The sequence below is a fragment of the Pseudomonas sp. efr-133-TYG-5 genome, from assembly GCF_030209175.1.
Lineage (GTDB): Bacteria > Pseudomonadota > Gammaproteobacteria > Pseudomonadales > Pseudomonadaceae > Aquipseudomonas.
This window is the reverse complement of the sequence record NZ_JARVSM010000001.1, coordinates 227353-285023: the sequence shown is the minus strand read 5'-3', so window position 1 is coordinate 285023 and position 57671 is coordinate 227353. Positions and strand designations below refer to the sequence as shown.

Sequence of the window (57671 nt, the reverse complement as noted above, 5' to 3'; positions counted from 1 at the left end):
CGTCGCTGGCGCCGATCTTCAACTGGCGAATGGTGACTTTCCTGTCGCCGTCCAACGCGTAAACGAAAGTGCCGTTGGTGCCGAACTGGATGGCGGCGGACGGCGCCAGCACGACGCCTTTGAGGGTGTCGGCCAGCAGGTGGACGTTGACGAACTGATTGGGGAACAGCGCTTGATCGCGGTTTTCGTAGCGTGCCTTGAACTTCAGGGTGCCGGTGGCCACGTCGATCTGGTTGTCGAGGCTTTGCAGGACGCCGGTGGCCTGCAGTTTGGTATCGCCCCGATCCCACGCTTCAGCCGGCAGCCTGGCGCCGCTGCGATAACGGGCGAGCACGGTTTCCAGGCTGTTTTCCGGCAAGGTAAAGGCAACACTGATCGGCTGGGTCTGGGTGATGACCGCGAGGAACGTCGTGTCGTTGGCGGCCACCAGGTTGCCGACGTCGAGCTGACGCAGGCCGATGCGGCCGGCAATCGGCGCGCGGATCTTGGTGAATTCGAGGTTGAGCCTGGCGTCGTTGACCGCCGCCTGATTGGTTTTCACCGTGCCGAGGTACTGGCCGACCAGCGCTTCGGCGGTGTCCAGGGTCTGCTTGGCAATGCTGTCTTCCTTGAACAGGCCGCGATAGCGCTGGACGTCGACCTGGGCATTCTTCAACTGGGCCTGGTTCTGCAGCAGCGTACCTTCGGCCTGGAGCAAGGCGTTCTGGTACGGACGCGGGTCGATTTCCGCCAGCAGGTCGCCGGCCTTGACCATTTGCCCTTCTTCGAAATAGATCTTCACCAGTTCGCCGCCGACCCGGCTGCGCACGTTGATGGTGTTGAGCGCAGTCACCGTACCGAGCGCCTTGTAGTACAGCGGGAAGTCCCCGGTAACCGCCGGCGCCACGCGTACCGGAATGGGACCTGCCGCACCGCCGAAGCCCGGACGCATCATCCCCGAACGACCGGCATGACCGGCCGCAGCCTTCTCGCCGCCCTCCTTGTGGGTCGAACCGGCGGGCCAGAATTTCCAGCACAGGACGGCGATGACCAGCAGCACAAGCAGGCTGAGCAGCCAGCGACGAGAGTTACGGGAGGACGATTGCATGGAGTGATTAACCATTGGGCGCGTGGGCTTCTTTTACAGGAGGCTGAACGATAAGCACTGGTGGGGATTAAGCAAAGCGCATTTACCGGCAATTTACCTTCAACTTACGTTTCAAGGTGTGAGGCAAAACACTGATACACAAATGAAAACGGCCTGGACAGGGCCAGGCCGTTAACAATTGTAAAACGCTTGTTTCAGAACACTTATTTCAGCACGGCCAGGGCGGCGTCGTAGTTCGGCTCCTGGGCGATTTCCGGCACCAGCTCGCTGTACAGAACGTTATCGTTCTCGTCCAGCACCACCACGGCACGGGCGGTCAGGCCCTTGAGCGGACCGTCGGCGATGGCCACACCATAGTTCTCGATGAACTCGGCGCCGCGCAGGGTCGACAGGTTCTGGACGTTTTCCAGGCCTTCGGCGCCGCAGAAACGCGCCTGGGCGAACGGCAGGTCAGCCGAGATGCACAGCACCACGGTGTTGGCGATGTCGTTGGCCTGGGCGTTGAACTTGCGCACGGACGTCGCGCAGGTCGGCGTGTCGACACTTGGGAAGATGTTCAGCACTTTGCGCTTGCCGGCGAAGTCCTGCAGGGTGACGTCGGACAGATTGCCGGCAACCAGGGAAAAGGCTGGCGCCTTGGAACCGGCTTGTGGCAACTGGCCGTTGACTTGAACCGGGTTGCCTTTGAGAGTGACTTGAGCCATGAACGGAGTCCTTCTTTTAACGTTGTTGGAAAGCATGCAAGAGGCCGAAGTTAACCACGAAATTGTCCTACGACCTATGCCTGAACGGAAATTGTCATACTCCGGCACACAAAACTGGATACAACCCCACTGACAGCCCCGCCCTCGCCTATTGCGCGCCGATGTTCATGAATACACGCACGCAACGAATCTGCGCCTCTCATCGCCGACACATGCCGTATCCAAGCGACATTTGTCAAAACCCGGGTCCGCATCTTTTATTCAGAGACCTGTCGATTCACGCCCGGCTCGTTCGACTATGCAGTGAATCACTCACCCGCCAGCGGAGATCCACACCATGCGATTCATGATCATCGTAAAAGCCAGCGCAGAGTCCGAAGCCGGCGTCATGCCCAGTGAAGAACTGCTGACCGCCATGGGCAACTACAACGAAGAACTGGCCAAGGCCGGCATTCTGGTCTCAGCCGACGGTCTGCATCCCAGCAGTAAAGGCGCGCGCGTGCGGTTCTCCGGGGAACAGCGCAGCGTGATCGACGGCCCCTTCGCCGAAACCAAGGAGCTGATTGCCGGCTACTGGATCTGGGAGGTGAAGTCGAAGGCCGAAGCCATCGAATGGGTCAAGCGCTGCCCCAACCCGATGCCGGGCACCGACGCCGAGATCGAAATTCGCCAGGTGTTCTCGGCGCAGGACTTCGGCGCCGAGCTCACCCCGCAACTGCGTGAACAGGAAGAGCGGATTCGCGAGCAATCGAAAAACCGCTAGAACAGCCCGGCACTTCTGGAGCTGCGCCAGGCAGCTCCACCCCCTCCACAGGCATTCTGCGAGGTTGTACACAAAACCAAAGAATTAATTCTTTCGACTGGATAACCCCCGATTTGCTGCTAGCTTCAAACGGACGTGTCCTACAGGCTTGATAAGAAAGGGATTACGCAGTAACGGCCAGCAAGTGCCAAGTCGTCCAGTGAGCCACCAGGGAACCGGGGAATCATGTCGAATAAAATGGGGATCCACGCCCTCTTGTTGGCGAGCTCGCTGACACCCCTGCTGTGTGCTCAGGCGGATAACGCCGACACGGCCAATAAAAGTAACAACCCGCTCAACCTGGCGCCCGGCGCCAACCTGCAGGATTACTACACGCCCAGACTGTTCGACAGCAACCTGCACACCAACGATGCCCTGCTGCGCGGCACCTTGCCCGTCGCACCGGGGGAATTTATCGGGGTGCCACAACTGTTGCGCGCCACCCTGCCCGTCAGCACCCGCCCCGATCCGCACGGTGGCTACAGCACCGGCATCGGCGATCTCAACCTGTTCGACATCTTCCTGCTCAAGACCGACGGCGTGCAGCTGGGCATCGGCCCGCAGATCACCGCGCCGACCGCCGCCGAGGACGAGCTGGGCACCGGCAAATGGCAGGCCGGCCTGGCCGCCGTGGCCATCGATGCGTCGCCACGCGGTCTGCTCGGGGCGTTGGTGCAATACCAGAGCTCGTTCGCCGGCGATCACGACCACGCTCACGTCGAAACGGCGACCCTGCAGCCGTTCATCATTCATAACCTGCCCAAGGGCTGGTACCTGCGTTCCACCGGCACCTGGACGTTCGACCTGAAAAACGACACGCACTACATCCCTGTCGGCCTCGGTGTCGGCAAGGCCTGGAAGGGCGGCAGCAACATCCTCAACGCCTTCATCGAGCCGCAATGGACCGTCGAGCGCAAAGGCGACGGCGTGCCGCAGTTCACGCTGTTCGCCGGGCTCAACGTCACGTTCGGAAAATAAGGACATCGCCATGCATTGTGCTCTTCGCGCCGCCGGTTTCAGCCTGATGACCATGTTCGTCAGTTGTGGCGTCGGCGCCCAGGACCTCGACACGCGGATCGGCAAGATCGCCATGGAGGGCGAATTGCCCGCCCATGAATCGATTGCCAAACTCTATGCCGAACTGGATTTCCAGCAGGCCACGCAGAGTTATCTGTGGGCCTTGCCGCTGGTGTCCTACGCCCAGTGGCAGGACGAGTTCCGCGCCAAGCTCGGCGCCCGCAGCGGCGACCTGATGGTGCTCAACAGCTACGAAGACAAACTTGGCGTCATCACCGCCAATGCCACCACCCCGTACATCCTCGGTTTCGTCGACCTCAGCGAAACCGGGCCACTGGTGATCGAACTGCCCCCGGGGCCGACCGCTGGCGGCATCGGTGACTTCTGGCAACGAGCAATCATCGACATGGGCCAGACCGGTCCGGACAAGGGCCAGGGCGGCAAGTACCTGGTCCTGCCGCCGGGCGCCGAGCCACCTGCGGATGCCGGTAAATACTACCTGGCCAAGTCCGAGACGATGAACGTGCTGGTCGGTTTTCGCGTGCTCGACCCGGATCCCGCCAAGGGCAAGGCGCTGGTCGAGAAATTCAAGATGTACCCCTATGCCCAGCGTGCCGAGCCGAGCCAGACCCGCCTGCTGTCACCGGGCGGCAAGGCCTGGTCGGGCACGCAGCCACGCGGCATCGCCTACTGGGAGCGTCTGCACCAGATCATCCAGAAAGAGCCGGTCAACGAACGCGACCGCTTCTATATGGCCATGCTCGCCAGCCTCGGCATCGAGAAGGACAAGCCCTTCAACCCCAACACCCAGCAGCGCCAGGCCCTGGAGCAAGGTGCGCAGGTCGGCGAGCTGATCGCCAAGGCCAATACCTTCGCCAAGCGTTTTCCCGACGCCCAGTACTGGCCGGACCGGCATTGGGACACGGTGCTGAACATCGCCGAACCGTCGCAGCGGGTCGCCTACTACGACCAATTGTGGGAGCGCAGCGCGTGGTTCTATGAAGCAGTCACCAACACCAAGGGCATGGTGTCGAAGACGCCGGGGCTGGGCCAGACCTACCTCGGCGCCTACACCGACGCCAAGGGCGACTGGCTCGACGGCGGCAAGAACTATCGCCTGCACGTCGGTGCCAATCCGCCGGCCAAACAGTTCTGGTCGATGACGGTGTACGACATCGACAGCCGTTGCCTGATCGATAACCCGCAACGCAAGGCCGACCTGTCCTCGCGCCAGGATCTGAAGAAAAACCCCGACGGCTCGGTGGACCTGTATTTCGGCCCTGCCGCGCCCAAGGGCTTCGAGAACAACTGGGTGCAAACCCTGCCCGGCAAGCACTGGTTCAGCTATTTCCGCCTGTACGCGCCAACCGAAGCCTATTTCGACAAGAGCTGGAAACTCGACGACATCACCGTCGAGCCCTGACAAGGACGCACCATGAACACACGCCATCTGCTGCTAAGCACCGTGACCCTGGCCTTGAGCGGCAGCGCCTGGGCCGATTTCAGCGCCAGCCCCGAGGAAGCCCGCGGCATTGCCAAAGAAGCCTACCTGTACGGTTTTCCGGTGGTGGAGATGTACAAGACCCTCTACACCCAGGCCATCGACAGCAAAAGCCCCAATTACAAGGCTCCGTTGAACCAGATCGGCAACACGGCGAAGGCTTTCACGGCCAAGGACACCGCGTTCGTCACGCCGAACGCCGACACGCCCTACTCGTTCGTCTGGATGGACCTGCGCACCGAGCCGCTGGTACTGACCCTGCCGCCCATCGAGGAGCATCGCTATTACTCGGTGCAACTGATCGATGCCTACACGCAGAACTTCGCCTACCTGGGCACCCGCAGCACCGGCAACAATGGCGGTCACTTCATGATTGCCGGGCCGCAATGGCAGGGTCAGCAACCGCTGAATATCGATCGCCTGGTGCGCAGCGAAAGCAACATCACGTACGCGCTGTATCGCACCCAGCTGTTCGATGACAAGGACCTGGGCAAGGTCAGGCAGATCCAGAAAGGCTACAAGGTCGAGCCGCTGAGTCACTACGTGAAACAGCAAGCCCCGGCGCCAGCACCGAAGGTCAGTTGGCCGAAACCGACGCCGACCATGAGCGAAACCCCGGACCTGTTCCGCTACCTGAACTTCATGCTCGCCTTCACCCCGCCGCAGGATGTCGAGAAAGACCTGCTCGCCCGCTTCGCCAAGATCGGCATCGGCAGTGGCCAGCCGTTCGATCTGCAAAAGCTCAGCCCGGAACAGCGCAAGGCCCTGGAGGATGGCATCAGCGACGCCAAGGCCGAGTTCGCCGCGTTCAAGAAGGACAAGGTCGATACGCATGAGGTCAGCAGCGGCGACCTCTTCGGCACTCGCGATCATCTCAAGGGCAACTACCTGTATCGCTACGCCGGCGCCAACATGGGCATCTTCGGCAACTCCGCCGAAGAAGCGAACTACATCGGCTATTTCGTCGACAAGGACGGCCAGCCGGTCGATGCGGCGAAACACGACTACACCCTGCACTTCGCCAAAGACGCTTTGCCCCCTGCGGAAGCGTTCTGGTCGCTGACGATGTACGACGGCAAGAGCAAATTGCTCGTGGCCAATGTGCTCAATCGCTACCTGATCAACTCGCGAATGCTCGCGGATCTGCAACGCGATGCCGACGGCGGCCTGACCCTGTACGTGCAACACAAAAACCCCGGCAAGGACAAACAGGCGAACTGGCTGCCAGCCCCGAACGGCCCGTTCTACGGCGTGCTGCGCCTGTACCTGCCGAAACCGGAGGTGGCCAGCGGCGAATGGAAAATGCCGCTGCTCACCCCGGTCAACTCAAAGCAATAAACGGAGCCAGTGATGGTCAAGCCTTACGTTGTGCGTCCGCTGCTGGCGCTGTGCATGATCGGCAGTACTCAACTCTATGCAGCCGAGGGTGGCGTGGGCCGGCCGATCACCGGGCAGCAGGTGTATTCCAACGCCGGGATCATCCCGCCCGAACCGGGCTGGGTAGTCTCGGTGACCAGCATCTGGTACGACGGATCGCTCAAGGGCAGTCGCGGCGCGCCGATTTCCGGTGAGGTCAGTGCCGGGATCGACATGAAAGTCTCCTACACCATGACCAACCTGACGCACATCTGGGACACCGGCAAAGGCCCCTGGAACTTCGCCTCGGCCATCGGCGTTCCGCTGCAGTACACCGACATTGACGCAGCGATCACCGGTCCGCGCGGACGCACCCTCGGCACCAGCGATTCCGGAACCCAGTTCGCCGACGCGCTGGTCACTCCGATTGCCGCCGGCTACCACTTCGATGAGTTGAACCACATCGCGTTCTCCCTGCCGATCTACGTGCCGACCGGCGCCTACAACGACAATCGCCTGGCCAACCCGGGGCAGAACAACTACACGTTCATGCCCACCGTGGCCTTCACCCATCTGGACGGCAAGGGAGGTGAATTCACCCTGTCCAGTGGCCTGGAGTTCTACACCGAAAACACCGCCACCGATTACCGCAACGGCAACATCTTCACCCTCGATGCCTTGTGGACCCACGGCTTCGGCAGCGGCTGGAGCGCCGGCCTGGCAGCCGGCTATATCCAGCAGGTCAGCGACGACAAGGGGCAGACCGCCGACAGCCTGAATGGCTTCCGTGGCCGCTCGGTCGGCGCCGGGCCGGTGGTCGCCTGGGCCGGAAAATTCGCCGACGCCCAGGCCAATATCAGTGCGCGCTGGGTGCCGGAGTTCGACACCAAGAACCGCCCCGAGGGCAATGGCGTTGCCATCAACATGACCCTGGCGTTTTTCTAGACCGGCCACAAAGGACTGTCTCATGACCGCACTCACCGACCTCAACGCCCTGCAAGCCAGCATCGCCGAAGCGGTACTCGGCCAGGATCAGGTCATCCGGCAGATCCTCCTTGGCCTGCTGGCCAACGGGCACCTGCTGCTGGAAAGCCTGCCGGGGCTGGCCAAAACCCGCACGGTCAAAGCCCTGGCCAAACATCTCGATGCAAAGATGAGTCGCATCCAGTTCACCCCCGACCTGCTGCCGTCGGACGTCACCGGGGCCGAGGTGCTGCATCAGGTCGCCGGGCAGAACGAGATCCGTTTCCAGCAGGGCCCACTGTTCGGCAACCTGATTCTCGCCGACGAAATCAACCGCGCGCCGGCCAAGGTGCAGGCGGCGCTGCTCGAAGCCATGGAAGAACGGCAGATCACCGTAGCGGGCACCAGCCACGCCTTGCCGGAGTTGTTCATCGTGATCGCCACGCAGAACCCGATCGAACAGGAAGGCACCTACCCGTTGCCGGAAGCGCAGATGGACCGTTTCCTGATGAAAGTCCTGCTCGATTACCCCAGCGCCGACGACGAGAGCCAGGTGCTGCGGCTGTTGCGCGCCGAAGAGTTTGCCCAGGGCGCGAGCACCCTGCCGGCCAAGGCGTTCAGTCTGCCCCAGGAGGTGATTTTCGCTGCCCGCAAGGAAGTCAGCGCGGTGCATGTGTCCCCGGCCATCGACCGCTACCTGATCGACCTGATCAACGCCACCCGCCACCCGGTGGACTACGACGACGACCTTGCACGCTGGATCGCCATTGGCGCCAGCCCGCGTGGCGGCATCGGCCTGGATCGTTGCGCCCGCGCCGATGCCTGGTTGCAGGGCCAGGATTTTGTCTCGCCGGACAACGTCCGGGCCGTGGTGCATCCGGTGCTGCGCCATCGCCTGCAACTGAGCTATGACGCAGTGGCCGACGGGGTCAGTGCCGATCAGGTGCTTGACCGCCTGCTCGATAAAGTGGCGATTCCGGCGTGAACAGCGACGGCCTGGTCTATGTATCCCTGGCGCAATTGATGGCCCTTGAGTTCAAGGCCCGCGACCTGAGTTTCCTCGCCCGCCAGCCGCGCGGCAGCATCCTCGCCGGCAACCATGCCTCGCGCCTGCGCGGTCGCGGCTTGAACTTCGATGAGTTGCGCCGTTACCAGCCGGGAGACGACCTGCGCCACCTCGACTGGCGCGCCTCGCTGCGCACCGGCAAACCGGTGGTGCGCACGTTCACCGAAGAGCGCGACCGCCCGGCGTTGATCGTGGTCGATCAGCGCATGTCGATGTTCTTCGGCTCGCAGCGCAGCTTCAAATCCGCGCTGGCCGCCGAGCTGGCCGCACTGGCCGCATGGATGGTATTCAACGCCGGCGACCGGGTTGGCGGGCTGGTGTTCAACGACGCGCGGATCGATGCGGTTGCACCGTTGCGCAGTCGTAAACGCGTGGAAGCCCTGCTCAGCCGCATCACTGCTCAGAACCAGGCACTGAATGCCGGTAACCGCGATGCCGAAGACGAGGATCAACTGGACAAGGTCTTGCAGCGTTGCCTGGCGCTGGCCGGGCACGACCATTTGCTGTGCATCGTCAGCGATTTCGCCGGGGCCGGCGAGCGCACCTTGCAACTGATGCGGCAACTGGCTGCGCACAACGACGTGATCGCCCTGCAAGTCTACGATCCGCTGGCCTTGCAGCTGCCCAGCGATGGCCGTCTGCTGGTCACCCAAGGGCAACTGCAGGTGGAACTGGCGGTGGAAAAACGCAGCGTGCACCAACCGCTGGGGGATTACCTCGGCGGCCGGCTCAAGGATGTCGCCACATTGCTGCGCCGCAGCCAGGTGCCGCTGATGATGTTCAGCACTGCCGAAGAGGCACACGCGCAACTGCGCGCCGAACTTGGCAAAAGCGCCGGCCGGCGGCGATGAAGCCGAATATTCCCGACATCAGCCAGCTCAAGGAGCTGAGCCTGCCGGCGCCCGTCAGTTATGCGCCGCAGACCTGGGGCTGGTGGCTGTTGCTGGCGCTGTTGGTTGTGCTGGCGTTGGTGGTTGGCGCGCGGCGTTATCGGCAATGGCGACGGGATCGCTATCGACGCGAAGCGCTGGTGCGGCTGGCGCAATTGCGAGGGCGCAGTGATGACTTGAATGCACTGCGCGAGTTGCCCGAGCTGCTCAAGCGCGTGGCGCTGTCGATGCCCAGCCCCAAACCTCTCCGGCGGGACACAATAACTGTGGGAGCTGGCTTGCCAGCGATGAGGCCATCTCCTGCAACATCCGAGCTGACTGACAGGACGCCATCGCTGGCCAGCCAGCTCCCACAGGGTCCAGCAGCGTTGGGAAGATCGGATTGGCAGGCCTTTCTGCAGCAGTACAGCAAGAGGCAGCTGCCGGCCAATTTCAGCGAGCAACTCGCCCAACTCGCCTACGCCCCCGACGCCACCCTGCGCGCCCTCCCCGCCGAACAGCGCCAGGCGTTGTTCGATACCTGCCAACAGTGGATGGAGCATCACCATGTGGCAGCTTGATTACCCGTGGCTGTTGCTCCTGCTGCCACTGCCGTGGCTGGCCTACCGTTACCTGCCGACCTACCAGGAAGCCCGCAGCGCCGTGCGCGTGCCGTTTTTTGCCGCCATGAGCCGTGCAGTCGGGGAATCACCGCGCCGCGTCGGCAATCGCCAGAACCACTGGCAACTGCTGCTGAACCTGCTGGTCTGGACGTTGATCCTGCTCGCCGCCGCACGACCGGTGTTCGTCGAAAAACCCATCGAACGCCAGCAACCGGTGCGCGACCTGATGCTCGCCATCGACATCTCGCAATCCATGGAAACCGAGGATTTCAGCAATGCCGACGGCCAGAAAATCAATCGCCTCACCGCCGTCAAACAGGTCGTGCAAGGCTTCATCGACAAGCGCAAGGACGACCGCATCGGTCTGATCGTGTTCGGCAGCGGCGCCTATCCGCAGGCGCCGCTGACCCTCGATCACGCCAGCCTGTCGCTGTTGCTGGATGACACCGGGATCGGCATGGCCGGGCCCAACACAGCAATCGGCGACGCCGTCGGCCTCAGCCTGAAGCTGCTCGATCAAGCCCATGAGCCGGAAAAAGTGCTGATCCTGCTCACCGACGGCAACGACACCAGCAGCGCGATCACCCCCGATCACGCCGCAGAAATGGCCGCCAACAAGGGCGTGGTCATTCACACCATCGGCATCGGCGATCCGACTGCCTCCGGCGAAGCGCAGGTCAATCTGCGCGGGCTGCAACAGATCGCCCAAACCACTGGTGGGCAGTTTTTCCGCGCCGAAGATCGCACGGCGCTCGATCAGGTCTACAACACCCTCGACCGCCTCACCCCGCATCAGGTGAAAACCCTCAGCCATCAGCCGCAACGCGAGTTGTTCCATTGGCCCTTGGGCGCGGCGCTGGCGCTGTTGGCGCTGTATCACCTCGGTGCCCTGCTGCGTCCGCGCCTGGCACTTGCCCGCCAGCGGCAGGAGGCCTGAGATGGAGATCAATCTCGGTGACCTGCATTTCTTACGCCCGCTGTGGTTGCCGCTCGCGCTGTTCGCCATGCTGCTGCCGCTGCTCTGGCGCCGCAGCCGCGACTTGCAGCGACGGCTGCGCAGCAACATCGCCGAACATCTGCTGCCGCATCTGCTGGTCACGCCGAAGGATCCGCAGCGCCTGCGCCCGGTGCACTGGCTGTGCGCGGTGTTGACGTTCGGGGCGCTCGCTGCGGCCGGGCCGACCTGGGAGCAGGATCGCCCGGACTTTCTGGAGAATCGCGCGCCGCTGATCGTTGCCGTGGATCTGTCGCCATCGATGGACGCCAGCGACGTACCACCGACGCGCCTGGAAGCGGTCAAACACAAACTGCACGACCTGATCCGGCGTCGCGCCGGCGCTCGCACCGCGCTGATCGCCTACGCCGGCAGCGCGCACCTGGTATTGCCGCCGACCGACGATCCGGCGCTGCTCGACACCTTCATTCAGGCGCTGGGCACAGGCCTCATCGACAAAACGGGCAAGGACGTCAGCGCCGTCATCGAGCAGGCCAAACGCCTGCTCAGCGCCGAGCAGACCCCAGGCAGTCTGCTGCTGATTACCGACGGCGCTGACACCGCGCAACTCGACGGTCTCGACCGGCAATTGAAAGGCAGCCAATTGCAGGCGTTGGTACTGGCGGTCGGCAACGAGGATGGCGGGGTGATTCAGGGCGCCAACGGCCAGCCGGCAGTGGACGGCAACGGGCGCCCGCTGCTCGGCCATTTCGATCCGGCGGCACTCAAGCAATTGGCCGCCGCCCTCGACGCACCGCTGGGCAGCCTGACCCTCGACGACGATGATCTGGACTGGATCGAGTTGCACGCGCAACAACACTTGCGAAGTGCCAGCGCCGAACAGCAGCGATTGCACTGGAAGGATGCCGGTTACTGGCTGTGCTGGCCTCTTCTATTGTTGGCGCTGCTCGGTGTGCGCAAGGGCTGGAGCGTCAACTGGGTACCGGCGCTGCTGCTGGCCACAGGTCTTGGCTGGCCTGCCGCACCCGCCCAGGCCAGTGCCCTGACCGACGCATTCTTCACCCGCGATCAGCAAGGGCGCTGGGCCGTCGAGCATGAGCATTGGCCGCAAGCGGCGGTGCTGTTTGTCGATCCGTACTGGAAAGGCGTGGCGGCCTATCACGCGGCGGACTACGACCTCGCGCTAGCGACCTTTGCCAGGCTGGACACGGCGCAAGCGTGGTTTTACCTGGGCAACATTTACGTGCGGCGCTTCAAATTCGATCAGGCAATTGCCGCCTACACCCAGGCCTTGCAGCGGCAACCGCAGTTCCCCGAAGCCACGGCCAATCTGGCGCTGGCGCAGGCATTGCTCAAGGACACCGACAGCGCCGAGCAAAACGCTCCCGAGACCAGGCCGGACGAAGTGAAATTCGACAAGGCACCGGGTAAGGGCCAGAGCAAGAAAGTCGAGACCGAGCAGGCGACGTCCGATGCGTTATGGCTACAGAACCTGACCACCTCGCCGGCCAGGTTTCTCAAGCAGAAGTTCAGTTTGCAGGATCAATCGGGGGCCAGGCCATGAACCGGGTTGACTCCATCGCTGGCAAGCCAGCTCACACAGGGACCCTCTGTGTTTTCACCCATCGAGCTAACACCACAAATCCTTGGGGGAGCTGGCGTTCCAGCATTGGCGCCCGGTCAATCAGCAAAAATTTCAGCTTCTTGCTAGTCAGCTGCCTGTTCACCATCCACGCCTCTGCCGCCGAACCCCAACTGAAAATCCAGGCCCACCTGCAACCGGCTGACAATGCGATGGTCGGCGGACTGGTCGAGCTGCAAGTCGATGTGCTCACCGACACCTGGTTCACCAGCGCCGCCACCCTGCCCGAGCTGAAACTCGACGGCGCCCTGGTAACGCCGCCCGCCGGCCAGGCCCAACACCTGAATCAGACCATCGACGGGCAATCCTTCAGCGGCTTGCGCTACAGCTACCTGATCACCCCGAATGTCGCCCGCCGCTTCGACATTCCGCCGCTGACGGTCAGTGCGACACCGGGGCAGGCCAGCACAGCGATCAGCGCACAAAGCCAGCCATTGCACTTCAGCGCCGCCCAGCCACCCGGCTTCAAACCCGGAGAAACGCCGCTGGTGGCCAGCGGTCTGCGCTTGAGCCAGAGCCTGATCAACTCGGCAACCCCGTTGAAAGTCGGCGACAGCATCACCCGGCAACTGATCCTGCAGGCCGATGGCGCACTGGCGATGGCTCTGCCGGTTCCGCCACTGGGTGACGTGGCCGGCCTGAGTCGTTATCTGCGGACCCCACAAGTCACCCGCCTGGACGACGGTCGCGGCAACGTGCTCGGTGGTCAGCGGATCGACGTCGTCACCTACCGTATCGACAAGGCTGGCGCCTACAACCTGCCGGCCATCACGGTGAAATGGTGGGATGTAAAAGCGCAGCAGAGCCGAACGGCGCAGGTGCCCGCCATAGCCTTCGAGGCCACAGCCGACAGCGCCTACAAACCGGTGTTTTCGATCACCGAGGATCTAAAGCAACTCGGCCGCAACAACGAGCATTTTTCCACACGCTGGCTGCTGTGGCTGGGGCTACTCGCCGTCTGCACTGGCATCGGTTATTGGCTGCGCCCTGCCCTGTTGCGTACCCGCCACCAATGGCAGGCGCGCAAGCACGCGCGGCAACTGGCCTGGGAGCAATCGGCGGAGTTCGCCTGGCAGCAGATCAACCCGCAACTACAGGCGCAACCGGCGCAGTTGAGCGCGCTATACCTGTGGCTGCGGCGCAGTCGGTTGGGGCTGCAACTGGTGAATGCCGGGGCGCGCCTGCAAGGTCTGTTGCGCGGACTTTATGGACGTGATCCGCAGACTGCACAAACCCTCGCTCAACTGCGTGATTCGTTGACTACGCTGCACAGTCAGGCCGCTGCGCAGAAAACCGCGTCGCCTGCGGCGCTGCGTCCGCTCAACCCCGTTCACGAGAAGGATTTCCCATGACGAACCCGACCCTGCACCGGCAACGCTTCGGTCTGGCCCTGTTGTTCAGCCTCGCGCTGCCGCTGCTGGCCAACGCCGGCGAGCCGCTGCCCTCATGGCACGACGGCCCGGCGAAGAACAGCATCATCACCTTCGTCGAGGCCGTCACCGACCCGTCCGGCAAGGATTTCGTCAAACCCGCCGAGCGCATCGCCGTGTTCGACAACGACGGCACCCTGTGGAGCGAGCAGCCGGCCTATTTCGAGTTGCTGTTCGCTCTCGACGAGGTCAAGCGCAATGCGCCGCAGCACCCGGAATGGAAAACCACCCAGCCATTCAAAGCGGTGCTGGAGAATGACCACAAGGCTCTCGTTGCAACCGGCATGGACGGCATCCTGAAGATCTTCGGCGCTACCCACACCGGCATGACCACCGACGCATTCGACGACTACGCCAGGACCTGGCTGAGTCAGGCTCGCCATCCGAAAACCGGCAAGCCCTACAGCGACATGATCTTCCAGCCGATGCTGGAAATGCTCGATTACCTGCGCAGCCAGGACTTCAAGACCTACATCGTCTCCGGTGGCGACACGGCGTTCATGCGCGCCTTCGCCGAGCAGGTCTACGGCATCCCGCCGGAACAGGTGATCGGCACCACGTTCGTCACTGCGTTCCAGTTCAAGGACGGCAAGGCCTCGATCGTGCGCACGCAGAAACTCGCGCACAACGATGACGGCCCGGGCAAGCCGGAGAGCATTGACGCAGTCATCGGCCGCCGCCCGATCCTGGCCTTCGGCAATTCCGACGGTGACCTGCAAATGCTGCAGTGGACCGCCGCCGGCCCCGGCAAACGTTTCACGGGGCTGGTGCATCACACCGACGCCAAGCGTGAATGGGCCTATGACCGTACCTCCGACATCGGGCGCCTGGACAAGGCCCTCGACGAAGCGAAATCCCGTGGCTGGACCGTGGTGGACATGGCGGCGGATTGGCGCCGCATCTACCCGTTCGATCCACCGGCAACCGAGCAAGTGCAATAACCAGGCGTGACGCAGGACCGCAGAAAACGTTGAGTCGCATCACGCGACACCCCCGCGCAAAAGGAGCAAGTCAGATGACTCGCATACGCAAGTGGCTACCGAAACTCGCCCTGGTGGCAACTTCGGTGATGGCGCTGTCGGCAACTGCCACAGCGGCTGAAAAACCCAATATTCTGGTGATCTTCGGCGACGACATCGGCCAGACCAACATCAGTGCCTATTCGATGGGTGTGGTCGGCTACAAGACGCCGAACATCGACCGCATCGCCAAGGAAGGCATGATGTTCACCGACTATTACGCGGAGAACAGCTGCACCGCAGGCCGTTCCTCGTTCATCACCGGCCAGACGCCCCTGCGTACCGGCCTGTCCAAGGTCGGCGCGCCCGGCGCCACCGTCGGCCTGCAGAAGCGCGATATCACCATCGCCCAGGCACTCAAGTCGCAGGGGTATGCCACCGGCCAGTTCGGCAAGAATCACCTCGGTGACAAGGATGAATACCTGCCGACCAATCACGGTTTCGACGAGTTTTTCGGCAACCTCTACCACCTCAACGCGGAAGAGGAGCCGGAACGCCCGTACTGGCCCAAGGATGACCCGGATTTCGTCAAGGCCAACTCTCCACGGGGCGTGATCCACAGCTTCGCCGACGGCAAGATCGAGGACACCGGCGCGCTGACCACCAAGCGCATGGAAACCATCGACGACGAAACCACCGCCGCCGCCCAGGCGTTCATCGAGAAGCAGGCCAAGGCCGACAAGCCGTTCTTCGTCTGGATGAACACCACGCGCATGCACCTGTTCACCCACGTACGTGACTCGATGAAGGGCCAGAGTGGCATGCCCGGCAACGAGTACGGCGACGGCATGATCGAGCACGACAACGATGTCGGCAAACTGCTCAAGACCCTCGACGACCTGAAAATCGCCGACAACACCATCGTCGTCTACACCACCGACAATGGTCCGAACCAGTTTTCCTGGCCGGACGCGGCGACCACGCCGTTCCGTAACGAGAAGAACTCCAACTGGGAAGGTGCCTACCGGGTGCCGGCCATGGTCCGCTGGCCGGGCAAGATCAAGCCGGGAGAGGTTTCCAACGAAATGTTCTCCGGGCTCGACTGGTTCCCGACGCTGCTGGCGGCGGCGGGCGATGCCGACGTCAAGGACAAACTGTTGAAGGGCTGGGCCCCGACTTCCGCGGGCAGCAACTTCAAAGTGCACCTGGACGGCTACAATCAGCTGCCGTACCTGACCGGCCAGCAACCGGCCGGCGAGCGCAAGGAGTTCTACTACTTCAACGATGACGGCATGCTGGTGTCGATGCGTTTCGGCAACTGGAAAGCGGTGTTCGCCGAACAGCGTGCGCCGGGTGGTTTCGCAGTCTGGAGCAACCCGTTCACACCTCTGCGCGTACCGAAAATCTTCAACTTGCGGATGGACCCGTACGAGCGGGCGGACGTAGTCTCCGACCAGTATTACGACTGGTCGACGAAAAACGTTTACCTGGTCGCCGTCGCCACCACCAAGGCCGCGCGCTTCCTGCAAACCTTCATCGAGTATCCGCCGAGCCAGAAACCGGCGAGCTTCAGCATCGACCAGATCCGTGCTGCGGTGGATGCGAAGATCGAAGAAAAAATGAAAGCGGCGCAGTAATACCGTGGTCCCGCCGCCCGCCTTCATCGGCGGGCGGCCCTGATTTTCACCTGAGACCGCGCCGGCAAAATCGCTGGCAAGCCAGCTCCCACAGTGACTTCTGTCGACCACAACCTGAGTGTTCACTGAAGATCCCTGTGGGAGCTGGCTTGCCAGCGATGAGGCCCGCACCGTCACAGATATTGTGATTTGAACAAGGCGTCCCGCATGTCCTCACGTATCGCCAGCAAGCCGTCGGCCATACCCTCCGCGCAAGCCACCACCCCGGCGCTGCTCGTCCCCGCCCTGCTGCTGTGCATTTCCGGCGCGGCGGCGCTGGTGTATCAGGTGCTGTGGATCAAGCAGCTGTCGCTGGTGGTCGGGGTCGAGGTGTATGCGATCACCACCGGCATCAGTGCATTTTTCGCCGGGTTGGCGCTGGGCGGCTGGCTGTTCGGACGCTGGGCCGATCGCCTGGTGCAACCGCTGCTGCTGTACGCCGGGCTGGAAGTACTGGTGGCAATGCTCGCTGTTGGCGCCACGGTTGCGATGAGTCTGGCGGCCAGCCCGTTTGCCTGGCTGCAGGACCACGTCGGCCTGCTGGCGTGGCTGCTACCGTTCATTCTGGTCGGCGCACCGGCGGTGTTGATGGGCGGTACCCTGCCGGTGCTGGTGCGTTCGCTGGCGGCGGACCCCGGCAGGGCCGGTGGCCAGTTGTACGCGGCCAATACCCTCGGCGCGATTGTCGGCACCTTGCTGGCAGCGTTTGTGCTGATTGCCAGCCTCGGCGTGCGTGGCAGCGCGCTGGCGGCGGCCATGCTCAACCTGTTGGCCGCTGCCGGGGCGTTGTGGCTGCAACGGCAATATCCGCCAGTGGGCCATGCCACGTCTCGCCAGCACAGCGAGAAAGCCGCGGATCGCACCGCCCTGTGGCTGTATTCGATTGCCGGCGGCGTGGCGCTCGGCTACGAAGTGGTGTGGTCGCAGTCGATCGTGCAGTTCATGAGCACCCGCACCTACGCGTTTGCCGTGGTGCTGGCGACTTACCTCAGCGGCTTGTTCCTCGGCAGTGCCCTGCTCGCCCGGCGCGTCGAACGCATTCGTGATCCTTGGGGAGTGTTCGGCCTGTTGATTGCCGGCGCCGGGCTGCTCGCACTGCTGGAAATCGCCCTGCTCGGCCGTTGGCTGGTGCTCGCCCAGAGTCAGGCGGAAGTCTGGTTGCTGACCCTCGGAGCCAGCGAGCTGGCGGGCATGAGTGCGCGCTTTGCCGTGGCGGCCGTGAGCATCGTGTTCGGGCCGACGCTGCTGCTCGGTGCGGCGTTCCCGCTGGCGTTGCGCTTGAGCGTGGGCCATGAGCGTGTCGGTCGCGACGTCGGTGCTGTGGTGGCGTGCAATACGCTGGGCGGGATCATCGGGGTGATGCTGTGCGGTTTCGTGCTGATCCCGCTGCTCGGCCTGGTACGGACGTTGGGCCTGTTGGCGATCATCGCCGCCGGCATCGGCTACTGTGCCGTGCGCAAAGGCCACCACGTCAAGAAAGGCCGGCGTCAGGCCGTGGTCGCGCTGGGGCTGATTTCCCTGGCATTGGCGCTGCTGACGCCAGCCGACAAATTCGCCAGCCTGCTGCCCGGCGCGCGCAACGGCAGCCTGGCGTTCTACCAGGAAGGTCGCGGCGGCACGGTCGCGGTGGTCGCGCAGGGACGCGGCGACAACCGCTTCCACCGCTTGTATATCCAGGGAGTGTCCAATACTGGCGATGCCATGCCGTCGCTGCGCTACATGCGTATCCAGGCGCTGCTGCCGCTGCTGATCCATAACGGCGAGCCGCGTTCGACACTGGTGATCGGCTTCGGCACCGGCATCACCGCCGGCGCCCTGCTGCGCTATCCGGGACTGCAACATCGGGTGGTCGCCGAGTTGCTACCGTCGGTGGTCAAGGCGGCGCCGCTGTTCAAGGGCAACTTCAACGCCGCCAGCGATCCCGGCGTCGATGTGCGCTTGCGCGATGGCCGTCAGGAACTGCTGCGCAGCCCGCAGACCTACGACCTGATCACCCTCGAGCCGCCACCGCCCTCCGCGGCCGGCGTGGTCAACCTGTATTCGCGCGACTTCTATCAACTGGCGGCCGGTCGCCTGGAGCGACAGGGGCTGGTCGCGCAGTGGCTGCCGCTGCCGACGCAGAACATCGATGACTCGCGCTCACTGGTGCGCAGTTTCCTCGACGTCTTCCCGTACGCAACGCTGTGGACCAGCGAGTTCCACGAAATGCTGTTGGTGGGTTCGCTGCAGCCGATTGAACTGGACGCGGCGAAAATCACCCAGCGCTTGCAGCAGGACAGCGTACGCAGCACGCTGCAGGATGTCGGTATCGGCTCGGCGCCGGCGCTGCTGTCCACGTGGGTCACCGACCGCGCCGGCCTTGAGCGCTTTGCCGCCGACGCCCCGGCAGTGACTGACGATCAGCCGCGCATCGAGTACGCACCGTGGGTGCGGACCAAGGAGATCACTCGAGTGCTGCCGGCGCTGCTGGACCTGCATGTGGCGCCGCCGCTGGTGAACGCCGATGCCGCGTTCATCGAACGGATGAACGCACACCGGCAACGCCTGATGCAGTTCTACCGGGCGAGCCTGCATGCCTACGACGGCGATCGCGATGCGTGGGGACGGGACATTCGTGAGGTGATGCAGGGGGATGGCGGTAATCCTTACTTCCGCTGGTTCGTCGGGCAGTAAGACTGCCCGACTGTCGACGCTGGCACAGGTTGCGCCAGCGCCGACAGGGACGCCGATTATTTCGACTTCATCTTCAGATACGACTGGTGCATGTCGGCTGCCCAGCCATCGATCACGCTTTTGACGTCATCGGCCTTCATCACTTGCGAGTCGTTTTCCAGCGGCTTGCCGGTGCCTTTGCGCACCACCTGGGCAATCACCTTGTTGTTGCCGCCGTCGAGGAACACGGCCTCGGTCGCCAGCGTGGTTTCCTGATCGCGAATGCCGCTGGCGGTGCTGACCGCAGCGGCCACCAGCGCCACCGGGATCACCTCATAGGCCTTGAGGCCCTCGGTCTTGCTGCTCACGGCAGTGATCGCCGCACGCACCACGATCACACCCGGGCCGGGACCGGCGGCCAGCGGCAGGGATTTGCCCACTTCACGCTTGAGCGCCTGATCGTAGTAACTGGTGATGCCATTGAGGGTCTGCTGGGGGATTTTCACGGTCGGTTGCGGCTTGGGATAGAGCTGGGTCGGCTCGATATAGACGCTGGTGAACTTGTTGATGTCGAGCTTCGGATCGACCCAACGCATCACCTCGGCGCCGGAGGGTGACTTGGCCTCCTTGAGTTGGCTGTAGTCCTTGAGAAAACCGGAGTACTGATCGGGCTCGACCACTTTGCTCGAACACCCGACCACCCCGAGGGACGCGATGCAGAGGGTGCTCATCATTAGTGCAAGCTTCATGCTGTAACTCCTGTCAGAAAGCCGAATGTGTTGCGTGAGGGGGAGTTACAGGTATAGCTAAAACCCCGGCGATTGCGCTCGATAAATACAAAATTCAGCAAACCGTGCGCGCGCGCACACCGGCGCCATTTGACAGATGCCGACCATCCGGCAAAGCTGCACCGAGCTTGCACGCACGCACGCCGGCAAATGCACCTGGACTACGGAAGTCGCAATGCCCACGCCTAACAATAAAGCGCCAAAACCTGATCCTGTTTCCTCGCCATCACCGATTTCACGCTACCTGTTCCCTGTCGCCATCGGTGTCCTGTTGGCCGCCGTGGTGGGGATCGGCTGGTTTCTGTTCAGCCCGGCGCCTGCGCCACTGAAGTCCGCGCCGATCAGTACGCCCGCCGCCCCGGTGACGGCGGCCGCCAAGCCGCCGGCGCCTGTTGCGAACACACCGGCAACCATGGTCGACGAGCAGACATGCCAGGGCTGTCACACCGAGCAGGTCAAGGACTGGCAAGGCTCGCACCACCAGTTGGCGATGCAGGCAGCAAATGCGCAAACCCTGCTCGGCGACTTCAACAACGTGACCTTCAAGGCGGAAAACGAAACCACGCGATTCTCGCGCAAGGGCGACGAGTTTTGGGTCAACACCCCCGGTATCGACGGCAAGCAGGCCGATTTCAAGGTCGCCTACACCTTCGGCATCGCCCCGCTGCAGCAATACCTGATCGAGGTCGGCGACGGCCGCCTGCAGGCACTCGGCGTGGCCTGGGATACCGAGAAACAGCGCTGGTTCCACCTCTACCCCGGCCAGGGCGTCAACTTCAAGAATCCGCTGCACTGGAGCAAACCGAGCCAGAACGCCAACTTCATGTGCGTCGAGTGCCACACCACCGGTTTCAAGCGCAATTTCGATGCGGCCAGCAACACGTTCGCCAGTCACTGGAGCAGCCTGGGCGTCGGCTGCCAGGCCTGTCATGGCCCGGCCTCCAATCACCTGGAGTGGACGGCGAAAAAACCCGAGCTGAGCCACGCCGGGTTTGCCGTCGACCTCAAGGACAACAACGCCACGGTGGAAATCGAGACCTGCGCACGCTGTCACGCCCGTCGGGCACCGCTGGGCGATGGCTACACGGTCGGCAAGCGGCTGATGGACGACTACCTGCCGAGCACGCTGACCCGCGAGCTGTATGCGCTGGACGGCAAGATCAAGGATGAAGTGTTCGAGCACGGCTCGTTCCTGCAGAGCAAGATGTTCGACAAGGGCGTGCGCTGCAGCAACTGCCACAACCCGCACAGCGGCGAACTGAAGGCCCCTGGCAACGCGGTGTGCCTGCAATGCCACAACACGGCCGGCAAAACCACCGTCGCGGGCGTCGACGGCAGCGGTTTGCAGGCGAAAAACTACGACTCCAGCGAACACACCCGCCACACCATGGGCCAGCCCGGCTCGCAGTGTGTGGATTGCCACATGCCCGGCAAGTTCTACATGGGCAACGATTTCCGCCACGACCACAGCTTCAGCATCCCCAACCCGCCACGGGCGCAAAAACTCGGCACCCCGGACGCCTGCCTGACCTGTCACCAGGGCAAGGCCGGCGACCGGGTCACTGCGCAGTTCAAGCTGTGGAACGCCTCCAGCGCCCCGCAGGCAGCGCGTTACGACGAAAGCCTGTGGCAGATCCGCAATGGCCAGCCCGGCGCGGCAGACGCGCTCCATGAGCAGTTGCAGCGCGGCCATCTGCCGGCGATCCAGCGAGCGACGCTGCTCGCCGAGTTGCCGCTGTACCCGAGTGAGCAATCCCTGAGACTGGCGACCGCGGATCTGCACCACGCCGAGCCGCAAGTGCGTGAAAGCGCGGTGCGAGCGATCAGCGCGTTCCTCCCGCCGGCCGAGCGCGCGCCGTTGCTCACGCCGTTGTTGGCCGATCCGGTGAGAGCCGTGCGCATCGTCGCCGCGCGCGATCTGCTCGGCGTCGCGCGCAACAACGGCCTCGGTGCCGCCCAGGCCAGTTGGGACGCGGCAATTGCCGAGTATGAGGCGGTGCAGAACAGTCTCGCGGAACGGGCCGAGGCCAACCTGAATCTGGCGATGTTGTATCAGGCCAATGGTCGCGCATCCGAAGTCGAAGGATTGCTGCGCACGGCACTCAAGCGTGATCCGGATTTCTACCCGGCCCTGGTGACCCTGGTGCAATGGCTGGAGGCCAATGGGCGCGGTGCGCAAGCGCAGCAACTGCTCGATGACAGCCTCCGGCAGCACCCGGATGTGGCGTTGTTGCAGCACACCCGCGGCTTGTCGCTGATTCGCGCCGGCAAGACCGCCGAAGCCATGTCTGCCCTGCACAAAGCCGCGCAACTGGAACCGCAGAACGGCCAGTACGGTTATGTGCTGGCGGTGGCGTTGCATGACAGTGGCAAGGTTGCCGAGGCGTGTGCGGAGCTGGAGCGTCTGTTGAAGGTGCAACCGGCGAACCGCAACGCACGGTTGTCGCTGATCCAGTATTACCTGGAGAACGGCCAGGAGCCGAAGGCGCAGGTGCTGTTGCAGGCCTGGAAGAAGATGAACAGGGGCGATCCGGCGTTGAAGTGATCGCCAGGGGCCTGTCCCCTCTCACGCCTGGAGAGGGGACAAGACCGCTACCAGGACGACGTCGCCCCGCTCTTCAATGCCATCTCGCGCCGACTGTTGGCGCGCATGGCCTTGATCAGCGACACCGACCCCACCAGCAGGATCGCCGCACCGAACAGGAAGTCGATGGTGTACAGCTGGAAGTCCTGCACCGGCCCCACCAGCAACACGCGCACCACGGCAATCGTCACCAGCGTGGCAAGGAAGTCGATTGCCGGCTCGTCACGGTAGAACACGTGCAACAGCGGCAGGCACAGGATCAGCAACGACAGCAGCACCACGACCTTGAACGAACCCTTGCGCTCGACGCTGAACGCGCATTCGTGAGCGCCATAGGCCTTGTAGTCCTCGTCGCGGATCAGCGAATTGTTCTCGTCGATGTAATCGACGCGGTTGTACTTCTGGATCGGCGTGAAGGTGTTGGACATCTCCATCAGCGTGGTGATGTTCTTGAAGCGCAGGTCGACCCGCTCGGTGCCCTTGAGGTAATACAGCACCGGCTTATAGCCGTAGCGGTAGGTGTCGAAAGGAAAATCGGTGGCCCGGCCCTGTACGCCGATCGGTCGCGATTCCAGCTCGGCGAAGGCACTTTTGTTGGCCGAGGCGACGTTGCGGCTCAGCGGCTGTATTTTCACCTGCTCAAGGAAAATCGGCGTGACGCCGTACGACCATTGCAGCGGTTCCAGGCGCAGGCGCAACTCGTTGCGGCCCAGGTCGTAACGGTTGAAGGTGCGTTCGGACACCACCACTGAACCGCTGAGCATGAACTCGCCCCGCAGGTTGTTGGTGATGCGCACGGTCAGTTGATCCTTGCCGAGCAAGGCCGCTTCACTGGACGGCGGCGTGCCGCACCACGCGGTGCTTGCGCCGGGACCGCCGAGCTGACCGTCGCGGTTTTCCTTGAACACATAGAAATAACTGGCCCACAGCGTCAGCATCAACAGCAACGCGGTGAGACCGAGGATTTTTTTACCCGCAGTCACAGACAGACTCCCTTCTTCATTCCATCGTCCAGCTGAAAACCCGCTGGCGTCGGCGACTCTACCAAAAGGCCACCATCGACCCAAGGAAAAATCCGCGAATGGTCAGGTGTGTAAGGGTTTCCCCTGTCTGGACGAGCGCAGCCTGCGGGCACTGGCGAGAGCAACGCGGCTGCGACCGCCACTCAGCGCCGGCGAAAAAGCGGCCTTGGTTCAATCACCGAGCGCCCGTACAACACGCTCATACCTGCCAGCCCCTTGAGTGCATCCTCGGCCGACTTGTCCTCGCGCACGGCAAAGCTGTCGAAACCGCACTGGCGCATATGACTGAGCTGGTCGCGCAGCACGTCGCCGATGGCACGCAACTCGCCTGCCCAACCGAAGCGGCTGCGCAACAGATAGGCCTGGCTGTAGGCGCGGCCATCGCGAAAGCTCGGGAAATCGAGAGCGATCAGCGGCAGTGAAGCCAGCCACGGCAGCAGGCTCTCGACCTCGTCGTCCGGGCCGAGCCACACCGCGTCGGTCGATGGCGACTGCAGCCAATGCGCCAGCGGCAGAATCAACAACCCTGGCGGGCGCGGCAGTGCCGGATCGCGCACCAGCGTCCACGGATCGTCGAGTACCAGGCGCGCACTGCCCTGCTCCAGGCGCAACAGATTGTTCATAACGAGGCCTCCAGCGCTTTCGGGTAGACCCGCTCCTTGAACGGCTCCAGACCGATGCGCGCCAGGGTGTCGACGAACAGCTCTTCGCTTTCGCGATAGCGGACGAAGGTGGCGATGATCTGCTCGATCACCTGCGGCACTTCGGCAGCGCTGAACGACGGACCGATGACCTTGCCCAGCGCGCTGTGCCTGCCCTGCGCGCCGCCGAGGGTGATCTGGTACCACTCGCTGCCGTTCTTGTCGACGCCGAGAATGCCGATGTTGCCGATGTGGTGATGACCGCAGGCATTCATGCAGCCGGAAATGTTCAGGCTGATGTCACCGAGGTCGTGCAGGTAATCGAGGTTGGCGAAACGCGCCTGAATCGCCTGGGCAATCGGAATCGACTTGGCATTGGCCAGCGCACAGAAGTCGCCACCGGGGCAGGCAATGATGTCCGTCAGCAGACCGACATTGGCACTGCCCAGGCCCCGCGCGCACGCTTGTTGCCATAGCGCATACAGATCCGCCTTCGGCACATCCGGCAGGACGATGTTCTGCTCGTGGGCAATGCGGATTTCGCCGAAGCCGAAGTGCTCGGACCAGTCGGCCACCGCCCGCATCTGCAACGCCGTGACGTCCCCCGGCGGCGCCGCGAGGCCCGGTTTGGTCGACAGCACCACACTGGTGTAACCCGGCACCTTGTGCGGCTGCACGTTACGCGCCACCCAGCGGGCGAACGCCGGGCTCTCGGCCAGGCGTGTGCCGAAATCCAGGTCGGTGTTGGCCAGGGCGCGATAACGCGGGGGCACGAACGCACTGGCGACCCGCTGGTACTCGGCCTCGGTCAATTGTGCCGGGCCGTCCTTGAGGTGCTGCCATTCGGCTTCGACTTCCTGGGCGAACGCCTCGATGCCCAGCGCCTTGACCAGGATCTTGATCCGCGCCTTGTACTTGTTGTCGCGCCGGCCGTGGCGGTTGTACACGCGCAGCACCGCCTCGACGTACGACAGCAGGTGCTGCCACGGCAAGCCGTCGCGGATCTGCAGACCGAGAATCGGCGTGCGCCCCAGGCCACCGCCGACAATTACCCGCAGCAACATCTGCCCGTCGCTGCCGGGGTAAAGATACAGGCCGATGTCATGCATCATGATCGCCGCACGATCCTGCCTGGCCGAGCAGATGGCGATCTTGAACTTGCGCGGCAGAAAGAGGAATTCCGGGTTGATCGTCGACCATTGGCGCAGGATCTCCGCCAGCGGCCGGGGGTCGATCAACTCGTCTGCCGCCACCCCGGCAAACGCCTCGGTGGTGATGTTGCGCACGCAGTTGCCGGAGGTCTGGATCGCATGCATGTCGACCTGCGCCAGGCGTTCGAGAATGTCCGGGACCTGGGCCAGTTCGATCCAGTTGAACTGCAGGTTCTGCCGTGTGGTGAAGTGGCCGTAACCGCGGTCGTAATCGGCAGCGATGCTGGCCAGCGTGCGTAGCTGTGCGGCACTGAGGGTGCCGTAGGGAATCGCCACGCGCAGCATGTACGCGTGTTTCTGCAGGTACAGACCGTTCTGCAGACGCAGCGGCAGGAATTCCTCTTCGCTCAACTCCCCTGCCATGAAGCGCTCGACCTGATCGCGAAACTGCGCGACGCGCTCGAACACCAAGGCGCGGTCGTATTCATCGTATTGGTACATGTGCCTGCCCCACCTCATCAATTAGTTCTGTGGGAGCGAGCCTGCTCGCGAATGCGGTGTGTCAGGCAACTGCATTGTTGGCTGACACACCGCATTCGCGAGCAGGCTCGCTCCCACAGTTTTGGTAAAAGCACTATGGACGAGCAGCGCAGAGCGCAACAGATTCACCTGAAACGATAAAAACCGTATCAGGGCGCGGCGGATGGCCGCAGGCAGCACTTCAATCTGATCCGCACAAATGAAGGTTTCCTGAGCCTGTTTTGTTTCTGGCGCGATTCCTACAGTGCAGTGCATGCCAGACCGGGTGGCCTGGCAAGCCTTTGCAACCGTGGAAGAACTGACCATGAGCACAGCAACAATCGGACCGGCCTACAACTACAAGGTCGTCCGCCAATTCGTTATCGCGACGGTTTTCTGGGGTGTCGTCGGAATGGCGATGGGGGTATGGATCGCCTCGCAACTGGTGTGGCCGGACATGAACCTCGACCTGCCCTGGACCACCTTCGGCCGCTTGCGCCCATTGCACACCAGCCTGGTGATTTTCGGTTTTGCCGGCAGCGCGCAATTCGCCGCCAGTTACTACGCGGTGCAGCGCACCTGCCAGGTGCGGCTGTTTTCCGACAAGCTCGCCGCGTTCACCTTCTGGGGCTGGCAATCGGTGATCGTGATCATGCTGATCACCTTGCCGCTGGGTTACACCACCACCAAGGAATACGCCGAAATCGAGTTCTCCGGCGCCGTGTGGATGGCCGTAGTCTGGGTCGCCTACGCCGTGGTGTTTTTCACCACAGTAGTGCAGCGCAACACCAAACACATCTACGTCGGCAACTGGTTTTTCGGTGCGTTCATTCTGGTGATCGCCATGTTGCACGTGGTCAATCACCTGTCGATCCCGGTGGACTGGTTCAAGTCCTATCCGGTGTATTCCGGGGCGACCGATGCCATGGTGCAGTGGTGGTACGGGCACAACGCGGTGGGTTTCTTCCTCACCACCGGGTTCCTCGGGATGATGTATTACTTCGTGCCGAAACAGGTCAACCGCCCGGTGTACTCCTATCGTTTATCGATCGTGCACTTCTGGGCGCTGATTACCCTGTACATCTGGGCGGGCCCGCATCACCTGCACTACACCGCGCTGCCGGACTGGGCGCAGTCACTGGGCATGGCGATGTCGCTGATCCTGCTCGCGCCGAGCTGGGGCGGGATGATCAACGGCATGATGACGCTGTCGGGGGCCTGGCATCAGTTGCGCACCGATCCGATCCTGCGCTTCCTGGTACTGTCGCTGGCGTTCTACGGCATGTCGACCTTCGAAGGGCCGATGATGGCGATCAAGACGGTCAACGCCCTCTCCCACTACACCGACTGGACCATCGGCCATGTGCACGCCGGCGCATTGGGCTGGGTGGCAATGATCACCTTCGGCGCGACCTATCACATGGTGCCCAAGGTGTTCGGCCGCGAGCAGATGCACAGCACGCCGCTGATCAACCTGCACTTCTGGCTGGCGACCATCGGCACCGTGCTGTACATCGCCTCGATGTGGGTCAACGGCATTACCCAGGGCCTGATGTGGCGCGCCGTGAACGAGGACGGCACGCTGACTTACTCGTTCGTCGAGGCGCTGCAGGCCAGTCATCCGGGCTTCGTCGTGCGCTTTGCCGGCGGGGTGTTCTTCCTCAGCGGCATGTTGCTGATGGCCTATAACGTCTGGCGCACCGTGCGGGTGGCGGACGTCGCACTGGCACGCCGCGAAGCGCAGATTGCCTGAGGCCGGGAGCCGAACATGTCCGAGATCTTTTTCAATGGGCTGGGCGTGCTGTTTCTGTGGCTCGCGGTGGAATACTGCTTGCGCCATGAGACGACCGAGAGCCTCGACGAGGCCAGCCTGACGCCGTTTGCCGATGATCCCGAGGTGGCGCGGCGGGTGGAGCTGGCCACCGGCAAACGCGTCAAAGCGCTGGCGCCGGAGGAAGCGAAGCCGGGCTGGATCAATCTGGAGATGTGAGGCGTTTCAGGCAGAAACGCCCTCACCCTAGCCCTCTGCCTGAGGGAGAGGGAGCCGACCGAGTGTCTGTTCCGGTTGCATCGACCTGAGAGCGCGAGTCGACCCCAGCCTTTGCGAGACATGCCGATCGGTCCCCTCTCTTCCTTGGGGGCGGTCAGGGTCAGGGGGACTCTTGATCTCAAACACGCTCGCGCGGAATCAACCCCTGCAGCTGCTGCGCCAGAAAGTTTGCGTCAAATACAAAGGTGTCCGGGTCTTTCAAGCCATTGGTCTTGCGCCACTGCCACTCGCCGTTCGTCAGGCCGACCAGGGAAATACTGCCGTAGCGCGCCGCCGTCAGCCCCATCACCGCCAGCGAAATCTGCCCGCCGCTGCCCATCACATCCGGGACGAACTCCACCGGTTTGCCGGCGATCACGATGCTCAGCTTTTCAGTCTTGAAGGTCGAGGTTTCCACCGGTGTGCTCGGGCCAGAGGCGACATAGGGCTCGCGGTTCACCTCCAGCAGATGCGGCGCCTGCACCGGTTCCAGCCATTGCTGGATCTGCCCGAACAACTCGGTGATCCGCGAAGCCCACGCTGCTGACTGCGTCTCGAACAGCTGTTTCTTGTGCGCTTCGCTTTCGGCGTAGTGACGAAGCATCTCGCCCAATTGCTGTACATCGTCCATTGCAAGGTCCTCGATGAAACGCGGTGCCGCGAAGATCGATCATGGCAGGTTCAGCGTGACGGCGTACGACTAACGCTGCGCGATATCGTCAATCAGCGGAAAAACGACCAACGGTACAAAAATCCCCGGTGCACCTGTCAGATCTGACAGTAGGCACGCTTTTCATCGAGGTGTTTGATTGCAGGCATCCCTAAGCAGCACAGACACCAGGAGCGCATGCGATGAACAGCCCCTTCATTATTTACCCGGTGATCATTCCCGGCTGGATCAGACCGATTACCCATCCCGACAGCCCCGACTGCGGCGTGCCCCTGTCCCTGCTGGTCAACCAGCATCTGCCCATCGTGGTCGACCCGTGGCAGGAAATGAGCAAGTATGACTCTGCCGAACTGCTGCTCAATGGTTCGGATACCCCCGCGGCGCGCAAAACCATCCAGCCGGGTGAAGAGGACAAGACCTTCACCATGGACCTGCCGGACGCCTTTCTCAACGATGGTGTCAACGCACTGGTGCTGCGGGTCCTGCGGTATAGCCAGTCAACCCCTGAATCCTCCAAACCACTCAAGGCCCTTGTTCATCGGCCGCGCCCCGGTGGCGACGTACCCGGCAGCGGGGACAATCCGAGCCTGACCATGACCCTGCCCGCCGACGTCATCGCCAACGGCGTGGATGCCACCCGCGCCGCGCAAGGCGTGGACATCACCCTGCGCTACACCTACATGCGCGCGCAGGATGTCATTACCCTCGATCTGGACAGCCGCCCCCGCACACATACCGTCAGCGCAACGGAGGCCGCCGCCGGCAGCGTGACGTTGAAGCTGCTCGCCGCTGACTTCTGGCAGGACAACCCGCGTTTCGCCATTCGGTTCCGGGTGGTTGATCTACTGGGCAACTCCACCGGGCCGCAGGCTATCTGGTCAGCAACCACCAGCCTCGACGTGCATGTGCGCAAACCGGTGCTGGATCTGTTCAAGCCCAAGGTGGAAGAGGCCAAGGAAGGCGGCGGTGCCATACTGAATTTCGTCAAGGACTTCTACTACAGCGATCACGCCACGGTGAAGGTGGCCTACACCGGTTCCGTCAAGGGGCATACGGTCAAGGTCTACTGGCGTGGGCGCGCCACTACCTACCCCACGCCGATCCAGACCGTCCAGTATGCCGGAGAGACGTTGACGTTCCTGGTGCCGCGCAGTGAGGTGATCGACTGCACCGGCAGCAAGGCGGAAATTGTTTACACCGTGGAGATTCCCGGCGATCCCAACACCTACGAATCGGATGATCTGGATCTGTCGATCACCGCGCAGAAACACCACCTTGCGCAACCCACGCTCAACGGCGACAAAACCAACCTCAGGGTTTATTACCCGTTGCTCGAAGCGCCCTACTCGGTACGCATTTCGCTGCAGGTTGACACCAACCGTTACAACAGCGAGGAGTTTCCCATCACCCAATCCTCCTACACCGATGTCTCGGTTCCGCCGACCTGGATCAGCAGCAACAAGGGCAAGCCCGGTCTGTTCAATTTCACCCTCAAGCGCACGGGTACAGCCGAACCGATCATCTTTTCCTGGTATCTGCGGGTCACCCTCTGAGCCGCCGCTTTTCAACAGGACGTCGATGATTGAAGAGGGTCAGGGACATGCGTAAGACCATCGCTTCACTGCTGTTCACACTGCTGCTGGGATGTGCCCAGACCACACCGACGCCACCGCCAGGCACCGGCGTCAACGGCGCGCAGGTGCTCGATGGACCCACCATCGCTGCCCAGCTCAACACCTTGTACGAGCGGCAGTTTCCCAACTGCAACAACTCCGACTCGCAACCGGCATTTCTCTGTTCGGGTGTGACGCTGCGGGTCACGGTGAAAGATCCGGTCAATCAGTACAAGGTCTGGGACCCGAGCCCGACGTCGGTGAAAAGTGGCGGCGTTTCGTTCTCCTATCTGCGCCAGGACGCCAACTTCGGCCGCCTCGCCTGGGGCAACGGCAATGGCTACATCCTCTATCCGATTTTCGAGGCACCGCGCGACAAGGAAGACCTCGATTATCTGTGCGCCTACCCCGAGGATGCCTGGAGCTGGCACCGCAGTGAAACCGCCGTCTGCGTGGCCCATCCGTCCTATCCGGCGCAGAGCCAGTTGTGCCAGGACGCCAACGTCAGCACCGCCGAACAGTGGCTGGCGGTGTGGAACATTGCCGGCGGCAATCCCAACCTGCGCCAGTGCGGATTTGATATCCGTGACGAGCGCAACGCATTGGCCGGCCCGGCGTTTTACCAATCGGTGCGCGGCAAACTGCTGCGCGGTGCCAACGGGTTCAACGGCCATAACGAAATCCTGATCAAGACCTGGGCTTCGCGCAATCCGAACACCTTTCCGATCATGGCGTTTTTCTACATCACGGGCGGCACCAATGCCGGGCTCGCGGATGCGCAGTACAACCAGCGGGATTTCTACAACTCGACCAACCCGAAAATCATCGTGCCGATCATCGGCCTGACACCGGCGACCAGTGCCGCGGGCGCGGCGAAATTCACCTATGCGGCGGCCGATCAGGCCGTCAGCCAATAAGCAGCGCCCGGAGCTTTCGCGCTCCGGGCGACCGCCTCAGGCCTTGGGCGAACGGCGCAGGCGCGCCATGCTCAGGGTGTCGACCCACTGCCCGTCGCGCACGGCGTAGTCGCGGAACAGCCCTTCGTCCTCGAAGCCGTACTTGCGATAGAGGCCGATGGCTGCCGCGTTGTCGGCGTACACCGTGAGTTCGAGCCGGTGCAGGTTCATCCAGTTGTCGGCCACCTCCAGCGCCGCCGCCATCAACGTCGACCCCACGCCCTTGCCCTGCCACGCCACCGCCACGCCCATGCCGAGACTGCCGGCATGGCTGCGGCGGATGCGCGAATAGGCCTCGAGCCCCAGGTGCCCGATCACCTGGCCCTGGTGCAGGGCCACCAGTTTCACCGCGCGCTCGTTGTCGGCCAGCACCCGCTGGCGCCAGATCTCGGCAGACTGAAACGGCATTTGCAGTACCTGGCGCGCCACGGCGGGGTCGTTGTACAGGGCGGTGACGCCTTCGACGTGGGATTCGCTGTAGCGTTCGAGGTGAATGGCGGGCGTGTGCTCAGGCATGAAAGATCCCTCCTGGATCAGTGCGTGGCCGACCACTCTAAACCGGAGTTCACCCGGCTCGCCAGCCTGCGCTTTTCATCAACGAAGACCGCCGGCGTTGCGAGGAAACCTTTGCGGCCCGCGGCAGCGCCTGCAGAGCTTGTGTATCAGCGCGAATGGGCGGCGGTGAGCTTTTCCCGGTTATTCAAACCACTCTGCCCGCTCACTGAACGTGCGTCGAATCAACTCCACCAGCGTCTGTACCTCCGCCGTTTGCTGCGACTCGGCATTCACCGCCAGCCACGCCTGCAACTGCATCGGCTCGTCGAACAACCCCGGCAAGGCCACCAACCCGCGATCGAAACGGCTCATGTACATCGGCAGCAGGCCGATGCAGGCGCTGCAACGGATCATCTCCAGCATCAGCTCGTAGGACTGCATCTGCACCACGCCGGCCAGGCGTTGGTCGACCAGTTGGTTCCACGGACGAAAGCTGTCGATGCGGCGGTCGTGTTCCCACTGCACCAGCATGAAATCGGTGAGGTCGTCGGCGCTTTCCGGGCGTGCGGTGACACGCGAATAGCGTTTGGCGATGTGTGGCAGGTAGTCGAGCCGGGCCAGGCGTTGCGGCTCACTGGTGGCGAAGGCCGGGCCTGGATGCGGGGTGTCGCCGTGCGCCAGCCACAGCACCACGTCGGCGCTGACCGCATGCAGGGCCAGTTCGCTGTCGAGGGCGATGATCTCCAGGCGCAAACTGGCGTTGCGCCGCAGCAAAGCGATCAGGTCGCGGCCCAGGATGTCATGCAGGATCGACTCGGCCACGGCCAGGCGCACCAGCGGTTGCTCGATCACCGGCAATTTGCGTTCGTGGGCCAGGGCGATCAGTTGCGCCTGCAATTGCTGGCCTTCGCGGGTCAGGCTCAACGCGCTGCCCTGGAAGCTGAACAGCGCGCGCTTGAGTTGCTGTTCGAGCTGCGCCAGTTGTTTGCGCAACAAGGTCGAACGCACATTGAGGCTGCGCGCGGCCTGCATGAAACAGCCGCAGCGGGCGCTGACCAGAAAGTATTGCGCGACCTCGCTGTCGAGCGTCGCCGCCTGCGCCAGCCAGGGCTCGCCCTTGTCCTGCGGCCAGCGGTAATCGGCGCTGCCCTGTCGTCCTGCGGGTTCGGTGAATGACATCGATGACTCCCTGTCGATCTCTGTATCTTGATGGCTACCGGCACTTTCAACTCTTTCTGATCCCGCCGCAGGACCGTGTGGGAGCTGGCTTGCCAGCGGTGAGGCCAGCACATCCCACATCTCTGTGACTGACACACAGCCATCGCTGGCAAGCCAGCTCCCACAAGCGTTCAGTGGCGGATCTGAATTAGCGTTTTTCCTCCAGCACCTTGTTGAGCTCAGCCCCATCGATACTCAGTGTCGCGGTGTTGAGCATGCCATCCAGATAAGCCTGGGCAATCTGTTCCTGACGCTGGGCACGCAGGGCCTGGGTCAGTTGGTCGCGCAGCTCGTCAAGGGTCGCGGTGCGCGCCGGTTGCTGCTCGGTGAGTTTGATCACGTGGAATCCGGCAGCGCTCTGCACCGGTTCGGACACCGCGCCGACTTTCAACTTCGCCACAGCGCCACGCACTTCCGGCACCCACTGCTGCAACGGTTGCAGACCGCTGTCGCCGCCACGCTCGGCGGTGACGCGGTCCTGTGAATACTGGCTCGCCAGTGCGGCAAATTCCCCCGGCGCCGCCTGCGCCTTCTTGCTCAACTCGATGGCCTGTTTGCGTGCCGCCTCCAGGCTTGGAGCATCGCTCGCAGCGAGAAAAATCTGGCTGACCCGATACAGCGCCGGCGTCTGCCAGTTGGCCTTGCCAGCGTCGTAGGCCTGTTGCAACTCTGCCGCACTCGGATAATCCGCCGGCACCTGGCTGACCGAGCGCAGGTAATCACGGAAGACAATCTGTTCGGTGGCCGCCCGGGTTTGTCGCACGACCTCCGGCCGCTGCGCCCAGCCTTGTGCGTCGGCCTGCTCGAGCACGGCCTTCTCGGCCAGGCGCGTACGCAGCCAGCGCTCCAGGGCCTCACGGTTGCCGCGCAGCTGCTCGCCAGTTGCCGGCGCAACGGTCGCCAGCAAGGCCTGCAGTTCTTCCGGCGACACCTGCTGATTACCCAGGCGCGCCACCGCCGGCCCGCTGCTGGCCGCCACCACCGGCGCCGGCTGCTGGGCGGCGACCGGGTCGCTGCCCGGTCGCACCACCAGCGCCACGGCCACCACCAACAACGCCACCGCAGCGGCGCTGATCACTATGGCAGGCTTTTTCACAGCGCGACTTCCTCTTGCTCAACCGGCGCCGCAGGCACCGCTGCTGCGTTCTGGGTGAAGTCACGCAGGTAGACGATGAATTCCTGCAACAGGCGATCCCACAATTCGAGGTTGCCGCGCAGGTGATCGTTGCTGACCCCGGCCGCCACGACCACATCCATTTCCATGACCAGAAACTCACCCTGCAACGACAACCGGGCGAAGCGCCGCGAGGCATTCCAGCGTTCGGCCACACCCGCCGGCAACTCACCCTGCACCCGCAGCGCGCAACTGAAGGTGAAGTCGACGTAGCGGCCCTGCTCCTGCGCCGGGTTGCCGAAACGCACCGCATAGCCGATGCCCTGGCTGGCGCTGAGCAACTGCACGATACCGTTCTGTTCGGTCTGGTTGACGCGATAACCCGCAGCCTGCAGGACTTCGGTCAACGATTGCGGGGATACGTGGCTGATCAATTGAGTCATGTGTTCTTCCTTGTTCATCAGTGTGCGAGTGCCGCTTGCGGCGCATCGAATTGTGTCTTGTACAGTTCGTCGCCAAAGCCCTGGGCCAGTTCGTCGAACTTGACCCGGGCGCTGCCGGCGAAGGGCTGGCGGATCTTCATCACCTCGGCCACATCGATGTTTTCGTAGGCGGTGAGAATCTGCTTGGCCACGCCATACATCTGCTGATTCTTGACCGAACATTGCTGCACTTGTGTGTCACGTTCGGCCAATTGCGCCTGAAGCTTAGACCGTTCTGCCTCTTTGGCACGGGCCATGACCAACAGCTCGTCGTACGCTTTCTTGAACTTGCCGATCTGCTCGTTGCTGGCGGCCACCTGCGCCTGGGCCTGGCTGTGCAGGCTCTGCTGCTGCCCGGCCAGTTGCTCGGCGACGCCCTTGGCCTTGGCCAGTTCGGCGCTCAACTGTTTGATCTGCGCCTGTGCCGCCCTGGCCTCGTTCTGCGCCGCCAGTTGCGCGGCACTGGCCTGCGCCTGCTGACTCTGCAGCGCCTGCAGTTGCTGGGTGGTGCTGCGCAACTGGGTGCGCAGGCGTTCCTCCATGCCCTCGGCGCTCGCTCCGGTGGCGATCAGCAGGCCGAGCCCAAGCCATAAAAAGCGGATGTTCATAACCCTCTCCCGGCGCCTTAGAAGCGCGTATTGATCTCAAGCTGCAGGACGTCGATGTCGAACGGCGCGCCGTACACCGCTTCCGAGCTCAGCCAGCGGCCGGTGGCATAGACGTTCTTCGCCAGACCGTAATTGCCACCGAGGAAGTAGCCCTTGGCATTGGTGCCGCCGAGGTGGAACGACGAGTCGTTAAAGCCATCCGGCAAGGCGTCCGGCTGGATGTACTTGTAGCCGGCGAACAGGTTCCAGTCGCCCTGCTTCTTCAGATCCAGCGCGTTGCCGAGGGTGAACTGCACCATCCATGCGTTGGCGCCGCTTTCGATGTCGCCGCTGCTGTCGAGGTTGTTGACCAGTTGCCCGGCCGAACGCTTGCGCATGTCGCCCTCGTCGTAACCGAGGTTGTGGATGTAGTTGCCCTGGGTACGCAACTTGAAGTCCTGCGGCAGATCGGCGTCCCACACCAGGTTCAGGTCCAGCAGGTTGAACTCCGACGCGAGGCCGACGAATTGCGGTTGCGGCGTGGTGGTCGGGTTGAGCGGATTAGGCGTGATGTCGCGCAGCAGGAACACGCTGTTACCCTTCTGCATGAACGCTGCGCGCGTCCCGTCGCTGTCGCAGCCCGGCGCCCCGGCCCACGGTTCGCAGGGGCTGGAGCGCTGACCCTCGATGTCGTCGAAGCGGTAATAGGCCAGCGCACCCTTGACCCGGTTGTTGCTGTTGATCGCCCACTTGGCGCCGACCTGCGCGCCGTACAGCCACTTGTTGTCGCTTTCTTCCTTGTCGAAGCCGTTGCTGCTGGTGGTGTCGTTGGTGTAGTCCACCGGGAACGCGCCAACGGTGCCGAACACGCCCCAGTCGCGACTGAGCTTGTGGTCGAAAATCGCCGCCACGCCGTCGAAGTTGAGGTCGTTGGAGTAAAGCATGTCGGTGGACATGAACGGGTTGGCGAAGCGCCCGCCGGTCAGCGTCAACTCATCCGTCGGCTTCCAGGTCAGGTAACCCTGGTCGAGCCAGATGTCTTTCTTGGCGAAGCCGCCGCCGAGGTTCTGCGTGGTCGACACCGGGTTGTTGTCCGAGCCGGTGCCGATGCGAATGCCGGCGGTCCATTCCGGCGAGATCACCGCTTTCATGCCCAGGCGCGCGCGAAGGCGGAACAGGTTTTCGCGGTCTTCGCGGGTGTTGAGCAGCGGCGGCAGGCTGGTGCTGCTGTTCGGGTTCACATCGTACGGGCCGTTGTTGTTGAGCTTGGCGAAGTCGACGATCTCGTTGCTGTTGCTGCCCGAGTAGTAGCGCGACTCATCGCGCAGGCGGATGTCGCCGTCGAAGCTGATGCGCGAAGCCCAGTCCGGAAAGGTGTTGGGGGCGGCCCAGTTTTCCTGCTTGGCGGTGGCCATGACTTCAGCCTTGACCTGATCGCGGATCTGGTCGCGCACGGCCGCCGGTACGTACTGCACTCGCACATCGCCAGGCGCGGCAACCGGCCCGGCGGCGACGGCGGTCGAGGCCGCCTGTCTGGCCTGGACCGCCTCGTTCTGGGCCTGGGCGATCAGCGCGTCGGCCTTGTCCTGCTTCAGAATGCCCTGCTCGACCAGCAGGCGGATCAGATTGATCGTGGCGTTTTCCGAGGGCGCAGGCGCTGCCACGGCCTGGCCGACCAGGGTCGCGATGACCATGCCGACCGCCAGGGACAATCGATTCACATTGGAAATCATCTGCACACAACTCCTTTTGGCAAAGCTTGAAAAGAGGGATTAGCCCGGACGCCGCCCTTGCAGGGACAGGCGCACGGGTAAAGTCATGGAGGCCGGTGGCCGTTCGCTTAAGTGCGGCGCGTTGCGCAGCGCCGCCAGCACCTGGGTGTCGATCTCGGGCTTGCCGCTGGACTTGACCAGCTCGACGCGGGTGATTTCACCGACGCTGCTCAGCCAGACGTCGGCCTGCAGCACGAACGCAAGGTTGCGCAGGTCCGGGTTCTCGCGCAGCAGGCGCTGGAAGGTGAACGCGAGAAACTGGCTGTAGGTGCCATTGCCCACACGCCCGCCTCCGGCACCGGCCATGCCGCCGCCCTTGCCGGCGCCGATGTTGAAGGCATCGCTGCCGGCCTGGGCATCGCCGTCCATTTGCATCGGGTTGGCCAGATCATCCGCCGGCGATGGCGGCGCTTCTTCCTCGGGCTTGACCTCCTGCGGCTCGGGCGTCGGCTCGGGCTCGACGATTTTTTCCTCCACCGGGGTGGGCGGCTCCGGTGGCATTTCCGGAGGCGGCGGTGGCGGTGGCGGCAACGGAATGATCGTCGGCACCTTGGGTGCTTCGCGGCGGATACCGCTCATGTCGTTGGCCCACTGCCACAGCAGATACGCCGCGACGGCGCCGAGCAGCAGGCCGGCGCCCCACTTCAGCAAGCGCAGTGGCGAGCGTTTCACCGGCAACGGCTCGATTGGAAGTTGTGCAGTCATCACTCAGCCCTGCGTCGGTTTGCCGGTCACCAGACCGACCTGAGACAGTTCCAGCCGGCGCAACAGATCCAGCACCTCGATGACCTTCTGGTACTGCACCGTGGCGTCACCGCGCACGATCACCGGGAAGTCCGGGCTCTGCGCTTTTTCGATGCGCAGGCGCTCTTCCAGCTCGGCCAGGGTCACCGGGTAGGCATCGAGGAACACCTGGCCGCCGTCGTTGACCGAGATCGCCTTGGTCTTGGCCTCGGACAGCGATACCGCGGCGCTGGCCTTGGGCAGGTTGATCTGGATCCCCGAGACCTGTGCGGTGGCGGTGAGGATGAACATCACCAGCACCACCATCAGCACATCCACCAGCGGGGTGATGTTGATGCTGTCCACCGCTGCATCTTCGTCATCGTCGTGGGAGGCATTTACAGACGCCATGGCAATGCTCCTCAGGCCGGTACGGAGTGGTTGGCGTGATGTCCGCGCTGATGCGCCGACTCACTGAACTGGCCCTCGCCGTGCATTTCCGCCAGACGGGTGATGAACTCGTCGACGAACACGCGCATGTCGGCGCTGACTTCCTTGTTGCGGGTAATCAGGCGGTTGTAGCCAAACAGCGCCGGGATCGCGACGAACAGGCCCATGGCGGTGGCGAGCAACGCGGCGGCCATGCCCGGGGCGATGGCATTGATGTTGACGTCGCCGGCCATCGCGGTGCCGAGGAACACCACCATGATCCCCAGCACGGTGCCGAGCAGGCCGATGTACGGGCCGCCGGCGATGGCGTTGGACAGGGTCGAGAGCTTCGCGCCGAGGGCCTGGTTCTCGCGGGTACGCACGCCGTCCATCGAGCAGCGGATGGCTTCGATGGTCGCCGCAGAAACCGACGAGGTGTCGGCGCCCTGCTCGCGGCGGGTACGGATTTCCTTGACCGCCACCTGGTACAGCCGCCACAGCGGCGAATATTGCAGGCGCTGGGCCAGTTGCGCGTCGTCGGCGAACATCTCCAGGCGCGTGCCGACCTTGGCGAATTGCACGCGGAAGTCTTCGTTGGCGGCAGTGACGCGGCCGAGCATGCGGTTCTTGCGCAGCATGATGATCCACGACTGGAACATCATCAGCACCAGCACGGCGATGATCACCCAGGCATCCACCGGCACCGCGTTGAGCAGGAAGCCGAGGCTGCCGAAACCGAAACCGGATTGTTCTTCATCGACACCGTAGGCCAGTAGTTTCGACTCGGCGCCTTGGGAAGTGGCGTCGGCCAGCAGCAGCGCCGCCGGACGGGCGACTTTCGACAGGCGCAGCTCGTCGATGGCGCCCACGAATGGCTGATACGGCCCGGCGGCCAGGTCGGCGCCGATGGCCATCACCGAGTTGAACGCCGGCATTGCCTGAGCCAGCGTCGCACCCTCACGGCCATTGACGAACAGGCTGACTTTGGCCCCTTCGGCCGTCAGGGCAACGTGCTGCCATTGGCCGGGATTCAGCGCCTGTGTGGCGACCGCACGCTGGCCGTCGATCTCGACGAACGGCACGCCTTGATTGACCCCGAGCAACAGGCTGTTGGCGCCTTCACGGCGGGCCAGGATCAGTTGCTCACCGTTGGCCTGATCCAGACGCAGCCAGGCACTGAAAGTGAACGCGCTGCCCGCGCTGTGCTGCAGCGACGGACTGGCCGGCAACAGCAACGGCTGGCCGCTGAACTGCAAGGCGCGCCCGACCACGCCGTCAATCGCAGCGCCGGTGGCGCTTTGCGCGGTGTTGCCATACGCCGTGGTGTCCTTGGCCGGAGTGCCGGTGGCGCCGTCGAAGTGATACAGCGCGGTGTAGTTCGGATCGAAGGTCAATTGACCGTTGCCGGTTGCCGGGGCCTTCTGGTTGCCGTAGTACATCCAGATGTCCTGACGCTGGCCACCCTCGACATTCGGCACATCGACCCAGATCAGCGCAATGCCCATCAGAGCGTCGAAGCTTTCGATCTGATGATTGAGCACGGTCTTGTCATCGGCGGCGACGAAGCGCAGGTCGGCGCCGTCCTCTTTCACGCCATCAAAGGTGAAGTTGCCGGTGTGCAGGCGCACCAGCAGCGCGGTGCGGCCCAGGGCCTGATTGATCCCGGCGCCCTGCGGTGTGGTGTCGACGGCGATCTGTTTGCGGTAATGCCAGTCGTCCTGCCACCAGGCCTGGGCCGTGGCCGGGAGCACGAAGCCCAGGCAGATCAACAACGAAAGAATGAGGCGCTGCATGAACGTGCTCCTTTAGAAAGTGGCTTGAAGGTTGAAGTGCAGGCGCGATTCCTGTTTCGAGGTGTTCGGCCCTTCGAGTAGCGGGTAGCCCCAGTCGAGGCTGCCGGACAGCCATTTGCTCAGGCTGGCGCGGGTGCCGAGGCCGACGCTGGCCAAGGCGTAACTGGCGTCCTGGTCCGGCAATTCGTCGCGCAGGTAAAGTTGCGCGCCTTCGGCGAAGGCGTAGAAACGCCACTCCTGCATCCAGCTGCCGGCGTACCTGGCCAGCGACGGCGTGCGCACTTCCTGACTGAGCAGCACACCGTCATCACCGGTGCGCTCGGCGGCCAGGTAACCGCGAACCGAGGTCGCGCCGCCGGCGGAGAATTGTTCGTTCGATACCAGTGGCCCGGACGCCAACTGGAACGCGCCTTTACTCGCGCTCTGCCAGTCGTTGTCAAAGGTCCAGGTGAAGCTGCTGTCGCCCTTGAGCACGGCAAAACTGGGGTTGGCGCGGTAGCGTTTGTAGTCGAATTCTTCGTCGGAACTGCCGTAGCCGAAAATACTGCGCGTGGCCGCGACCAGGCTCAGGCCGAGGCCGAGCTGGCTCTTTTCGGTGTAGCGAAAGCCGTTGTAGGCGAAGGTGAACGGTGCGTATTTGAGCGGCACCTTGTCGCTCTCGCCGGACAGGGTCAGGCGCTCGTCGAAGTCCTTGAAGTCGATGCCGGCCGACAGCGAGTTCGACCAGCTGCCACTGGCCGGCAGCGTGTAGATCGCCGACACGCCGTAGGAATGGCCCTTGCCCAGCACGTTGCTGCCGCCGATGGTGGCCACGTTGCTGTCGGACTGGTAACCGGAGAACTGCACGCTCCAGCGCTCGGTGAGCGGCGCGGTGTAGGTGCCGGACCAGACCTTGGCGTTGTCGGTGTCCTGCGGCGCGGTGAAATAGGTCAGGTTGATGCTGTGGCCGAGCTGCCAGAGGTTGTTGTAGCCGAGGCTGGTCACGGCGCGCAGTTTTTCCGTGTCGGCGCTGTAGTCGTTGTTGAGGCCGACGCTGGCGGTCCACGGGTTCTGGTCTTCGACCTGCAGATCGACGTCCATGGTTCCCGGGCGCTGGCCTTCGCGCACCAGTGGCATGACCTGGCGGCCCGGGGTTTTGTTGAGCTGCGCCAGTTCGCCCTGGACCCTGGCGAAATCCGGCACCTCGCCTTCTTTCAGCGCCGGGACGTTGTCGCGAATATCCAGCGGCGAATAGTGTTTGGCGCCGACCACACGCACTCGGCCGACCTTGGTTTCGCTGACTTGCAGGTAGACGATGCCATCGGCCACCGCTTGCTCCGGCAGTTCGACGAACACCGATTGATAGCCACGGGCCTGGTAGACCTTCTGCAACGCGTCACGCGCGCCTTCGATGTCGCTCAGGGCCTTTTGCGGGCCGAGGAACGGGTACACCGCTTCTTCGATGGCCCGGGCGTCGAGCACGGTGTTGCCGCGCACGAAGTATTCGTTGACGTCCACCAGACGCTGTGGCGCGGCGGTTTCTGGCGCCTCTTCGGCGAACGCTGGCTGCACGCCGGCCGTCACCAGCAGCCAGCCCCACAGCGCCAGCCGTGACGTGAAAATCTGATCCACACTACCCCCTGAATTCGCGATGACCTGTTGGCGCTGTTGCGCGCCTTGTGTATTGCGGCATTGGCGGGCGCGGCTAATTGCTGTCGTGCGGGGCACCGCTGTGCTTGCCCAGCCAGGTGTGCAGCAGCGCGAAGTTCAAGGAGAACTCGGGCATTTGCAGCAAGGCACCGCAGAACACTTCGCCGATGATTTTCTGGATGAGCTGCACCGCCCGCGGGTTGTTGAGCAGCGTGGCGATGTCGCGACTGAGGACGTTGAAGCTCCAGACCTTCTGGTTCAGGCCGAGGCCGACGAACCAGCGGAACAGCAGGTTGTAATTGAGCTGCTCGTACAACTGCTGTTCGCTGGGCACCGAATACAGCAGTTGCAGGAGCAGGATGTGCATGACCGTTTGCGGGGCGATCAGCATGCCGGGCTGGGCGTCGAGGTCGTGCAGGATGTCGCGGTGGGCGTCGAGCAAATCGTCGATCTGCGGACGCAGCAGCACCAGCGAATGCCCCGGCGGGATGTAGCTGGACACCTCTTTCAAGGCCCCCTGCCAGTCATCCTGCGAGACGATCCAGACCCACGGTGCGCCGTAGCGATACACCGACACCGGCTTCTTGCGCGCGGCCTCGACGATCTTCGACAGGCGTTGATCGAGTTCCTGCATGCCCACTTTCGAGTAGCGTTCCATAGTCCCCATTGCCTCACTCCCGGCGTCCCGCCTCGGCTTGTGAAAAGCGCCCCGAAAGGCCCCTCAAGCGCGTTACATAGGCATGACCGGACTGGCGATGTGCTACCGAACTTTTGTCATAAAAGCTTCATTTCAAAAATTGTGATGGGCTGCGCCGACAGCAAAAGAAAGGAATTTTTCCGGCGGGGATATGCTGATACAGATGGCGCTTTGCTGAGCCTGCAACGACGGCTCAGCAAAGCGCCAGGGCAAGAAAACAAGATGTTTGTTTGACGATGAACAACTCAAGCCGTTTTCAGATCAAACGTTCCGGACACTTTCAACTGTTTAGGCCCAGGTGGATTGGGATTGCCCTGCAGTTCCATCACAATATCGAACTTGCCTTCGGTTTTTCGAGGTGAGTCGGTATAGGCGACAGTGACTGAGCCCGACTTGGCAACATAGTTGTAATGGTGAACTTCGGACCAGTCCTGATAGGTCGCCACCGACAGTAGCCTGACATCATAAGTGGCCGAAGCAGCCTTCTCCGGAAACCCCAGCTCGAAATACTTCTTCGGCTCCATCACACCGCCAACGCCCTCCCTGACCGAGATCTTGAAGCCATTCCCCGAGTCTTCAAATGAAAGTACATCGGCCCTCACGTTACCGCGCTGATCGGTTTTCACTTCGAAGCTGCCCGACGTCACTGATTTAGCACTGGTCGCCATTTCAATCTCCTTGGACACGTGTCTGTCCTGACATTCGATAGATAAGTATTAGTGAGCTAAAGCATGAACAATACCGCTATCAAATTGATACGCCGGCTGCCTTATCGGGTCTACTGTCAAACTTGACAGTGGACAAACAACTTGAAATCTGAATAACCACAGCGAACCGCACTTCAGGAACAGGCACTCGCCGCGTTGCACGGCAAGTGCACCCGGCGGACGCATGTCCGCCGGGTGTAACGCTGGTCCCCCTGCATGGGCGGACTGAAAACGGCGCTGACCTAATCGGCAACAAAGGCGAAATACGTCTGCAGGGTGACCCGCTCGGGCGCGATGACATCCTGCGGGCTTTTGCTGAGCAGTCGCATCTCGAGACTGAATACCGCATAAACCTGCCGAGCCGTTTCATCATATAAAACCGCCCCGGCGCCATATCTGGGCTCATAGCTCACATCGTACATATCGGAATAGAGATGGTATTTAGTCTCGCGCAGATCATTGAAATCGTAGTGTCCCGCCCGCGCCGCCACCGCCAGGGAGAAAAACTGCTTGCCCTGCGTCGGCCCGCCAAGGCCATCGAGCGCGGTGACCTTGATCAGTCCATCCGTGATCTCAAATGAAGTGCGTTCGACCTTGAAGTCCGTCCCGCCGTCGATCCTCACCACCATTGAGCCGACAGTTTCCTGGCTTGCCTCGTTATTCGTGCCCATCTGCCTTCCTCCTCAAACTGACCCGGTCTGTTCGTTCGAAGTCGCGATATTGGCTTGAGCAAATTGCACTGGATGCCCCGCCAAGGGCATAGATACGCTCGACGGGCGCAACCCGCTACTGTCACCTCTGACAGTAGACAAATCGCGAAAAAGTCGCCCGTGCCATTCAGCTGTAGACGGGCCACGTCTCGACGATCCTGCCGCCGCGCACGGCCAGCAAATCTCCGAACTGCAACAGCACCGCTTCGGTCTGGGTCGGACGCAGGAACACCTGGTCCTCCACGGTCAGGCCCACAGCGCTGGAGCCGTTGACCATCTCCTGATTGGAACTGCGCCCGTACACGCCGTTGCTCTGCAGGCCGGGTGGCGATTCGAACTCGGCCATCCAGTTGCCGCCGTAGATGAAAAAGGTCTGGCGTTGATTGGTGTCCCACCAGGAGAACAACCGCGACTTGTCGTCCAGCGCCGGAATGTTCACCGCGCCGGTGCTTTTCAGAACCGGTGTGGCGATGTAGACGGCGGGCTCGTGGTCGACCAGCGACGGCAGATCGTAGTGCGTCGGTTTGAGCATCGCGGTGCCGACCGACACTTCGCTGCTGAGTTTCTCGTTCTCGTGGATGCGGTAACTCGGGCTGCCGGCGGTGTTCAGGCACAAGCCGTCATGCCAGAGCCCCGGGAACTGCTGGCGGGTAAAGTCGACGCAACGCTGGTAGACCAGCATGACCTTGGCGAACAGCTCCTCGGGCGAACCGAGAATCCCCGGCACGCCCATCCCCACGAACGGGTCGTAGCCCATGAAGCCGGCGAACTCCAGGTGCTGCGGATTGGCACTGATCAGCGTAAGCATCTGCCCGAGCACGTGCAGATCGCTGACGCCGCCGCGGTGCAGACCGACGTCCAGCTCGATGTTGATGCGCATGCGGGTGCCCAGCCCCTGCGCCAGTGCGAGGTATTGCTGCAGACGCTGCGGCCCGTCGAGCAGCCATTGCAGTTGCCTGGCCGGATCGAACGGGCCCTTGTGGCTCTGATAGAACAACTCGGCCGAGCGCACCGGCAGCGGCTTGCCCAGGAGGATATCGGACTGGGCAAACGTCAGCGCATCGTGATTGAGAAACGGCTGGTGAAACGACATGAGTTTCTGCGTCCCGGCCCGTTGCGCGATGTAGCTCAACAACCCCGGAGCCGGCAGCGATTTCTCCACCAGGCGCAGCTGCTTGCCGCCGCGTCTGACCGATTGCATCACCACGTCGATGTTGTGGTCGAGGCGGTCCAGGTCGATCAGCAGCACCGGGCGCATCGGCCCGTGCGCCTGCAACTCGCGATTGAGCACACGGAAATACTCGTTGTACGGCGCGCCACGATCACCCGGACGCAACCATGCCCCCACCCCGACCAGCAGCGCGCCGACACCCAACGTGCCCAAAACAAAATTGCGGCGATTGACGGCCATCAGCTCACCCCCAGAATCGATGACAAGTGCGCGTTGAGAAACTTGCCGCTGGGGTCCAGCGCCTGGCGCACCTGAATGAATTCCTGCCAGCGCGGGTACAGGGTCTGCAGGGTTCGCGCGTTGAGCGTGTGCAACTTGCCCCAGTGCGGGCGGCCGTTGTACTTCCAGAAAATCGGCTCGATGGCGGCGAAAAAATTGTGATGGTCCATCTGGTAATGCTGGTGGACCGAAATCGAACAGCTGTCGCGGCCCTCGAACATGCTCAGAGGGATGTCGTCGGCCTTGACGTAGCGGTACTCGATGGGAAACCAGGTGCGCAGGTCCTTGTCGCGGATCAACTTGAGAATCTCGCGCAGACAGGCCGGACCGTGCTCGGCCGGCAGCGAATATTCCATCTCGTTGAAGCGTACGGTGCGCACGTTGGCGTAGATATCGAACGAGTCGCCGACCCGCTCGTCGAAACTCGCCAGATGTCGCAGGCTGTTGAGCAGCGAACTGCGCAGGCTGGGGAAATCGCTGCCGTACTTGTCGATCTTCTCGATCAGTGTGACGAACTCGTTGCCGCCCTCCTCCTCGGGCGGGATCGGTGGTGTGGGCGGGTCGGTGGTTTCGTTGAGGGCGATGGACAAGGCGTAGTCGGAATGGGTGACGACGAGCATTTCCCAGTGCTGGTTTTCGCGGGTGTTTTTGTCCAGATCTTCGAGCAGCTCTTCGGTCTTGGCGATCCACTGGCGTTCGCGCAGACGATAGGCCGGACGGTTTTGCAGGCGGACTCTGGTCGCCACGCCAAGTGCGCCGAGAGAGACCCGGGCGGCATTGAACACTTCCGGATGACGCTGGCTGTCACAGTCCAGCACCTCGCCGCTGGCGGTCACCAGTTGCATCCCGCAGACGTGTGCCGAGTAGGACTGAAAGGTTTTGCCGGTGCCGTGGGTCGAGGTCGAAATCGCCCCGGCGAGGGTCTGGTAATCGATGTCGGCCATGTTCTGCAGGGCCTGACCGATGTCCTTGAGCGGTGCGCCCATGCGTGACATCGGGGTACCAGCGGCGAATTCCGCCTGCAGGGTTTTCGGATCGTGATCGAGCAGACCGCTGAAGTAGCTCAGCGACAGCAGCGTGCCGTCGGTGGGCACCAGCGCGCTGAAGGAATGCGCCGAGCCGACCGGGCGAATCTTGCCCGGCGCCTGTTGAATGATCGTCGTCAGTTCATCCAGATTCTTCGGCGCCACTCGCGCTGCCGGCAGGCAACTCTGCCCGCCCGACCAGTTGCGCCAGGGAATCAGCCGCGGTGCGCGCACCAACTGGCCCAGGGCCGGGTTCGCCGCCAGGGCGCTGAACGCGCCGACAATGCTCGCCCGTTGCAACAACTGCCGGCGTGTCAGATCCAGGGTCATACGCGCGCCCTTATTGTGGGAGCGGCTGATCGGCCATGAAGCCGATCAACTGCAGAAACTGTTCTTCCGAGCACTCGACGCACTGGCCCATCGGCGGCATGCCGTTGTAGCCATTGATGGCGTGGTCGAGCAGCGTGTCGGCGCCCTGCTGGATGCGCGGCTCCCAGGCCTTGCGGTCGCCGGTCAGCGGCGCGTTGGCGCCAGGGTTGGCGTGACACAGCTGGCAGCTGTTGCCGTAGATCTGTGCCAGGGCCGGGTCGGACGGTATGGCGCTACGGGCGATGCCGGATGAGGTCGGGGGTTTGGCGTCTTCGCCGCAACCGGCCAATGCGACGGCCAGCAACAGCAGCCAGGTGAATCGGTATGCCCGCATAAAGATCCTCGCGTGAGGTGCCGCTTATTGTTGTGATCACACCTTAAGGCAGCGAAGGCAGCGGGTTGAGGGCATTGCGGGCCAGTGAAGGGGGCATCCGGGGACAGCCAGGACTCGCCCCGGGCACGGTGACAGAGACGAAAACCTTCGGGAGCTGATCTTGCTACCCCTCTGCTCTGCGCCTTTGGGTGACATTCGCGTGACATTTGCGGGTTTAAATTTCAGTGAATTCAGGCGTATAACCTGTAGAGCCTTTTCCAATCGGCCCGCCGACATCTTCTACGGGGTAGCGACATGACCACAGCAAACATCCTTGGCAACCTGTTCCCTTCTGTCAGCGACATCCCGGAAAAATACCGCCTCGACGGCCAGGTCGAACAACGCGAATACCTGGTCGACGGCCAGTTGCGGCGCTGGGACGGCCCGCTCGCCACCGTGCGCAGCCCGGTCTATCTGCACGGCGACAACGGCGATGAGCAAGTGATCCTCGGCAGCACGCCACTGCTGGATGCCGACACCGCCCTCACCGCCCTCGACGCCGCCGTACGCGCCTATGACCGTGGCCAGGGCCTGTGGCCGACCATGCGTGTGGCCGAGCGCATCCAGCACGTCGAAGCCTTCCTCGGGCGCATGCGCCAGCAGCGCGACGCGGTGGTGAAGTTGCTGATGTGGGAAATCGGCAAGAACCTCAAGGATTCGGAAAAGGAATTCGACCGCACCTGCGACTACATCGTCGACACCATCAATGCGCTCAAGGAACTCGACCGCCGCTCCAGCCGTTTCGAACTGGAGCAGGACACCCTCGGCCAGATCCGCCGCGTGCCGCTCGGCGTGGCGCTGTGCATGGGCCCTTACAACTATCCGCTCAACGAAACCTTCACCACGCTGATTCCGGCACTGATCATGGGCAACACCGTGGTGTTCAAACCGGCCAAGCTCGGCGTACTGCTGATCCGCCCGTTGCTCGAAGCGTTCCGCGACAGCTTCCCGAGCGGGGTGATCAACGTGATCTACGGCAGCGGTCGCGAAACCGTCAGTGCCCTGATGGCCAGCGGCAAGATCGACATCTTCGCCTTCATCGGCACCAACAAGGCCGCCAGTGACCTGAAGAAACTCCACCCCAAGCCGCACCGCTTGCGCGCCGCGCTGGGTCTGGATGCGAAGAACCCGGGCATCGTCCTGCCGGAAGTGGATCTGGACAACGCGGTCAGCGAAGCGGTCACCGGTTCGCTGTCGTTCAACGGCCAGCGCTGCACGGCGCTGAAAATCCTCTTCGTGCATGAAGATGTGGTCGACGCCTTCATCGAGAAATTCAACGCCAAACTGGCCGGGCTGAAACCGGGTATGCCATGGGATAGCGGCGTGGCGCTGACGCCGCTGCCGGAGTCGGGCAAGGTCGATTATCTGCATGGTCTGGTGGCCGACGCGCAGAGCAAAGGCGCGCAAGTGGTCAACCCGAATGGCGGCCTCGCGCGCGAATCGTTCTTCTACCCGGCGGTGCTGTACCCGGTGACGCCACAGATGCGCGTCTACCAGGAGGAACAGTTCGGCCCGGTGGTGCCGATCGTGCCGTACCGCCACCTCGACACCGTGATCGATTACGTGCTGGAGTCGGATTTCGGCCAGCAACTGAGCATCTTCGGCACCAACCCGGTGGCCATCGGCCGTCTGGTCGACACCTTTGCCAATCAGGTCGGCCGGATCAACCTCAATGCCCAGTGCCAACGCGGCCCGGACACCTACCCGTTCAACGGGCGCAAGAACTCCGCCGAAGGCACGCTGTCGGTACACGATGCATTGCGGGTGTTTTCCATCCGCACCCTGGTGGCGACCAAGTTCCAGGAGGCCAACAAGGATCTGATCAGCGAAATCATTCGCGGCCGCGATTCGAGCTTCCTGACCACCGACTACATCTTCTGAGGAGCGTGCACTGAGCCACTTCAACACCCACCGCTGGCCGCCGCTGTTGCGGCGGATGCTGCGGCCGCTGCTGGACCCGTACCGTCGTTACCGGCATGCCCGCCTGATCCACGCCGTGCGCGTCGCGCTGGGGCTGCTGGCGACCATCCTGCTGACCACCGGCATCAACCTGCCCCATGGCGAGTGGGCGTCGGTGACCATGCTGGTGGTCATCGGTGGTTTGCAGCACCACGGCAACATCGGCAAGAAAGCCGCCGAACGCGCCACCGGCACCTTGATCGGTGCCGGCGTCGGGTTGCTGCTGGTGGCGCAACACGCGTGGCTCGGCCTGCCGTGGCTGACCTATTTTGCGATGGCCGTGGTGTGCGGATTTTTCTCCTACCACGCCATCGGCAAGGGGGGCTACACCGCCCTGCTCTCGGCCATCACCGTGTTCATTGTCGCCGGGCATGGCGACAACCCGATCACCGACGGCTTGTGGCGCGGGGTCGACATCCTGATCGGCATCGCCCTGGCCCTGGCCTTCTCGTTTGCCCTGCCGTTGTACGCGGTGTATTCCTGGCGCTACAACCTGGCCGACGCCCTACGCGACTGCGCCACGCTGTACGGGCGGATCATCAGCGGTCAGGCGGTGACCGCCGACGAACACCTGAAACTGATGGGGCGCCTGAACAGCGTGCTGGTGCAATTGCGCTCGCTGATGCCTTCGGTGTCCAAGGAAGTCAAAGTGTCGATGACCGAACTCGACGCCATCCAGCGCAATCTGCGCATGTGCGTCAGCACCCTGGAGATTCTTGGCAACACCCGGCCGAACCCGAATGACCCACAAGCCATGGCGCACCTGCAATCGGCACTGAAGGCCGAACACCGGCAGATTCGCGTGCAACTGATCGGCATGGCCCGGGCACTGAAATCCGGTGCGACCCAACGCCTGGGCCGCCCCGTGGAACTACCGGACGCCAGCCTCGACGCACCGGTGTACAGCGCCCTCGACGGGTACCGCTTGCTGACCCGGCAGCTGGCAGCCAACATCGGCGAATTGCGCCAGCGCCTGGCGCAGACTGCGCCGCGCTGGAATATCTAACGGTTACGGCGTGACCAGGCGCCGTGACTTCCAGCCCCAACCCTGCTGCATGCCAGCGGCGGCCAGCAGGATCGCCGCTACGCCCAGCCATTGCAGCGCTTGCAACTGGTGGCCGAAGGCGAACCAGTCGACGAAGATCGCCGCAATCGGATAGATGAACGACAGCGCGCCGGTCAACGCGGTCGGCAGTTTCTGGATCGCGCCGTACAGCAGCACGTACATCAGGCCGGTGTGGACAATGCCCAGTGTGACCAGGCTGGCCCAGGCACCCGGTGCTTGCGGCAGCGCGGAGAAATGAGCGAACGGTGCCAGCAGCAGTACCCCGGTGCACACTTGGATCAATGCGATCAGGTGCGGCGGCGTACCGGTCAGGCGTTTGATGATCAGTGCGGCAATCGCGTACAGGAAAGCCGCGCCCAGTGCCAGGGCAATCCCCAGCAGATAGTCATTGCCGCCCTCGCCCTGCCCGCCATGGGCACTGACAATCGCCAGCATGCCGAGGAAGGAAATCGCCAGCCAGAACAGCTTCTGCACAGTAATTTTTTCACCGAGAAACAGCGCCGCCAGGCCAACCAGCATGAACGGCTGCACGTTGTACACCGCGGTGCCGATGGCAATCGACGCCCGCGAATACGAGGCGAACAGCAGCACCCAGTTGCCGACAATCGCCATGCCACTGAGCACCGCCAGCAGGAAGGTGGTGCGGGTCAAAATGCCCGGACGCAAGAAGCCGAATGCCGCGCAGACCAGCAGCAACGTGCCGGCACCGAACACGCAACGCCAGAACACCACATCGAACACCGGTTGCCCGGACACCAGCACGAACCAGCCGATCGTCCCGGATATGAGCATGGCGGCGGTCATTTCCACTGAGCCGCGGCGGATTGGGTTGTCCATATCAATCTCCTTTGTGTGTGGCAAAAGTATGCCAAGCAGACACTCGGCCGCTCCAGCGCAAAAAGCAGGCTAAACTCGCCATCTGCCTTTTTTATCGAGGGTAGTTTCCATCAATTGCCTAATGTGGGAGTTGCAGCATGACTGACGATATCGACCAGATCCTCATCGGCGCCCTGATGGAAGATTCGCGCCGTTCACTCAAGGCCCTGGCGCAGATCAGCGGCTTGTCTTCGCCAAGCGTGGCCGAGCGGTTGCGCCGCCTGGAAGAGCGCGGTGTGCTCAAGGGCTATACCGTGGAAATCGACCCGAAGTGTTTCGGCTATCAGTTGCAGGCCATTGTCCGTGTACGGCCGCTGCCGGGGCAGTTGCAGGAGGTGGAGCGGCAGATTCTGGCGATTCCCGAGTTCACCGAGTGCGACAAGGTCACCGGTGAAGACTGCTTCATCGCCCGCCTGCACGTGCGCTCGATGGAGCAACTGGATACCTTGCTCGATCGCCTCAATACCCTGGCCGAAACCAACACCGCGATCGTCAAGAAGACACCGGTCAAGCGCCGCTTGCCGCCGATGGCATAAGTGCATTTTCTGCACGTTCGGCGTAGATTGGGGTTTTTCCGGCGAAGGATTGGCGGTATGAAAGTTCAGGCAATGATGCTGACAGCAATGATGCTCGGCGGGTGCGGGACGGTGCAGACCGTCGTGTTGAGCGATAAAAGCGCAGTGCACCAATTGAAAAGCCAAAAGAGCTACTGTGGCGCCGTGCCGCGGATTTACAGCGGCGTGACCTACGATTTCTGCCTGTTGCATGCCGAACGTCCGGACGACGTCGACGCCTTCAACTACAAGAATGCATCCCCCGGCCCATTGATCGATGCGGCCTTCTCCGGCGTGCTCGACACCCTGCTGCTGCCCTATACGATCTACAAGCAGCAGGCTGACGGCAGCATCGAGATCAATTGATGGAAACCTCCGGACGCCGCAGCGCCCGGAGGTTGCCGTGCGTTACTCGAGCAATTGCTGCAGGCTCGGGTCGCGAATCACACGCTGCTGCGGTTGCGCGTTGTCATCCCCGGCCTTGAGCATTTTCATCTTCAGGTTCGCCACTTTGCTGCAGGCGTTCCTGCCATCGGCGTAAATGCCGCTCATGTCGCACTTCCATTCGTAGTAGTTCACCAGCCCACCCGACAGCTGCAGGCTGTAGTCGGTGCTCTTGGTGCCTGGCGTGAATGGATGACCGGCCGGAATGTTCTGGAACCACTTCATCCACTCAGGCGTACCCGGCTGCGGTGGATTGGCCTGGAATGTCGGGTTCATGATTGCCACCTGCGGCGCTTCGGCGGTGGCGTGGCAACTCAGGCACGAGCTGTTGGGGTTGTCCACCGGGCCATTGAGGCGACCGTTCCAGCCCAGATGGGTGGGCGGCAGCTCCTGGGTATTGGCATTGATCGCGGTCTGTTGCAGCGCCTTGTTGATCTTGGTCTGCGTCGGCTGCGGGTTGGTGAAACTATTGCCGGTTTCTTTCGGATCGTTGCCCCACATGATCCCGACGGGGACCAGGTTGTCCCAACCGGCCTTGCCAGTCTTCGCACCGTTGTACTGGAAGGTGCCGAAGATCCAGCCGGTGTCGCTCATGCGCGTGTCCCGCACGGCGATGTCCATCTGGATCAGCGCGACGTCCTTGATCTTGCGGTTGGCCGAGGTGAAGGTTTCCGTGATGTAGCCTTGCCAGAGCACCGGATTGACCAGGAACGGCACGGTGTTGCGGTCGATGTCGGCGAACAGCGCCTTGCACACCACGGTGCCGTTGGGGAAGCTGTTGGGCTGTGAGGTGTAGCTCGGATCGGGGTTGTTCGGATCTTTCCAGACCTGGCCGATGGTGTAGGCGCCGATGTCGTTGTAGATGCCCACCGCGTAGGTCTGGCCGGTGGCTGTCTGCGTCGGGGCCAGTTGCTTGACCTGGATCTGCGCTTCCTTGGTCAGGCCATGAATGCCCTCACGACCCAGCGGCCCGTAGTGCTGCCATGGCATGTGATACCACTGGCGCAGTTTGTTCTTCTGCACATCCCAGTTGACCTCGACGTTGCCCTCCAGGCAGTAGTGCTTGACGTCTTCCAGATAACCGCGCCAGGTCTCGAAGTTGTTGTCCGGTTTGCTCGGCAGCTTCTTGAAGAATCCGGGCAGCGGCACCTGTGGTGGAGTGGTCGGGTAATTCTGGCTGAGTACGAATTTGGGGCCGGTGTAACTGGCCGGTGGCGCATAACCATAATCGGGGTAAGTACCGGCCTGGACGCCGGTGCTGAACAATGTGGCCGTTACGGCCAGGGCGGCAAACTTTCCTTGGGGCTGGTTCATCGATTATCTCCTTGATAGGGACAACGCCTGCCATGGCCTCGGGCTCGGGCCCGCCATGAAGGGCCTCCATTATTGTTTTGATTACACATTCCCGGACCAATCGCCGGGACGGGCTCACGGTTGGGACGGATTGCTGGGGGGCACCTCCTTGCTTTCGCTGGGCGAATGAACACGATTGATCCCGGCCGACTGGCCAGGCGCTCAAGAAAACGGGGGATGAACGATTTTGTCGCTGGGGCTCAATGAGGGACGCTGCATACCGACTCCTGTCGATCAGACTTGCCGTTCTTCCATGTTCTTAGGTGTAGGTCATTTCCAAAAAGACGCCATCATTTTCAGATCATTTTGTAGGTAAAAGGCCACCACCCTTTTTCGCGGGCAACAAAAAACCCGCCGAAGCGGGTTTCTTGTTGAAATCAGCGTTGCGATCAGTCGTCGCGGCTCATGATGCCGAAGATCTGCAGCAGGCTGATGAACAGGTTGTAGATCGATACATACAGGCTGATGGTCGCCATGATGTAGTTGCGCTCGCCACCGTGGATGATCGCGCTGGTCTGGAACAGAATGCAGACCGACGAGAACAGCACGAAACCGGCGCTGATTGCCAGTTGCAGACCGCTGATCTGGAAGAAGAAGCTTGCCAGCGTCGCGCCCAGCAGGACGAAGAAACCCGCGGTGATGAAGCCGCCGAGGAAGCTCATGTCCTTGCGGGTGATCAGCACGTAGGCCGACAGACCACCGAACACCAGCGCAGTCATCGCGAAGGCCGAGCTGACCATTTCAGCGCCGCCCTGCATGCCCAGGTAACGGTTGAGGATCGGGCCGAGCAGGAAACCCATGAAACCGGTCAAGGCAAACGCCGACACCAGGCCCCACGCGGAATCACGGAGTTTGTTGGTGAGGAAGAACAGCCCGTAGAAGCCGATCAGCACCACGAAGATGTTCGGGTAACCGACACGCATCTGCTGGGCCACGAACGCCATCACACCGCTGAAGGCGAGGGTCAGCGCCAGTAGGCCGTAAGTGTTGCGCAGGACGCGGCTAACCTCTAGCTGCTCAGCCTGCACGCTGTTATTAACTGCGTAATCCTGTTCGCGCATGGCGACACTCCTGTTGGTTTGAAACGTTCAGTGGCAAAGATCATAACAGACGCTCTGTAACAAGCCATGCAGAGAGTTTGACAGTGTGTTTCATTCAGGTATTATGGCGCCCGCAACGCAAACGGAGGTGTGGCCGAGTGGTTTAAGGCAACGGTCTTGAAAACCGTCGACTGTAACAGGTCCATGAGTTCGAATCCCATCGCCTCCGCCATCTTTATACGACAAAGCCCTGATTATTCAGGGCTTTGTCGTTTCTGAAACTCGCATCTCTTGGCCATCCCTTTCTTGATCGTTTCCGCATCTTTTCGATCATTTCCACAACCCTACTCTCTCCGACATCACTTGTTCGACCTTGCAATGATGGGAGATGTGGCTGCCTTCAACAGGCAACTTTCTGCCAACAGCTGCCGCTCACGACCGCCTTCATTCGGCCAAAAGCGGTCGGTGAGGTACTGCGCGGGTCCAATCCGCCGCAACTGCCGCGCCTGATCGACGGCGAATAAGGGGTTTCACAGATGGCGGCGTCCTTTGAAACGCCCTCGTTTTACCAGACGTACTCATGGCCTGTAATTAGTCGAAAATGGCAGTAAAAAATGACCGCTCGTGGCCGAAAAAGGACGTTCGAAAAAACTAGACTGAAGTTATATCGCACTGCTGGCGAGTAACCGTTTACCGGAGCCCATACAACGGAAATCGAACGACTTCGCTTTTTGCGTTGGCCAGTTTGAAGGTGCCCGCTGTACACCGGGCACCACTTTCTTTCCGAGGAAAAGGCCTACAAGTCTGCTTACCAGTTGTAACTCAATTTAGCGGTAATCTCGCGACCCGGATTGTAGAAGTTCGCTGTGCCGGAACCGACCACGTGCTGCTCATCCAGCAGGTTGCTGACGTTCACCGCAAGGTCGGTGCCCTTGGCGATCTTGTAGTTGAAGGCGGCGTCGAACAGCGTGGTGCCATCGCTTTTGCCGGAGTTGGCGGCATCGAAGTAATACGACCCGACGTAGCGCGCGCCCAAGCCAACGCTGACATCAGTGCGTGGCACGTCGTAATAACTCCAGAGCGAAGCGGAATGCTTGGGTGCCGTGGCGAACTCATTACCCTTCAGGGAGCTGCCGTCGTACAACGAACCGCGCAGCACCTCGGACTCCATGTAAGAATAGCCACCGATCAGGCTGAGGTTCTGCGACACCTGCGCCTTGGCCTCCAGATCAAGGCCCCGCGCCCGCGACTCGCCCACTGTCTGTTGCTCAATGATGCCGCTCGGCAGCACCACGGCGATGGTGACGTTTTCCTGGGTCAGGTCATAAACGGCTGCGGAAAACAGTGCGTCCATCCCCATCGGCGCGTACTTCACGCCCACTTCGTACTGCCTGCCCGTCTGCGGTGTTACGCCAACCTGCGGCGGCGAGACGGATTCCACCATGCTCACATAGGTGGACACTTCATCGTTGACGATATAGGTCAACGCACCTCGATAGGAAGTTTCGGAGAAGGTGTCTTTCTCAGTGGATTCCAAGCCTTTGCTGGTCAGATCCATCGAGTCGTTGCGCACACCCCCGGTGACGATGAACCGCTCGTAGAACGACAGGTTCTGCTGAAGAAATACGGCCTTGGTAGTCGCGTCTCGCTTGTTGACGGCATACGGCGCGATTGAGCGTGAAACGCCAGTAAACACGGGGTTTGCAATGTCAATCGAGGTCGTCGGGGCGTAGACCGAGCTTTCCTTGGTGGTCGAATCGAGGTACTCCACGCCCACCAGGCTGCTGCTGTCAATGTTCTCGAAGCGGGCATCGTATTGCAGCATCAGATTGCCGTTGAACTGGTCGGCTTCAGTGTCCGTTCCAAACTGATAGCGGTCAACGGTAGTACCGACACGTGCGGCGCTGTCGCTGAGGTAAACGTAGCCAAAATCATCGGTCAACTTGCTGTAACGCAGATTGCTGCGCAGTACGAAGCCGTTGTCGAAGTCATGGGTGACGTTACCGCTGAGGCTGGTGCGCTCGACATCGTGGAAGTTGTAGCTGGGCTCGCCATAAAACTTGCTGCGGTCGTATTCCTTGTCCAGCGGATAACCGCCACTGTTGGGCGAACTTTCGGTTTTCAGGTAGTCCAGAATCATCGTCGCCGACGTGTAATCCGTCGGTGCCCAGGTGAGGCCACCCATGAACAACTGGTTATCGTCCTGCGAGTGGTCGTACTCGCGGTCGCTGTTTTGGCCTTTGGCAGTAAAACGGCCAGCCAGGGTTTTCTCGTCGTTCAGCGCATCTCCCACATCGATGCCTGTCTCGACATGGTCAAACGAACCGTAGGTCACATAGCCTTGGCCAAACTGCTCGAAGCGTGGCTGTTTGGTCACGAAGTTTACCGAGCCGCCAGGGTCCGCCGGGCCAAACAGGGTGGAGTTGGCGCCACGCAGAATCTCGATGCGCTCATAAGCGAATGGATCTTCGCGTACGCCGCGCATCGAACTCAGGGTCAAGCCGTCACGGTAGGTGGTGGCCTGGTAGCCGCGGATCTGGAAATAGTCGTTGCGGTCATCCGTACCGTAGAAGTCAGTGATCACGCCTGGCGTGTATTGCAGCGCCTCTTCCGTGGTGCTGACGCTGCGTTGCTCCATTTCCTTGTTGGTAACAACTGATACCGATGCCGGTGTATTGAGAATGCTGGTTGCCACTTTTCCGCCAACCCAGAGTTCCTTGGCGACTACCGAGTTGGCGTCGTCGTCGGCACTGACCCTGACCTTGGCATTGATGATGACCGGGGCAAGGCGGTAGTCCTCGACATCCGTTGCGTCGAGTTCCAGCGGGCCGGCGGGCTTTGCTTGAGGAACCAGCAGATAAGCATTCGGGCCTTGCTGTTCGATCTGCAATTGGCTCCCCTGCAGCAACGATGACAGCGCTGCCGACGTATCGAGCGAGCCATTCACGCCAGCGGTGGTGCGGTTCGCAACACTCGATGCGTCGAAGGAAAGACTGATGCCGGCCTCGCGCGCAAAGCGATCAAGCGCCGGCGCCAGTGGGCCGGCAGCGATGTTCCACGGCTTGACTTGATTGCTGTGGTCAGCGCTCGACGTTTGCGCCAGCGATGGCAATGCGTAGCTGCTGACGATCAAACCCAACATCGCACCCTGCAAGGCACGATTTAATGGATGGCGCTGTGAAACCGGGGACGAACTCATTTTCTCGCTCCAAGAAAGGACATCGACAGACTGGCCTGTATTCCGGCCTTCCTTAGAGGTCGAACGATAATGAGAAACTACCTCATTATTTTTCAGATTGTTTTGATGGGCTCAGGTAGTAGCAGTCACGGTTACCCAGTAACGGGTTCGGTAATCGATGCGCAAGCGCAGTGACTGCGCGATCAATGCCAGGACCTGATCGTTGTCGGCGAGCTGGAAGGTGCCGGAAACGCGGCGATCCGCGACCTCTTCGGCGCAGCGCAATACCCCAGGGCGATAACGCGACAACTCCACGATGAAATCTTTGAGGCGCATATTGCGCGCACTGATCA

At 62.3% G+C, this 57671-nt stretch carries 51 protein-coding genes and 1 tRNA gene (2 of these 52 only partly in view); 24 read left to right on the top strand and 28 right to left on the bottom strand.

Annotated elements, in window-relative coordinates; translation table 11 throughout:
- Together QRN70_RS01325 and tpx are read right to left on the bottom strand one after the other, a co-directional pair.
- A protein-coding gene (locus QRN70_RS01325) for an MdtA/MuxA family multidrug efflux RND transporter periplasmic adaptor subunit (protein ID WP_285415418.1) crosses the window boundary here: on the bottom strand, positions 1 to 1102 show its 5' portion. 206 nt of this gene lie to the left of the window's left edge; only the first 1102 of its 1308 coding nucleotides appear in the window; it begins with the start codon at positions 1100 to 1102; the stop codon falls past the left edge of the window.
- A gap of 188 nt (positions 1103 to 1290) precedes the next feature.
- Complete coding sequence (gene tpx, locus QRN70_RS01320; protein ID WP_285415417.1) at positions 1291 to 1791, bottom strand: thiol peroxidase; 501 nt, start codon at positions 1789 to 1791, stop codon at positions 1291 to 1293.
- A gap of 337 nt (positions 1792 to 2128) precedes the next feature.
- Here tpx and QRN70_RS01315 point away from each other — a divergent pair, with 337 nt between their 5' ends.
- The 14 genes from QRN70_RS01315 (at position 2129) to QRN70_RS01250 (ending at position 19323) form a co-directional block, all read left to right on the top strand.
- Complete coding sequence (locus QRN70_RS01315) at positions 2129 to 2554, top strand: YciI family protein (RefSeq protein ID WP_285415416.1); 426 nt, start codon at positions 2129 to 2131, stop codon at positions 2552 to 2554.
- A gap of 225 nt (positions 2555 to 2779) precedes the next feature.
- Entirely contained in the window at positions 2780 to 3571 is a 792-nt protein-coding gene (locus QRN70_RS01310; protein WP_285415415.1) for a hypothetical protein, read from the top strand.
- A 10-nt stretch (positions 3572 to 3581) separates the two neighbouring features.
- The gene (locus QRN70_RS01305; protein ID WP_285415414.1) at positions 3582 to 5033 is read left to right on the top strand and encodes a DUF1254 domain-containing protein; all 1452 of its coding nucleotides are present in this window, start codon (positions 3582 to 3584) and stop codon (positions 5031 to 5033) included.
- Positions 5034 to 5045: 12 nt separating this feature from the next.
- A complete protein-coding gene (locus QRN70_RS01300) occupies positions 5046 to 6449 on the top strand; it encodes a DUF1254 domain-containing protein (protein WP_285415413.1) in 1404 nt (467 codons plus the stop codon).
- 12 nt (positions 6450 to 6461) lie between these two features.
- Positions 6462 to 7412 (top strand): SphA family protein, encoded by a 951-nt coding sequence (locus tag QRN70_RS01295; RefSeq protein ID WP_285415412.1) that lies wholly within the window; start codon positions 6462 to 6464, stop codon positions 7410 to 7412.
- Between the two features lie 22 nt (positions 7413 to 7434).
- Positions 7435 to 8415, top strand: coding sequence for an AAA family ATPase (locus QRN70_RS01290; RefSeq protein WP_285415411.1), 981 nt, complete (start codon positions 7435 to 7437; stop codon positions 8413 to 8415).
- Positions 8412 to 9347: a DUF58 domain-containing protein gene (locus tag QRN70_RS01285; protein ID WP_285415410.1), complete on the top strand. Its 936-nt coding sequence runs from the start codon at positions 8412 to 8414 to the stop codon at positions 9345 to 9347. The genes QRN70_RS01290 and QRN70_RS01285 overlap by 4 nt, the downstream gene beginning before the upstream one ends.
- Positions 9344 to 9946, top strand: coding sequence for a DUF4381 domain-containing protein (locus QRN70_RS01280; protein WP_285415409.1), 603 nt, complete (start codon positions 9344 to 9346; stop codon positions 9944 to 9946). The genes QRN70_RS01285 and QRN70_RS01280 overlap by 4 nt, the downstream gene beginning before the upstream one ends.
- Positions 9933 to 10925, top strand: coding sequence for a vWA domain-containing protein (locus QRN70_RS01275; protein WP_285415408.1), 993 nt, complete (start codon positions 9933 to 9935; stop codon positions 10923 to 10925). The genes QRN70_RS01280 and QRN70_RS01275 overlap by 14 nt, the downstream gene beginning before the upstream one ends.
- Before the next feature lies 1 nt (position 10926).
- Entirely contained in the window at positions 10927 to 12507 is a 1581-nt protein-coding gene (locus QRN70_RS01270; protein ID WP_285415407.1) for a VWA domain-containing protein, read from the top strand.
- Positions 12504 to 13937, top strand: a complete 1434-nt coding sequence (locus QRN70_RS01265) for a hypothetical protein (RefSeq protein ID WP_285415406.1) — start codon at positions 12504 to 12506, stop codon at positions 13935 to 13937. Before QRN70_RS01270 ends, QRN70_RS01265 begins: the two co-directional genes overlap by 4 nt.
- The gene (locus QRN70_RS01260) at positions 13934 to 14956 is read left to right on the top strand and encodes an HAD family hydrolase (protein WP_285415405.1); all 1023 of its coding nucleotides are present in this window, start codon (positions 13934 to 13936) and stop codon (positions 14954 to 14956) included. The genes QRN70_RS01265 and QRN70_RS01260 overlap by 4 nt, the downstream gene beginning before the upstream one ends.
- A 74-nt stretch (positions 14957 to 15030) precedes the next feature.
- Positions 15031 to 16611 carry an arylsulfatase gene (locus QRN70_RS01255; protein WP_285415404.1) on the top strand — a complete coding sequence of 527 codons (1581 nt, stop codon included), beginning with the start codon at positions 15031 to 15033 and terminating at the stop codon, positions 16609 to 16611.
- 207 nt (positions 16612 to 16818) lie between these two features.
- A complete protein-coding gene (locus QRN70_RS01250; RefSeq protein WP_285415403.1) occupies positions 16819 to 19323 on the top strand; it encodes a fused MFS/spermidine synthase in 2505 nt (834 codons plus the stop codon).
- A gap of 56 nt (positions 19324 to 19379) precedes the next feature.
- Here the strand turns inward: QRN70_RS01250 and QRN70_RS01245 are convergent, their stop codons facing one another.
- On the bottom strand, positions 19380 to 20051 hold the full coding sequence (locus QRN70_RS01245) for a DUF3313 domain-containing protein (protein ID WP_285415402.1): 672 nt from the start codon (positions 20049 to 20051) through the stop codon (positions 19380 to 19382).
- Positions 20052 to 20265: 214 nt separating this feature from the next.
- Between QRN70_RS01245 and QRN70_RS01240 the strand changes: the two genes are divergently transcribed.
- Positions 20266 to 22635 carry a tetratricopeptide repeat protein gene (locus QRN70_RS01240; protein WP_285415401.1) on the top strand — a complete coding sequence of 790 codons (2370 nt, stop codon included), beginning with the start codon at positions 20266 to 20268 and terminating at the stop codon, positions 22633 to 22635.
- 47 nt (positions 22636 to 22682) lie between these two features.
- Here the strand turns inward: QRN70_RS01240 and QRN70_RS01235 are convergent, their stop codons facing one another.
- The 3 genes from QRN70_RS01235 to nirA all read right to left on the bottom strand — a co-directional run bounded on the left by QRN70_RS01235 (position 22683) and on the right by nirA (position 25989).
- Positions 22683 to 23657, bottom strand: coding sequence for a hypothetical protein (locus QRN70_RS01235; protein WP_285415400.1), 975 nt, complete (start codon positions 23655 to 23657; stop codon positions 22683 to 22685).
- A 182-nt stretch (positions 23658 to 23839) separates the two neighbouring features.
- Complete coding sequence (locus QRN70_RS01230) at positions 23840 to 24319, bottom strand: DUF934 domain-containing protein (RefSeq protein ID WP_285415399.1); 480 nt, start codon at positions 24317 to 24319, stop codon at positions 23840 to 23842.
- Positions 24316 to 25989, bottom strand: a complete 1674-nt coding sequence (gene nirA / locus QRN70_RS01225) for a nitrite reductase NirA (protein WP_285415398.1) — start codon at positions 25987 to 25989, stop codon at positions 24316 to 24318. The genes QRN70_RS01230 and nirA overlap by 4 nt, the downstream gene beginning before the upstream one ends.
- Before the next feature lie 343 nt (positions 25990 to 26332).
- Between nirA and ccoN the strand changes: the two genes are divergently transcribed.
- Both ccoN and QRN70_RS01215 read left to right on the top strand, forming a co-directional pair.
- Positions 26333 to 27760, top strand: a complete 1428-nt coding sequence (gene ccoN, locus QRN70_RS01220; protein WP_285415397.1) for a cytochrome-c oxidase, cbb3-type subunit I — start codon at positions 26333 to 26335, stop codon at positions 27758 to 27760.
- Positions 27761 to 27775: 15 nt separating this feature from the next.
- Positions 27776 to 27997, top strand: coding sequence for a cbb3-type cytochrome c oxidase subunit 3 (locus tag QRN70_RS01215; protein WP_285415396.1), 222 nt, complete (start codon positions 27776 to 27778; stop codon positions 27995 to 27997).
- Between the two features lie 178 nt (positions 27998 to 28175).
- Here QRN70_RS01215 and QRN70_RS01210 read toward each other — a convergent pair whose 3' ends face one another.
- Positions 28176 to 28667 (bottom strand): hypothetical protein, encoded by a 492-nt coding sequence (locus QRN70_RS01210; RefSeq protein ID WP_285415395.1) that lies wholly within the window; start codon positions 28665 to 28667, stop codon positions 28176 to 28178.
- 221 nt (positions 28668 to 28888) lie between these two features.
- On the opposite strand from QRN70_RS01210, the gene QRN70_RS01205 reads away from it, so the two are divergent.
- Positions 28889 to 30259 carry a hypothetical protein gene (locus QRN70_RS01205; RefSeq protein ID WP_285415394.1) on the top strand — a complete coding sequence of 457 codons (1371 nt, stop codon included), beginning with the start codon at positions 28889 to 28891 and terminating at the stop codon, positions 30257 to 30259.
- Between the two features lie 47 nt (positions 30260 to 30306).
- Positions 30307 to 31236, top strand: coding sequence for a halovibrin HvnC (locus tag QRN70_RS01200; RefSeq protein WP_285415393.1), 930 nt, complete (start codon positions 30307 to 30309; stop codon positions 31234 to 31236).
- A 36-nt stretch (positions 31237 to 31272) separates the two neighbouring features.
- Here QRN70_RS01200 and QRN70_RS01195 read toward each other — a convergent pair whose 3' ends face one another.
- From QRN70_RS01195 to QRN70_RS01120, 16 genes are all read right to left on the bottom strand, one after another.
- Entirely contained in the window at positions 31273 to 31791 is a 519-nt protein-coding gene (locus QRN70_RS01195; RefSeq protein WP_285415392.1) for a GNAT family N-acetyltransferase, read from the bottom strand.
- Positions 31792 to 31971: 180 nt separating this feature from the next.
- Positions 31972 to 32949, bottom strand: a complete 978-nt coding sequence (locus QRN70_RS01190; protein WP_285415391.1) for a LysR substrate-binding domain-containing protein — start codon at positions 32947 to 32949, stop codon at positions 31972 to 31974.
- A gap of 187 nt (positions 32950 to 33136) precedes the next feature.
- A complete protein-coding gene (locus QRN70_RS01185) occupies positions 33137 to 34084 on the bottom strand; it encodes a peptidylprolyl isomerase (RefSeq protein ID WP_285415390.1) in 948 nt (315 codons plus the stop codon).
- On the bottom strand, positions 34081 to 34545 hold the full coding sequence (locus QRN70_RS01180; RefSeq protein ID WP_285415389.1) for a YbjN domain-containing protein: 465 nt from the start codon (positions 34543 to 34545) through the stop codon (positions 34081 to 34083). Before QRN70_RS01180 ends, QRN70_RS01185 begins: the two co-directional genes overlap by 4 nt.
- Positions 34546 to 34562: 17 nt before the next feature.
- Positions 34563 to 35192 carry a DNA repair protein gene (locus QRN70_RS01175; protein WP_285415388.1) on the bottom strand — a complete coding sequence of 210 codons (630 nt, stop codon included), beginning with the start codon at positions 35190 to 35192 and terminating at the stop codon, positions 34563 to 34565.
- A gap of 17 nt (positions 35193 to 35209) precedes the next feature.
- Positions 35210 to 36904 (bottom strand): putative porin, encoded by a 1695-nt coding sequence (locus tag QRN70_RS01170; protein WP_285415387.1) that lies wholly within the window; start codon positions 36902 to 36904, stop codon positions 35210 to 35212.
- A gap of 39 nt (positions 36905 to 36943) precedes the next feature.
- Positions 36944 to 37648 carry an energy transducer TonB family protein gene (locus QRN70_RS01165; protein WP_285415386.1) on the bottom strand — a complete coding sequence of 235 codons (705 nt, stop codon included), beginning with the start codon at positions 37646 to 37648 and terminating at the stop codon, positions 36944 to 36946.
- Between the two features lie 3 nt (positions 37649 to 37651).
- On the bottom strand, positions 37652 to 38077 hold the full coding sequence (locus QRN70_RS01160) for an ExbD/TolR family protein (protein ID WP_041072644.1): 426 nt from the start codon (positions 38075 to 38077) through the stop codon (positions 37652 to 37654).
- Positions 38078 to 38088: 11 nt separating this feature from the next.
- Positions 38089 to 39888 (bottom strand): DUF2341 domain-containing protein, encoded by a 1800-nt coding sequence (locus QRN70_RS01155; RefSeq protein WP_285415385.1) that lies wholly within the window; start codon positions 39886 to 39888, stop codon positions 38089 to 38091.
- A 12-nt stretch (positions 39889 to 39900) separates the two neighbouring features.
- Positions 39901 to 41499 (bottom strand): ShlB/FhaC/HecB family hemolysin secretion/activation protein, encoded by a 1599-nt coding sequence (locus tag QRN70_RS01150; protein ID WP_285415384.1) that lies wholly within the window; start codon positions 41497 to 41499, stop codon positions 39901 to 39903.
- A 73-nt stretch (positions 41500 to 41572) separates the two neighbouring features.
- The gene (locus QRN70_RS01145; protein ID WP_285415383.1) at positions 41573 to 42184 is read right to left on the bottom strand and encodes a transposase; all 612 of its coding nucleotides are present in this window, start codon (positions 42182 to 42184) and stop codon (positions 41573 to 41575) included.
- A 275-nt stretch (positions 42185 to 42459) separates the two neighbouring features.
- The gene (locus tag QRN70_RS01140) at positions 42460 to 42900 is read right to left on the bottom strand and encodes a hypothetical protein (RefSeq protein ID WP_285415382.1); all 441 of its coding nucleotides are present in this window, start codon (positions 42898 to 42900) and stop codon (positions 42460 to 42462) included.
- 263 nt (positions 42901 to 43163) lie between these two features.
- Positions 43164 to 43592 (bottom strand): hypothetical protein, encoded by a 429-nt coding sequence (locus QRN70_RS01135; RefSeq protein WP_285415381.1) that lies wholly within the window; start codon positions 43590 to 43592, stop codon positions 43164 to 43166.
- 166 nt (positions 43593 to 43758) lie between these two features.
- The gene (locus QRN70_RS01130; protein ID WP_285417984.1) at positions 43759 to 44967 is read right to left on the bottom strand and encodes a DSD1 family PLP-dependent enzyme; all 1209 of its coding nucleotides are present in this window, start codon (positions 44965 to 44967) and stop codon (positions 43759 to 43761) included.
- A 74-nt stretch (positions 44968 to 45041) separates the two neighbouring features.
- Positions 45042 to 46370, bottom strand: a complete 1329-nt coding sequence (locus QRN70_RS01125) for a D-arabinono-1,4-lactone oxidase (protein ID WP_285417982.1) — start codon at positions 46368 to 46370, stop codon at positions 45042 to 45044.
- A 76-nt stretch (positions 46371 to 46446) separates the two neighbouring features.
- A complete protein-coding gene (locus QRN70_RS01120) occupies positions 46447 to 46809 on the bottom strand; it encodes a c-type cytochrome (RefSeq protein WP_285415380.1) in 363 nt (120 codons plus the stop codon).
- Between the two features lie 294 nt (positions 46810 to 47103).
- Here QRN70_RS01120 and QRN70_RS01115 point away from each other — a divergent pair, with 294 nt between their 5' ends.
- Complete coding sequence (locus QRN70_RS01115; protein WP_285415379.1) at positions 47104 to 48729, top strand: NADP-dependent glyceraldehyde-3-phosphate dehydrogenase; 1626 nt, start codon at positions 47104 to 47106, stop codon at positions 48727 to 48729.
- Between the two features lie 55 nt (positions 48730 to 48784).
- Entirely contained in the window at positions 48785 to 49813 is a 1029-nt protein-coding gene (locus QRN70_RS01110) for an FUSC family protein (protein ID WP_285415378.1), read from the top strand.
- Between the two features lie 3 nt (positions 49814 to 49816).
- Here the strand turns inward: QRN70_RS01110 and QRN70_RS01105 are convergent, their stop codons facing one another.
- Positions 49817 to 50710: a DMT family transporter gene (locus QRN70_RS01105; protein ID WP_285415377.1), complete on the bottom strand. Its 894-nt coding sequence runs from the start codon at positions 50708 to 50710 to the stop codon at positions 49817 to 49819.
- Positions 50711 to 50847: 137 nt separating this feature from the next.
- On the opposite strand from QRN70_RS01105, the gene QRN70_RS01100 reads away from it, so the two are divergent.
- Together QRN70_RS01100 and QRN70_RS01095 are read left to right on the top strand one after the other, a co-directional pair.
- Complete coding sequence (locus QRN70_RS01100) at positions 50848 to 51285, top strand: Lrp/AsnC family transcriptional regulator (RefSeq protein WP_064118307.1); 438 nt, start codon at positions 50848 to 50850, stop codon at positions 51283 to 51285.
- 57 nt (positions 51286 to 51342) lie between these two features.
- Complete coding sequence (locus tag QRN70_RS01095; RefSeq protein ID WP_285415376.1) at positions 51343 to 51669, top strand: YceK/YidQ family lipoprotein; 327 nt, start codon at positions 51343 to 51345, stop codon at positions 51667 to 51669.
- A 42-nt stretch (positions 51670 to 51711) separates the two neighbouring features.
- Here QRN70_RS01095 and QRN70_RS01090 read toward each other — a convergent pair whose 3' ends face one another.
- Together QRN70_RS01090 and QRN70_RS01085 are read right to left on the bottom strand one after the other, a co-directional pair.
- On the bottom strand, positions 51712 to 53061 hold the full coding sequence (locus QRN70_RS01090) for a hypothetical protein (protein ID WP_285415375.1): 1350 nt from the start codon (positions 53059 to 53061) through the stop codon (positions 51712 to 51714).
- A 428-nt stretch (positions 53062 to 53489) separates the two neighbouring features.
- On the bottom strand, positions 53490 to 54161 hold the full coding sequence (locus tag QRN70_RS01085) for a Bax inhibitor-1/YccA family protein (RefSeq protein ID WP_285415374.1): 672 nt from the start codon (positions 54159 to 54161) through the stop codon (positions 53490 to 53492).
- A 123-nt stretch (positions 54162 to 54284) separates the two neighbouring features.
- Between QRN70_RS01085 and QRN70_RS01080 the strand changes: the two genes are divergently transcribed.
- A tRNA-Ser gene (locus QRN70_RS01080) sits at positions 54285 to 54372 on the top strand.
- A gap of 576 nt (positions 54373 to 54948) precedes the next feature.
- Here the strand turns inward: QRN70_RS01080 and QRN70_RS01075 are convergent.
- Together QRN70_RS01075 and QRN70_RS01070 are read right to left on the bottom strand one after the other, a co-directional pair.
- The gene (locus QRN70_RS01075) at positions 54949 to 57339 is read right to left on the bottom strand and encodes a TonB-dependent siderophore receptor (RefSeq protein WP_285415373.1); all 2391 of its coding nucleotides are present in this window, start codon (positions 57337 to 57339) and stop codon (positions 54949 to 54951) included.
- Between the two features lie 111 nt (positions 57340 to 57450).
- Positions 57451 to 57671, bottom strand: the 3' end of a protein-coding gene (locus tag QRN70_RS01070) for a FecR domain-containing protein (protein ID WP_285415372.1). Its footprint extends 760 nt past the window's final position; only the last 221 of its 981 coding nucleotides appear in the window; the start codon falls outside the window, past its right edge; it ends in the stop codon at positions 57451 to 57453.

Excerpts from the sequence above, each read along its gene's own strand:
- tpx (WP_285415417.1), bottom strand. The coding sequence starts at position 1,791 with ATGGCTCAAGTCACTCTCAAAGGCAACCCGGTTCAAGTCAACGGCCAG.
- QRN70_RS01315 (WP_285415416.1), top strand. The coding sequence starts at position 2,129 with ATGCGATTCATGATCATCGTAAAAGCCAGCGCAGAGTCCGAAGCCGGC.
- QRN70_RS01310 (WP_285415415.1), top strand. The coding sequence starts at position 2,780 with ATGTCGAATAAAATGGGGATCCACGCCCTCTTGTTGGCGAGCTCGCTG.
- QRN70_RS01305 (WP_285415414.1), top strand. The coding sequence starts at position 3,582 with ATGCATTGTGCTCTTCGCGCCGCCGGTTTCAGCCTGATGACCATGTTC.
- QRN70_RS01300 (WP_285415413.1), top strand. The coding sequence starts at position 5,046 with ATGAACACACGCCATCTGCTGCTAAGCACCGTGACCCTGGCCTTGAGC.
- QRN70_RS01295 (WP_285415412.1), top strand. The coding sequence starts at position 6,462 with ATGGTCAAGCCTTACGTTGTGCGTCCGCTGCTGGCGCTGTGCATGATC.
- QRN70_RS01290 (WP_285415411.1), top strand. The coding sequence starts at position 7,435 with ATGACCGCACTCACCGACCTCAACGCCCTGCAAGCCAGCATCGCCGAA.
- QRN70_RS01280 (WP_285415409.1), top strand. The coding sequence starts at position 9,344 with ATGAAGCCGAATATTCCCGACATCAGCCAGCTCAAGGAGCTGAGCCTG.
- QRN70_RS01275 (WP_285415408.1), top strand. The coding sequence starts at position 9,933 with ATGTGGCAGCTTGATTACCCGTGGCTGTTGCTCCTGCTGCCACTGCCG.
- QRN70_RS01270 (WP_285415407.1), top strand. The coding sequence starts at position 10,927 with ATGGAGATCAATCTCGGTGACCTGCATTTCTTACGCCCGCTGTGGTTG.
- QRN70_RS01265 (WP_285415406.1), top strand. The coding sequence starts at position 12,504 with ATGAACCGGGTTGACTCCATCGCTGGCAAGCCAGCTCACACAGGGACC.
- QRN70_RS01260 (WP_285415405.1), top strand. The coding sequence starts at position 13,934 with ATGACGAACCCGACCCTGCACCGGCAACGCTTCGGTCTGGCCCTGTTG.
- QRN70_RS01255 (WP_285415404.1), top strand. The coding sequence starts at position 15,031 with ATGACTCGCATACGCAAGTGGCTACCGAAACTCGCCCTGGTGGCAACT.
- QRN70_RS01250 (WP_285415403.1), top strand. The coding sequence starts at position 16,819 with ATGTCCTCACGTATCGCCAGCAAGCCGTCGGCCATACCCTCCGCGCAA.
- QRN70_RS01245 (WP_285415402.1), bottom strand. The coding sequence starts at position 20,051 with ATGAAGCTTGCACTAATGATGAGCACCCTCTGCATCGCGTCCCTCGGG.
- QRN70_RS01240 (WP_285415401.1), top strand. The coding sequence starts at position 20,266 with ATGCCCACGCCTAACAATAAAGCGCCAAAACCTGATCCTGTTTCCTCG.
- QRN70_RS01230 (WP_285415399.1), bottom strand. The coding sequence starts at position 24,319 with ATGAACAATCTGTTGCGCCTGGAGCAGGGCAGTGCGCGCCTGGTACTC.
- nirA (WP_285415398.1), bottom strand. The coding sequence starts at position 25,989 with ATGTACCAATACGATGAATACGACCGCGCCTTGGTGTTCGAGCGCGTC.
- ccoN (WP_285415397.1), top strand. The coding sequence starts at position 26,333 with ATGAGCACAGCAACAATCGGACCGGCCTACAACTACAAGGTCGTCCGC.
- QRN70_RS01215 (WP_285415396.1), top strand. The coding sequence starts at position 27,776 with ATGTCCGAGATCTTTTTCAATGGGCTGGGCGTGCTGTTTCTGTGGCTC.
- QRN70_RS01210 (WP_285415395.1), bottom strand. The coding sequence starts at position 28,667 with ATGGACGATGTACAGCAATTGGGCGAGATGCTTCGTCACTACGCCGAA.
- QRN70_RS01205 (WP_285415394.1), top strand. The coding sequence starts at position 28,889 with ATGAACAGCCCCTTCATTATTTACCCGGTGATCATTCCCGGCTGGATC.
- QRN70_RS01200 (WP_285415393.1), top strand. The coding sequence starts at position 30,307 with ATGCGTAAGACCATCGCTTCACTGCTGTTCACACTGCTGCTGGGATGT.
- QRN70_RS01195 (WP_285415392.1), bottom strand. The coding sequence starts at position 31,791 with ATGCCTGAGCACACGCCCGCCATTCACCTCGAACGCTACAGCGAATCC.
- QRN70_RS01190 (WP_285415391.1), bottom strand. The coding sequence starts at position 32,949 with ATGTCATTCACCGAACCCGCAGGACGACAGGGCAGCGCCGATTACCGC.
- QRN70_RS01180 (WP_285415389.1), bottom strand. The coding sequence starts at position 34,545 with ATGACTCAATTGATCAGCCACGTATCCCCGCAATCGTTGACCGAAGTC.
- QRN70_RS01175 (WP_285415388.1), bottom strand. The coding sequence starts at position 35,192 with ATGAACATCCGCTTTTTATGGCTTGGGCTCGGCCTGCTGATCGCCACC.
- QRN70_RS01170 (WP_285415387.1), bottom strand. The coding sequence starts at position 36,904 with ATGATTTCCAATGTGAATCGATTGTCCCTGGCGGTCGGCATGGTCATC.
- QRN70_RS01165 (WP_285415386.1), bottom strand. The coding sequence starts at position 37,648 with ATGACTGCACAACTTCCAATCGAGCCGTTGCCGGTGAAACGCTCGCCA.
- QRN70_RS01160 (WP_041072644.1), bottom strand. The coding sequence starts at position 38,077 with ATGGCGTCTGTAAATGCCTCCCACGACGATGACGAAGATGCAGCGGTG.
- QRN70_RS01155 (WP_285415385.1), bottom strand. The coding sequence starts at position 39,888 with ATGCAGCGCCTCATTCTTTCGTTGTTGATCTGCCTGGGCTTCGTGCTC.
- QRN70_RS01145 (WP_285415383.1), bottom strand. The coding sequence starts at position 42,184 with ATGGGGACTATGGAACGCTACTCGAAAGTGGGCATGCAGGAACTCGAT.
- QRN70_RS01135 (WP_285415381.1), bottom strand. The coding sequence starts at position 43,592 with ATGGGCACGAATAACGAGGCAAGCCAGGAAACTGTCGGCTCAATGGTG.
- QRN70_RS01120 (WP_285415380.1), bottom strand. The coding sequence starts at position 46,809 with ATGCGGGCATACCGATTCACCTGGCTGCTGTTGCTGGCCGTCGCATTG.
- QRN70_RS01115 (WP_285415379.1), top strand. The coding sequence starts at position 47,104 with ATGACCACAGCAAACATCCTTGGCAACCTGTTCCCTTCTGTCAGCGAC.
- QRN70_RS01110 (WP_285415378.1), top strand. The coding sequence starts at position 48,785 with ATGCTGCGGCCGCTGCTGGACCCGTACCGTCGTTACCGGCATGCCCGC.
- QRN70_RS01105 (WP_285415377.1), bottom strand. The coding sequence starts at position 50,710 with ATGGACAACCCAATCCGCCGCGGCTCAGTGGAAATGACCGCCGCCATG.
- QRN70_RS01100 (WP_064118307.1), top strand. The coding sequence starts at position 50,848 with ATGACTGACGATATCGACCAGATCCTCATCGGCGCCCTGATGGAAGAT.
- QRN70_RS01095 (WP_285415376.1), top strand. The coding sequence starts at position 51,343 with ATGAAAGTTCAGGCAATGATGCTGACAGCAATGATGCTCGGCGGGTGC.
- QRN70_RS01090 (WP_285415375.1), bottom strand. The coding sequence starts at position 53,061 with ATGAACCAGCCCCAAGGAAAGTTTGCCGCCCTGGCCGTAACGGCCACA.
- QRN70_RS01085 (WP_285415374.1), bottom strand. The coding sequence starts at position 54,161 with ATGCGCGAACAGGATTACGCAGTTAATAACAGCGTGCAGGCTGAGCAG.
- QRN70_RS01075 (WP_285415373.1), bottom strand. The coding sequence starts at position 57,339 with ATGAGTTCGTCCCCGGTTTCACAGCGCCATCCATTAAATCGTGCCTTG.